This is a genomic window from Frateuria sp. (assembly GCF_035944355.1).
Taxonomy (GTDB): domain Bacteria; phylum Pseudomonadota; class Gammaproteobacteria; order Xanthomonadales; family Rhodanobacteraceae; genus Frateuria_A.
Genome location: NZ_DASZBH010000011.1, coordinates 1 through 57,439, shown reverse-complemented (window position 1 = coordinate 57,439; position 57,439 = coordinate 1). Strand labels below are relative to the sequence as shown.

General features: G+C 68.1%; 46 protein-coding genes, 1 tRNA gene and 1 pseudogene (1 of these 48 cut by a window edge). 19 read left to right on the top strand and 29 right to left on the bottom strand.

The features are described from left to right. On the bottom strand, positions 1-2,455 hold the 5' portion of the coding sequence (locus VGU03_RS08915) for a S8 family serine peptidase (protein ID WP_327480037.1). It extends 365 nt beyond the left edge of the window; 2,455 of the gene's 2,820 nt are visible here — the first part of the coding sequence; its start codon is at positions 2,453-2,455; the stop codon falls past the left edge of the window. 212 nt (positions 2,456-2,667) lie between these two features. Here VGU03_RS08915 and VGU03_RS08910 point away from each other — a divergent pair, with 212 nt between their 5' ends. The 3 genes from VGU03_RS08910 (at position 2,668) to VGU03_RS08900 (ending at position 6,225) form a co-directional block, all read left to right on the top strand. Further along, positions 2,668-3,843: an acetyl-CoA C-acyltransferase gene (locus VGU03_RS08910; protein WP_327480036.1), complete on the top strand. Its 1,176-nt coding sequence runs from the start codon at positions 2,668-2,670 to the stop codon at positions 3,841-3,843. A 158-nt stretch (positions 3,844-4,001) separates the two neighbouring features. Next, a complete protein-coding gene (locus VGU03_RS08905) occupies positions 4,002-4,421 on the top strand; it encodes a hypothetical protein (RefSeq protein ID WP_327480035.1) in 420 nt (139 codons plus the stop codon). A 196-nt stretch (positions 4,422-4,617) separates the two neighbouring features. Further along, positions 4,618-6,225 (top strand): carboxyl transferase domain-containing protein, encoded by a 1,608-nt coding sequence (locus tag VGU03_RS08900; RefSeq protein ID WP_327480034.1) that lies wholly within the window; start codon positions 4,618-4,620, stop codon positions 6,223-6,225. 276 nt (positions 6,226-6,501) lie between these two features. Here VGU03_RS08900 and VGU03_RS08895 read toward each other — a convergent pair whose 3' ends face one another. The 3 genes from VGU03_RS08895 to VGU03_RS08885 are packed head-to-tail and all read right to left on the bottom strand — an operon-like array spanning position 6,502 to position 8,881. Beyond that, positions 6,502-6,813: a DUF6587 family protein gene (locus tag VGU03_RS08895; protein ID WP_327480033.1), complete on the bottom strand. Its 312-nt coding sequence runs from the start codon at positions 6,811-6,813 to the stop codon at positions 6,502-6,504. Next, positions 6,810-8,642, bottom strand: coding sequence for a ferrous iron transporter B (gene feoB, locus VGU03_RS08890; protein WP_327480032.1), 1,833 nt, complete (start codon positions 8,640-8,642; stop codon positions 6,810-6,812). The genes VGU03_RS08895 and feoB overlap by 4 nt, the downstream gene beginning before the upstream one ends. Beyond that, the gene (locus tag VGU03_RS08885; protein ID WP_327480031.1) at positions 8,639-8,881 is read right to left on the bottom strand and encodes a FeoA family protein; all 243 of its coding nucleotides are present in this window, start codon (positions 8,879-8,881) and stop codon (positions 8,639-8,641) included. Before VGU03_RS08885 ends, feoB begins: the two co-directional genes overlap by 4 nt. A 135-nt stretch (positions 8,882-9,016) precedes the next feature. On the opposite strand from VGU03_RS08885, the gene VGU03_RS08880 reads away from it, so the two are divergent. After that, positions 9,017-9,802: an enoyl-CoA hydratase-related protein gene (locus tag VGU03_RS08880; RefSeq protein WP_327480030.1), complete on the top strand. Its 786-nt coding sequence runs from the start codon at positions 9,017-9,019 to the stop codon at positions 9,800-9,802. Between the two features lie 6 nt (positions 9,803-9,808). Here the strand turns inward: VGU03_RS08880 and VGU03_RS08875 are convergent, their stop codons facing one another. The 5 genes from VGU03_RS08875 to VGU03_RS08855 are packed head-to-tail and all read right to left on the bottom strand — an operon-like array spanning position 9,809 to position 14,514. Further along, positions 9,809-10,411, bottom strand: a complete 603-nt coding sequence (locus tag VGU03_RS08875) for a response regulator transcription factor (RefSeq protein WP_327475657.1) — start codon at positions 10,409-10,411, stop codon at positions 9,809-9,811. Continuing rightward, positions 10,408-11,571: a sensor histidine kinase gene (locus tag VGU03_RS08870; protein ID WP_327480029.1), complete on the bottom strand. Its 1,164-nt coding sequence runs from the start codon at positions 11,569-11,571 to the stop codon at positions 10,408-10,410. The genes VGU03_RS08875 and VGU03_RS08870 overlap by 4 nt, the downstream gene beginning before the upstream one ends. Continuing rightward, entirely contained in the window at positions 11,568-12,755 is a 1,188-nt protein-coding gene (locus tag VGU03_RS08865) for a sensor histidine kinase (protein WP_327480028.1), read from the bottom strand. Before VGU03_RS08865 ends, VGU03_RS08870 begins: the two co-directional genes overlap by 4 nt. 39 nt (positions 12,756-12,794) lie before the next feature. After that, on the bottom strand, positions 12,795-13,586 hold the full coding sequence (locus tag VGU03_RS08860; protein WP_327480027.1) for an ABC transporter permease: 792 nt from the start codon (positions 13,584-13,586) through the stop codon (positions 12,795-12,797). Between the two features lies 1 nt (position 13,587). Continuing rightward, positions 13,588-14,514 carry an ABC transporter ATP-binding protein gene (locus tag VGU03_RS08855; RefSeq protein ID WP_327480026.1) on the bottom strand — a complete coding sequence of 309 codons (927 nt, stop codon included), beginning with the start codon at positions 14,512-14,514 and terminating at the stop codon, positions 13,588-13,590. A gap of 267 nt (positions 14,515-14,781) precedes the next feature. Between VGU03_RS08855 and VGU03_RS08850 the strand changes: the two genes are divergently transcribed. From VGU03_RS08850 to upp, 3 genes are all read left to right on the top strand, one after another. Beyond that, on the top strand, positions 14,782-16,269 hold the full coding sequence (locus VGU03_RS08850; RefSeq protein ID WP_327480025.1) for an aminotransferase class III-fold pyridoxal phosphate-dependent enzyme: 1,488 nt from the start codon (positions 14,782-14,784) through the stop codon (positions 16,267-16,269). A 151-nt stretch (positions 16,270-16,420) separates the two neighbouring features. After that, positions 16,421-16,741: a PsiF family protein gene (locus VGU03_RS08845; RefSeq protein WP_327480024.1), complete on the top strand. Its 321-nt coding sequence runs from the start codon at positions 16,421-16,423 to the stop codon at positions 16,739-16,741. Positions 16,742-16,832: 91 nt separating this feature from the next. Further along, a complete protein-coding gene (gene upp / locus VGU03_RS08840) occupies positions 16,833-17,471 on the top strand; it encodes a uracil phosphoribosyltransferase (protein WP_327480023.1) in 639 nt (212 codons plus the stop codon). A 101-nt stretch (positions 17,472-17,572) separates the two neighbouring features. Here the strand turns inward: upp and pip are convergent, their stop codons facing one another. Together pip and VGU03_RS08830 are read right to left on the bottom strand one after the other, a co-directional pair. Further along, positions 17,573-18,526 carry a prolyl aminopeptidase gene (pip, locus tag VGU03_RS08835; protein ID WP_327480022.1) on the bottom strand — a complete coding sequence of 318 codons (954 nt, stop codon included), beginning with the start codon at positions 18,524-18,526 and terminating at the stop codon, positions 17,573-17,575. 67 nt (positions 18,527-18,593) lie between these two features. Further along, positions 18,594-19,979: an FAD-binding oxidoreductase gene (locus tag VGU03_RS08830; RefSeq protein WP_327480021.1), complete on the bottom strand. Its 1,386-nt coding sequence runs from the start codon at positions 19,977-19,979 to the stop codon at positions 18,594-18,596. Positions 19,980-20,101: 122 nt separating this feature from the next. On the opposite strand from VGU03_RS08830, the gene serA reads away from it, so the two are divergent. Then, on the top strand, positions 20,102-21,334 hold the full coding sequence (gene serA, locus VGU03_RS08825) for a phosphoglycerate dehydrogenase (RefSeq protein ID WP_327480020.1): 1,233 nt from the start codon (positions 20,102-20,104) through the stop codon (positions 21,332-21,334). Positions 21,335-21,402: 68 nt separating this feature from the next. Here serA and VGU03_RS08820 read toward each other — a convergent pair. The 7 genes from VGU03_RS08820 to rpmI form a co-directional block, all read right to left on the bottom strand. Further along, a tRNA-Pro gene (locus VGU03_RS08820) sits at positions 21,403-21,479 on the bottom strand. A 105-nt stretch (positions 21,480-21,584) separates the two neighbouring features. Then, complete coding sequence (locus VGU03_RS08815; protein ID WP_231349364.1) at positions 21,585-21,941, bottom strand: MerR family transcriptional regulator; 357 nt, start codon at positions 21,939-21,941, stop codon at positions 21,585-21,587. Further along, a complete protein-coding gene (gene ihfA / locus VGU03_RS08810; protein ID WP_091333672.1) occupies positions 21,922-22,221 on the bottom strand; it encodes an integration host factor subunit alpha in 300 nt (99 codons plus the stop codon). Before ihfA ends, VGU03_RS08815 begins: the two co-directional genes overlap by 20 nt. Before the next feature lies 1 nt (position 22,222). Next, positions 22,223-24,652 carry a phenylalanine--tRNA ligase subunit beta gene (pheT, locus tag VGU03_RS08805; RefSeq protein WP_327480019.1) on the bottom strand — a complete coding sequence of 810 codons (2,430 nt, stop codon included), beginning with the start codon at positions 24,650-24,652 and terminating at the stop codon, positions 22,223-22,225. Positions 24,653-24,673: 21 nt separating this feature from the next. Beyond that, positions 24,674-25,669 carry a phenylalanine--tRNA ligase subunit alpha gene (gene pheS / locus VGU03_RS08800; protein WP_327480018.1) on the bottom strand — a complete coding sequence of 332 codons (996 nt, stop codon included), beginning with the start codon at positions 25,667-25,669 and terminating at the stop codon, positions 24,674-24,676. A 295-nt stretch (positions 25,670-25,964) separates the two neighbouring features. Continuing rightward, positions 25,965-26,324: a 50S ribosomal protein L20 gene (gene rplT / locus VGU03_RS08795; RefSeq protein ID WP_091333679.1), complete on the bottom strand. Its 360-nt coding sequence runs from the start codon at positions 26,322-26,324 to the stop codon at positions 25,965-25,967. A 15-nt stretch (positions 26,325-26,339) separates the two neighbouring features. Then, positions 26,340-26,537, bottom strand: coding sequence for a 50S ribosomal protein L35 (gene rpmI / locus VGU03_RS08790; RefSeq protein ID WP_026635107.1), 198 nt, complete (start codon positions 26,535-26,537; stop codon positions 26,340-26,342). Between the two features lie 223 nt (positions 26,538-26,760). Between rpmI and VGU03_RS08785 the strand changes: the two genes are divergently transcribed. From VGU03_RS08785 to VGU03_RS08775, 3 genes are read left to right on the top strand one after another with little or no spacing between them, the layout of a single operon-like run. Then, complete coding sequence (locus tag VGU03_RS08785) at positions 26,761-27,663, top strand: hydroxymethylglutaryl-CoA lyase (protein WP_327480017.1); 903 nt, start codon at positions 26,761-26,763, stop codon at positions 27,661-27,663. A gap of 39 nt (positions 27,664-27,702) precedes the next feature. Beyond that, positions 27,703-28,191 (top strand): GNAT family N-acetyltransferase, encoded by a 489-nt coding sequence (locus tag VGU03_RS08780; RefSeq protein ID WP_327480016.1) that lies wholly within the window; start codon positions 27,703-27,705, stop codon positions 28,189-28,191. Between the two features lie 11 nt (positions 28,192-28,202). Then, positions 28,203-28,817, top strand: coding sequence for a GNAT family N-acetyltransferase (locus VGU03_RS08775; RefSeq protein WP_327480015.1), 615 nt, complete (start codon positions 28,203-28,205; stop codon positions 28,815-28,817). Here VGU03_RS08775 and VGU03_RS08770 read toward each other — a convergent pair. Then, positions 28,795-29,589, bottom strand: a complete 795-nt coding sequence (locus VGU03_RS08770; RefSeq protein WP_327480014.1) for a thymidylate synthase — start codon at positions 29,587-29,589, stop codon at positions 28,795-28,797. The two genes, VGU03_RS08775 and VGU03_RS08770, sit on opposite strands and share 23 nt — an antisense overlap. Positions 29,590-29,762: 173 nt before the next feature. Between VGU03_RS08770 and VGU03_RS08765 the strand changes: the two genes are divergently transcribed. Further along, positions 29,763-30,770 carry a TIGR00266 family protein gene (locus VGU03_RS08765; protein WP_327480013.1) on the top strand — a complete coding sequence of 336 codons (1,008 nt, stop codon included), beginning with the start codon at positions 29,763-29,765 and terminating at the stop codon, positions 30,768-30,770. 59 nt (positions 30,771-30,829) lie between these two features. Here the strand turns inward: VGU03_RS08765 and lgt are convergent, their stop codons facing one another. Continuing rightward, positions 30,830-31,708 carry a prolipoprotein diacylglyceryl transferase gene (lgt, locus tag VGU03_RS08760; protein WP_327480012.1) on the bottom strand — a complete coding sequence of 293 codons (879 nt, stop codon included), beginning with the start codon at positions 31,706-31,708 and terminating at the stop codon, positions 30,830-30,832. A 185-nt stretch (positions 31,709-31,893) separates the two neighbouring features. Between lgt and VGU03_RS08755 the strand changes: the two genes are divergently transcribed. Further along, positions 31,894-33,837, top strand: a complete 1,944-nt coding sequence (locus VGU03_RS08755) for an alpha/beta hydrolase family protein (protein ID WP_327480011.1) — start codon at positions 31,894-31,896, stop codon at positions 33,835-33,837. 50 nt (positions 33,838-33,887) lie between these two features. Here the strand turns inward: VGU03_RS08755 and VGU03_RS08750 are convergent, their stop codons facing one another. The 4 genes from VGU03_RS08750 to VGU03_RS08735 all read right to left on the bottom strand — a co-directional run bounded on the left by VGU03_RS08750 (position 33,888) and on the right by VGU03_RS08735 (position 36,355). Continuing rightward, a complete protein-coding gene (locus VGU03_RS08750) occupies positions 33,888-34,391 on the bottom strand; it encodes a TPM domain-containing protein (protein ID WP_327480010.1) in 504 nt (167 codons plus the stop codon). Beyond that, positions 34,391-35,278 (bottom strand): TPM domain-containing protein, encoded by an 888-nt coding sequence (locus VGU03_RS08745; RefSeq protein WP_327480009.1) that lies wholly within the window; start codon positions 35,276-35,278, stop codon positions 34,391-34,393. The genes VGU03_RS08750 and VGU03_RS08745 overlap by 1 nt, the downstream gene beginning before the upstream one ends. 1 nt (position 35,279) lies before the next feature. Next, positions 35,280-35,894 (bottom strand): LemA family protein, encoded by a 615-nt coding sequence (locus tag VGU03_RS08740; RefSeq protein WP_327480008.1) that lies wholly within the window; start codon positions 35,892-35,894, stop codon positions 35,280-35,282. Positions 35,895-35,968: 74 nt separating this feature from the next. Then, positions 35,969-36,355, bottom strand: coding sequence for a diacylglycerol kinase (locus VGU03_RS08735; RefSeq protein WP_327480007.1), 387 nt, complete (start codon positions 36,353-36,355; stop codon positions 35,969-35,971). 252 nt (positions 36,356-36,607) lie between these two features. Here VGU03_RS08735 and VGU03_RS08730 point away from each other — a divergent pair, with 252 nt between their 5' ends. The 6 genes from VGU03_RS08730 to VGU03_RS08705 all read left to right on the top strand — a co-directional run bounded on the left by VGU03_RS08730 (position 36,608) and on the right by VGU03_RS08705 (position 44,273). Then, positions 36,608-38,164, top strand: coding sequence for an oligopeptide:H+ symporter (locus VGU03_RS08730; protein WP_327480006.1), 1,557 nt, complete (start codon positions 36,608-36,610; stop codon positions 38,162-38,164). A 41-nt stretch (positions 38,165-38,205) separates the two neighbouring features. After that, positions 38,206-39,474 (top strand): ATP-binding protein, encoded by a 1,269-nt coding sequence (locus tag VGU03_RS08725; RefSeq protein ID WP_327480005.1) that lies wholly within the window; start codon positions 38,206-38,208, stop codon positions 39,472-39,474. A gap of 69 nt (positions 39,475-39,543) precedes the next feature. Next, the gene (locus VGU03_RS08720; RefSeq protein WP_327480004.1) at positions 39,544-40,122 is read left to right on the top strand and encodes a response regulator transcription factor; all 579 of its coding nucleotides are present in this window, start codon (positions 39,544-39,546) and stop codon (positions 40,120-40,122) included. 256 nt (positions 40,123-40,378) lie between these two features. Then, on the top strand, positions 40,379-42,637 hold the full coding sequence (locus VGU03_RS08715) for a TonB-dependent receptor (protein WP_327480003.1): 2,259 nt from the start codon (positions 40,379-40,381) through the stop codon (positions 42,635-42,637). Between the two features lie 11 nt (positions 42,638-42,648). Beyond that, the gene (locus VGU03_RS08710; protein WP_327480002.1) at positions 42,649-43,815 is read left to right on the top strand and encodes a sialidase family protein; all 1,167 of its coding nucleotides are present in this window, start codon (positions 42,649-42,651) and stop codon (positions 43,813-43,815) included. After that, the gene (locus VGU03_RS08705) at positions 43,812-44,273 is read left to right on the top strand and encodes a hypothetical protein (protein WP_327480001.1); all 462 of its coding nucleotides are present in this window, start codon (positions 43,812-43,814) and stop codon (positions 44,271-44,273) included. The genes VGU03_RS08710 and VGU03_RS08705 overlap by 4 nt, the downstream gene beginning before the upstream one ends. 499 nt (positions 44,274-44,772) lie before the next feature. Here the strand turns inward: VGU03_RS08705 and VGU03_RS08700 are convergent. From VGU03_RS08700 to VGU03_RS08680, 5 genes and pseudogenes are all read right to left on the bottom strand, one after another. Further along, positions 44,773-44,990: pseudogene (locus VGU03_RS08700) on the bottom strand (transposase); the annotation flags it as partial. A 205-nt stretch (positions 44,991-45,195) separates the two neighbouring features. Beyond that, entirely contained in the window at positions 45,196-45,657 is a 462-nt protein-coding gene (locus tag VGU03_RS08695) for a hypothetical protein (protein WP_327480000.1), read from the bottom strand. Continuing rightward, a complete protein-coding gene (locus VGU03_RS08690) occupies positions 45,647-55,186 on the bottom strand; it encodes a filamentous hemagglutinin N-terminal domain-containing protein (RefSeq protein WP_327479999.1) in 9,540 nt (3,179 codons plus the stop codon). The genes VGU03_RS08695 and VGU03_RS08690 overlap by 11 nt, the downstream gene beginning before the upstream one ends. Before the next feature lie 69 nt (positions 55,187-55,255). Next, positions 55,256-56,995 (bottom strand): ShlB/FhaC/HecB family hemolysin secretion/activation protein, encoded by a 1,740-nt coding sequence (locus VGU03_RS08685; protein WP_327479998.1) that lies wholly within the window; start codon positions 56,993-56,995, stop codon positions 55,256-55,258. A 333-nt stretch (positions 56,996-57,328) separates the two neighbouring features. After that, positions 57,329-57,439: IS3 family transposase (locus tag VGU03_RS08680; RefSeq protein WP_327477844.1), on the bottom strand; the 111-nt coding region annotated here is incomplete at its 5' end.

The following is a 57,439-nucleotide window of genomic DNA, read 5'->3' as shown; positions in this document are numbered from 1 at the left end:
GCTCGTTGAAACCGCTGCTGTCGATGCGTGCGTACTGCAGGCTGGCATAGGGCGTGACCGACAAGGCGCCCAGCGAGGTACGGTAGCCGCTCTCGCCGTAGGCGACGTCGTAACGGCCGTGGCTGTCGCTGGCCACGCCGGCGAAGGTCGGACCCAGTTCCAGGTTGCGGTGCATGGTCTGGCGGTAGTTGCCCACGCCGATACGGCCCATCAGGTAGGCGTTGCCGCGCACCATGCCGCCGTAGAGCATGCCCTCGAGCGCATGGCTGCGGCCCTGGTCGGCGCTCTCGGCGAGGCGGCCCAGGCCCTGCGCCTGGCTGAGCGCGAAACCGGCCACGCCGTCGCTGCCGATGCGCATGTCCTGCCCGGCCAGGGTGCCGGAGAGGTCCACGCCGACGTTGGCATACCCCGCGCGCTGCATGCCGCCGTGGTAGCCCAGGTCCTGCATCCAGCCGCCGGCCTGCCCATGGTCGAGCAGGCGGTCGAAGCGGTCCGACAGCGCGCGCGTGCCCGCGTCGATCGCCTCGAAGGTCATCGCCGCGCTGGCCGCGTGCAGCTGGCCGGAGAGGCTTTCCAGCGAGCGCTGCGCGCTGGAAAGCGTGGCCGCCTGCTGCAGGTCGGCCGCGCCGGCGACGAAGCCGCTGGCGGCCGACGCCGACGTGGCCCCTCGCGCCGAAAGCTGCTGGTCCAGCTGGTTGAACGCGCCCTCCACGCGCTGCGCCGCGCTGTAGGAAGACGCCGTGTAGCTCATGCCCTGGATCGCGGTCACGTCCGCGCGGGTGACGTCCAGCCAGGCGCTCGTGGCGTCGTAGCCGGGCGTGGCGGTGAGCATCACGTTGCTGGCCGCGCCGACCGCACTGAAGGTGCCGCTCAGCGATACGGCGCTATCGAGCACCAGCGTGTGCGCGCTGGCCACGTAGCTGGGCTGCTTGCCGATCACGTACAGGTCACCGGCGATCGTGGCCGGACCGGTGACGTGCAGCGCCGAACCCAGGGTCAGCGCCAGCCGGCCGGTGGAGGGCTGCGTGTAGCTGCCGCCCACGTTCACGCTGGTGTTGCCCACGGTCAGCACGCCGGCGTTGACTACGCTGCCCGCGATGGCGGTGGCCGAGCCGAGCACGGCGCCCGCGTCGATCTGTACCGACGAGGCCAGCGCCTTGGCGTTGAGCGTGCCGCCCGCGACGTGGGTGAGGCCGGTGTAGCTGGCGTCCTGGGTCAGGTTCAGCGCGCCGCTGCCCTGCTTGGTGAGCCCGCCCGCACCGGAGATCGGGTTGTTCCAGCTCGAACTGCCGGTGAAGTTGACGGTGACGTCGCCCCAGTCGAACCTGGCCGGGCCGTTCACCGCCTTGCCGACGTCCAGCATGCCGTAGCCGAACACCGGATCCGGGCCGGGCGCGCCCAGGTCGTCGGCGGTGCCCAGCAGGGTCTGGCGCACCAGGTCGTTGTTGAAATACGGGAAGGCCTGCCACACCAGCGCGGCGGCGCCCGATACCAGCGGCGCGGCGAAGGACGTGCCCTCGACGATCCAGTAATTCTTGGAAGGATCCGGATTGGGGTAGTCCTTGTCCGCGACGATCACGCTGCCCGGCGCGACCAGGCAGTAGCGCATCGCCGAGCCGCAGGCGTTGGAGTAGCTGGCCAGCTGGGTGGGATGGTTGCTGTCGACCGCCGCCGCGACCAGCCAGCCCTGCTCCAGCTCCGGCGCCAGGTTGGGCAGCGCGGCGATGGTGCTGGGGTTGGGCTTGCTGTCGTTGCCTGCGGCGAACACCACCAGGCCGTCATGGTTGAGCACGAAGTCGTCGTAGGCCTTGCCGAAAGCCTGGTTGACCGAGGCGTCGGTGGTGTCCCAGTAGATGCCGCCCCAGGAATTGTTCTGGATGCGAACGCCGTTGCTGATCAGGTCGGGATTGAGCGACTGGCCGAAGAACGTCGCATCGTTGGCGGTGACCTTGTTGCCGTTGCCCGAGCCGTCGTCGGTGGGCTCCTTGTCCGCGATGATGCGCGCCGACACCAGCGTGGCGCCGGTCGCGATGCCGCCCGCGAAATTGCCGACCGGCAGTCCGGCGGCGACTTCCGAAACCCAGGTGCCGTGGCCGAGCACGTCGTCGATGCTGGTGTTGTTGGCCTGCGGGTCGACATAGATCAGCTCCTTGACCACCCTTCCTGCCAGGCTCGGGTGGTTGCGCATCACGCCGCTGTCGACGATGCCGATGGTCACGCCCTGCCCGGTGTAACCGAGGTTGTGCGCCGCGTAGGTGTTGGTGAGCGAGAGCTGCGCATCGATCGGCGGCGGCGGCACCGAGGAGCTCGGCGGCGGCGCGGGCGGGGGCGCGGGGGGTTGCGTGACAGGCGTGGGCCGTACATTCCCTCCTCCTCCGCCGCCGCACGCGCTCAAGCCCAACGCGACGAGAACCCCGAGCGCCACGTCCCGATGGCGCATGCCCTGCCTGTTCATACCCTTTCTCTCCCCTCGATCCGGCGAGCGATGTCTGGCGAGCCGAGCCGTCCGCACGACCGTGGGAACCCTTGCCCGCAACTGTCGGCTAGTCTCCCACAAGCAAAGCCCTGCGCGCGTGACGCCATGGTTTGCCGCACTGCCGCATGGACTGCGATAATAGGCAATCGTCCACGGCGCGCCGGGCGCGCCCATCCTCGCGGAGTATCCCCATGTCCGACGTCGTCATTGCCGGCGCCAAGCGCACCGCCATCGGTTCCTTCCTGGGCCAGTTCACCGGCGTGCCCACGCCCACCCTCGGCGCAACGGCCATCCGCGCGGCGCTGGAGCAGTCCGGCGTGGCGCCGGCCGAGGTCAGCGAGGTGATCATGGGCTGCGTGCTGCCGGCCAACCTCGGCCAGGCGCCCGCACGCCAGGCTTCGCTCGGCGCCGGCCTGCCGGTGGCCACCGGCTGCACCACCATCAACAAGGTGTGCGGCTCGGGCATGAAGGCGATCATGCTGGGCCACGACCTGATCAAGGCCGGCTCGGCGGACGTGGTGGTCGCCGGCGGCATGGAGTCGATGACCAATGCCCCGCACATGGTCAACGCCCGCACCGGCATCCGCTATGGCGACGGCCAGCTGGTCGACCACATGGCCTACGACGGCCTGACCAATCCCTACGACGGCAAGGCCATGGGCGTGTTCGGCGAGCAGTGCGCCGACAAGTACCAGTTCAGCCGTGAGGAGCAGGACGCCTTCGCGATCGAGTCGGTCAAGCGCGCGCAGGCGGCGCAGGCCTCCGGCGCGTTCGCCGGCGAGATCGTCCCGGTCACCGTCAAGGGCCGCAAGGGCGACGTGGTGGTGGACACCGACGAGCAGCCCGGCCGCTCGGACGTCAACAAGGTGCCGACCCTGAAGCCGGCCTTCCGCAAGGACGGCACCATCACCGCCGCCAGTTCCTCGAGCATTTCCGACGGCGCCGCCGCCGTGGTGCTGCTCTCGGCCGACGACGCCAAGGCGCGCGGGATCACTCCGCTGGCACGCATCGTGGCCCACGCCACCCACTCGCAGGAACCGGAATGGTTCACCACCGCCCCGGTGGCCGCGATCCAGAAGGTGCTGGACAAGGCCGGCTGGACGGTGGCCGACGTCGACCTGTTCGAGGTCAACGAAGCGTTCGCCGTGGTGGCCATGGCGCCGATGCGCGAGCTGGGCGTGCCGCACGAGAAGCTCAACGTCAACGGCGGCGCCTGCGCGCTCGGCCACCCGATCGGCGCCAGCGGCGCGCGCCTGGTGGTCACCCTGCTCAACGCCCTGAAGACCCGCGGCAGCAAGCGCGGCGTGGCGGCGCTGTGCATCGGTGGCGGCGAAGCGACCGCGATCGCGGTGGAACGGCTGGATTAAGGGTCGCCGTCACCTGCCGTCGACGCAACGAATGAAAGCCGGTTAACCGGGTTTTTAATACGTACTGAAGGCCCGCCCTATAAACATATGGCGCGTCTACGGCGAAAGCGCTATTAATACGCGGCCAAAACGGCATTCCACGGCAAAGGAGATCCACCATGAAGTTGACGCGTACCCTACTCGCCTCCGCGCTCGTCGCGCTGCTGGCGGCTTGCAGCAACGGCGCGCAGGATTCCGCGCAAGACGCCCAGAAGTCCGCCGACCAGGCCCAGCAGTCCGCTGACCAGGCCCAGCAGGCTGCGGCGCAGACCCAGAGCCCGGCTGCTAACCAGGCTGCCCAGCAGGCCACCACCCAGGCCAACGCTGCCGGCCAGGCTGCCAATCAGGCGCAGCAGGCTGCCACCGCTGCCTCGGCTGCTGCTCCGGCTGGCAGCTCGTCGGCCAACAAGGACGCCATGTCGATGGCCAAGGACGCCGCTTCCAACGCTGCTGACCAGGCCAACAAGGCTGCCAGCGCCGCGAAGGACGCCGCCGGCAATGCCAAGGATGCTGCCAAGGACGCGAACAAGGGCCATTGATCCCTTCGTTTGCTCCACAAAAAAAACCGGCCGCTCGCGGCCGGTTTTTTTTATGTCCGCGTGCTTTACGGCCGCGATCGGTCCGCGGGCGTTATCATCCGGTGTTTGGTTGGCGCGATGGCTCTGCCTGCAGGGCACGGCGCCCCGGATGTCTGCCGCCGCGCGCGGCCCCGAACGAGACCACGAGTCCAGCCCGATGAGCACCCTCGCCTCGCAGATCGATCCCCGTTCGCCCGACTTCCAGGCTTCCAGCAGCGCCCTGCGCGGGCTGGTCGATGACCTGCACCGGCAACTGGCGCGCAACGCCGAAGGCGGCGGCGCCAAGGCGCGCGAGAAGCACACCGCGCGCGGCAAGCTGCTGCCGCGCGAGCGCATTCGCGCCCTGCTCGACCCCGGTTCGCCGTTCCTGGAGCTCTCGCCGCTGGCGGCGCACGGCATGTACGACGACGCCGCGCCGGCCGCCGGCATCATCACCGGCATCGGCCGCGTCAACGGCATCGAAGTGGTGGTGGTCGCCAACGACGCCACGGTCAAGGGCGGCACCTATTTCCCGATGACGGTGAAGAAGCACCTGCGCGCGCAGGAAGTGGCGCTGGAAAACCGCCTGCCCTGCATCTACCTGGTCGACTCCGGCGGCGCCTTCCTGCCGCTGCAGGACGAGGTGTTCCCGGACAAGGAGCATTTCGGCCGCATCTTCTACAACCAGGCGCGCATGAGCGCGCTCAACATCCCGCAGATCGCGGTGGTGATGGGCAGCTGCACCGCCGGCGGCGCCTATGTGCCGGCGATGAGCGACGAGACCATCATCGTGCGCGAGCAGGGCACCATCTTCCTGGGCGGGCCGCCGCTGGTGAAGGCAGCCACCGGCGAGGTGGTGGACGCCGAGACGCTGGGCGGCGCGGACGTCCATACGTCCGTCTCGGGCGTGGCCGACCATTTCGCGGAGAACGACGCGCACGCGCTGGCGATCGCCCGCGACGTGGTGGCCAGCCTCAACCGCAGGAAGACGATGCCGCTGGCGCTCAGGCCGCCGGTCGAGCCGAAATACGCGGCCGATGAGCTCTATGGCGTGATCCCGCAGGACACCCGCCGGCCGTTCGACATCCGCGAAGTGATCGCGCGCATCGTCGACGGCTCGGAGTTCCACGAGTTCAAGGCGCGCTACGGCAAGACGCTGGTCACCGGCTTCGCGCACATCCACGGCTATCCGGTGGGCATCGTCGCCAACAACGGCATCCTGTTCGCCGAGAGCGCGCTCAAGGGCGCGCACTTCATCGAGCTGTGCAACCAGCGCAACGTACCGCTGGTGTTCCTGCAGAATATCACCGGCTTCATGGTCGGCAAGAAATACGAACAGGCCGGCATCGCCAAGGACGGCGCCAAGATGGTCACCGCCGTGGCCTGCTCGCACGTACCCAAGTTCACCGTGGTGATCGGCGGCAGCTTCGGCGCCGGCAACTACGCCATGTGCGGCCGCGCCTACGGCGCGCGCTTCCTATGGATGTGGCCCAACGCGCGCATCAGCGTGATGGGCGGCGAGCAGGCCGCCAGCGTGCTGGCCACCGTGAAGCGCGATGGCCTGGAGGCGGCCGGCAAGAGCTGGAGCGCCGAGGAGGAGGATGCCTTCAAGGCGCCGATCCGCGAGCAGTACGAGCGCCAGGGCCATCCCTACTACGCCAGCGCGCGGCTGTGGGATGACGGCATCATCGATCCGGCCGACACCCGCCGCGTGCTGGGCCTGGCCATCTCGGCCTCGATGAACGCGCCGATCGAACCGCAACGCTACGGCGTGTTCCGCATGTGATGCTGGTGCCTTCCCGCGTGCAGGAGCCGCTGTGCCAGGGCACCATCAAGGGGCGTTCCGCCGGCCGAACGTACGGCGGCCCTGGCTTCTGACGCGTCGACCGAAGACACGAAGGTGGAGAGCGAAGCAGGTTCTATCCCGGCACTCTGTGTCCGCGCTGGTGAGAGGAACGCTTCGACTCTCCGACCCCTCGGCCCCACGTATCGCCGCCTGCGTGCGACGCAGACGGAGCATCGGTGGGTCCAGTGCCTCTTGCGGCCCCCGGCCGCACCCGCTTCAGCCTCCGCGCGGGCGGAACTTGAGCGGCACCGCTTCGACCTGCCCCGGCTTCGCGCCGGCGGGTTTCTTCGGACCGCAGGCACCGCAGGTGCTGCAGCCGTCGGCGCAGTTGCCGGTGGCCTGCCTGGGCTGCAGGCGGCGGGCGAGCGCATGCGCCAGGCGCGAGCGGCCCGGCCGGGCCAGGCGGATCGAGGCGGCGGCGAACCAGCGGTTGGTCAGCTGCGGCGCCAGCTTGCACAACGCCAGCAGCGCGCTGGCCAGCACGATCAGGCCCACCACCACGTACTGCGCGAGCAGCCCGCCGCTCACGCCAGCGCGCTCGCGATGCGGTAGACCAGGAACGAGGCCGCGTAGGCCATCACGAACATGTAGCCGAACGAGATCGCCACGTTGCGCCAGGAATCGGTCTCGCGCTTGATCACCGCCAGCGTCGACATGCACTGCGGCGCATAGGCGAACCACACCAGCAGCGACAGCGCGCTGGCCAGCGGGACGTGCGAGGACAGCGCCGGACCCAGCGCGGCGTCGCCGCCCACCGCATAGACCGTGGCCAGCGCGGCCACCGCGGTCTCGCGCGCGGCGAAGGCGGGGATCAGCGCCAGGCTCATCTGCCAGTTGAAGCCGATCGGCGCGAACAGATGGGCGAGGACGTGGCCGAGATGGCCGGCGATGCTGTAGTCGATCGCCGGATCGGTGGCGCCCGCCGGCGGCGCGGGGAAGCTGGACAGCGCCCACATCAGCACGGTGAGCGCGAGAATCACGCCGGTCAGGCGCTTGAGAAAGATCATGCCGCGCTCGTACAGGCCGATCGCCACGTCGCGCGCCTTGGGCAGGCGGTAGGAGGGCAGCTCCATCAGCAGCGCGTGCTCGCTGCGATCGCGGCGAACCCGCTTGATCACCCAGCCGACCAGCATGGCGCCGGCGATGCCCGCCGCGTACAGCGCGAACAGCACCAGGCCCTGCAGGTTGAACACGCCCAGCACGCGGCGCGCGGGAATGAACGCGCCGATCAGCAGCGCGTACACCGGCAGCCGCGCCGAGCAGGTCATCAGGGGCGCGACCAGGATGGTGGCCAGGCGGTCGCGCGGATCGGTGATCGAGCGCGTGCCCATGATGCCGGGGATGGCGCAGGCGAAGCTGGACAACAGCGGGATGAACGAGCGCCCGGTCAGGCCCACCGAGACCATCAGGCGGTCGAGCAGGAAGGCCGCGCGCGGCAGGTAGCCCGACTCCTCCAGCGTGAGGATGAAGAAGAACAGCACCAGGATCTCGGGCAGGAAGCCCAGCACCGTGCCCAGGCCGCCGCACAGGCCATCGGTGACCAGGCCCTGCAGCGGGCCGGCCGGAAGCCACACGGCCAGGTGCCCGCCGAGCCAGCCGAAGCCGTCGCCGATCGCGTCCGTCATCGGCTTGCCCACCGAGTACACCGCCTGGAACACCAGGAACATCACCGCGGCGAGGATCGCCAGGCCGAACACCGGGTGCAGCGCCCAGCGGTCCAGCGCGTCGTCCAGCCGGTCGGTGGCGCGCGGCATCACCACGGTGGCGGCGAGCAGCTCGCGCACCTGCGCGTGCAGGTCGGCGCGGCTGGCAGGGTCATCGGCCTGCACGGGCGATGCGGCCGGCACCTCGCCGTCCACCCGCTCGACCAGCGCCTTCGCGCCGCCGCGCCTGACCGCGACGGTTTCCACCACCGGCAGGCCCAGCCGGCGCGACAGCTCAGGCACGTCGATCGCGATGCCGCGGCGGCGCGCGGCGTCCATCATGTTGAGCGCCAGCACCACCGGCCGGCCCAGCCGCTTCACTTCCAGCACGAAGCGCAGGTGCAGGCGCAGGTTGGTGGCGTCGGCCACGCAGACGATCAGGTCAGGCGGCGCCTCGCCCGGGTGGTTGCCTTCCAGCACGTCGCGGGTGATCCGCTCGTCGGGGCTCACGGCGTCGAAGCTGTAGGCGCCGGGCAGGTCCAGGATCTGCAGCATGCGGCCGGACGGCGCGGTAAAGCGCCCTTCCTTGCGCTCGACGGTGACGCCCGCGTAGTTGGCCACCTTCTGCCGACCGCCGGTGAGCTGGTTGAACAGCGCCGTCTTGCCGCAGTTGGGGTTGCCGACCAGGGCGATGCGCAGGCTGTCCGCGCTCATGCGGCCTGCGCCTTCACCACCACCCGCGCCGCTTCGCTGCGGCGCAGGGCGAAGCGGGTCGAGCCGATCTGGATCAGCAAGGGATCGGCGCCCAGCGGCCCCCGGGCGACCACCCGCACCGGCTCGCCATCGACGAAGCCCAGGTCGCGCAGGCGCTGCGCGATGGAATCGTCGGCGTGCGCGTCGTCCACGCGATCGACCACGGCGGGCGAACCTTTGGGCAAATCGGAGAGGCGCACGATGGAAGGCAAGAAATAAGAATGGTTCGCATTATACGGCAAAGGTGAGTAGCGCACAGGGCAGGTTTGTCGCAGGGGCGACCTGCCCTCACGCCCCACCCCGCTAAACTTCCCGTTTTCCGCAAGGAGCCCGGCATGCCCGCCATTCTCGTCACCGACCGCGACGGCGTCCGCCGGATCGCACTCGACCGCCCGGACGTGCACAACGCCTTCGACGACGCGCTGATCGCCGAACTGACCGCCGCCCTGGTCGACGCCGGCCAGGACAGCGCCGTGCGCGCGCTGGTGCTTACCGGCACCGGCGCCAGCTTCTCCGCCGGCGCCGATCTGAACTGGATGCGCGGCATGGCGGCCGCCAGCGAGCAGGAGAATCGCGAAGACTCGCTGCGCCTGGCCGCGCTGGTGCGAACGCTGCAGTTCGTCCCGAAACCGACCATCGCCCGCGTCAACGGAGCCGCCTATGGCGGCGGCGTGGGCCTGGTCGCCGCCTGCGACATCGCCATCGGCGCCGAGCACGCCAGGTTCGGCCTGACCGAGGTGAAGCTCGGCCTGGTGCCAGCGGTGATCTCGCCCTACGTGGTGGCGGCCATCGGCGTGCGCCAGGCACGGCGGCTGTTCCTCACCGGCGAGACTTTCGATGCCGCCGAGGCCGGCCGCATCGGCCTGCTGCACCGCGTGGTGCCTGCCGAGGCGCTGGACGAAGCGGTCGACTTCACCCTCGCGCTGCTGGCCAAGGCCGGCCCGCAGGCGCAGCGCGAAGCCAAGCGGCTGGCGCTGCGCATGGCCGGCATCGACGAGGAGCGGGCCGGCCGGCTCGACGCCGAGAACGCCGAGCTGATCGCGCGGCTGCGCGTTTCGGACGAAGGCCAGGAAGGGCTGGGCGCGTTCCTGGACAAGCGCGCGCCTGGCTGGGCCGCGTAGGCCGCGCTACAGCCAACCCTTCTGCCGCGCCAGGCGGAACGCCTCGATGCGGTTGCCCGCGCCGAGCTTGCCGATGGCCTCGGACAGGTAGTTGCGCACGGTGCCGTGCGAGAGGTTCAGGCGCGTGGCGATGTCGCTGGCCGGGAGGCCCTCGCCGGCCAGCCGCAGTACCTGGCGTTCGCGGTCGTTGAGCGGGTCGGCCTCGGTCCAGGCCTCGAGCGCGAGCTGCGGGTCGATCGCCCGTCCGCCGCGGTGCACCGTACGCAGCGCCTCGGCCAGGTTCTCCGCCGGCGCGTCCTTGAGCAGGTAGCCGGAGACGCCCGCGTCCAGCGCGCGGCGCAAAAAGCCGGGACGGGCGAAGGTGGTCACGATGATCACCTTCATCGGCAGCTCGTGGCGCTGGATGCGCTGGGCCAGCTCCAGCCCGGTCAGCCCGGGCATCTCGATGTCGGTGACCAGCACGTCGGGCTTGAACTTCTGCAGGTCGCGCCAGGCCGCCTCGCCGTCGGCGGCCGAACCGAGCACCTCGATGTCGCTTTCCAGGTTGAGCAGCGCCGAGAGTGCGCCGCGCACCATCGCCTGGTCTTCGGCCAGCAGCACGCGGATCATGCGGCGCTCCCGGCAACGGGCAGGCCGGAGACGGCCGCGGATACCGGCGCACGCGGCAGCGGCACGTGCAGGGAAAGCACGGTGCCGCGCCGCAGCGGCGAATCGATCGACAGCGTGCCGCCCAGGGCGCGCACGCGCTCGCGCATGCCGCTCACGCCGTTGCCATGGGCGGCCAGCCCGCCGCGTCCGTTGTCGCCGATCTGCATGTCGATCCCGTGGTCCCCGATGGCGATGGCCACGCGGGCGCGGCTGGCGCGCGCGTGGCGGTGGATGTTGGTGACGGCTTCGCGCAGCACCAGCGCGAGCGGAGCCTCGATGTGCTCGGGCAGATCCGTGCGTGCCGGAAGCTCTCCCTCCAGCGCGACGCCACTGGCTTCCAGCATCAGCCGCGCCGAAACCAGTTCGGCCGCCAGGTCGCTGCGGCGCATGCCGGTCACCGCGGCGCGCACCTCGGTCAGCGCATGGCGCGCGACGCGCTCGACTTCCTCCATCTCGCGCTGCGCGCGCGCAGGCTCGGCCAGCGCCAGGCGCCTGGCCAGCTCGGACTTCAGCGCCACCAGCGACAGCGTATGCCCCAGCAGGTCGTGCAGGTCGCGGCCGATGCGCTCGCGCTCGGCCAGCGTGGCCAGCCGCCGCACGTCGGCCTGCGAGAGACGCAGCTCGGCGTCCTTGCGCACGCTATACATGTAGGCCACGTTGCTGAAGCCGCCGAACAGCCCCGCCATCACCACCCACAGGGCGGTGCTCAGCGTATCGCCGTACAGCCAGGCCTTGCCCAGCGCGAGCATGCCCATCACCGCCACGCCCGCCAGCCAGCGCCGCCAGGACGGCGAGAAGGCGAGCACCACGGCGCTCAGCAACAGCAGTACGAAACCGAACGGGTTGGCCAGCCACAGCGCCAGGCCGGTCCCCGCCATGCCGGCCACGTACCCTTCCAGGCGCCGCAGCGGCCCGAGGTAGACGCGCAAGTAGAAATAGACGAACAGCGGTACCGCGAGCAGCGTGGGCAGCACCCACCCGGTGGCGTGCGGCAGGGTCAGCGGCCCCTGGAACACCGCCACCAACGCGAACAACGACAGGCCCGCCTGCCAGCGCATGTACAGCGGCGAGCGCAGCTGGCCGAGCAGCGAATCGGCGCGCGGCGCGAACAACCGCATCATGGCTGCGCCTGTGCGGTCCAGGGGGCCGCCTGCACGAGCGCAGCCGGCGCGGGGACCGGCGCCGGAGCAGGCAGCGGCACCACCACGCGCAGGCGCGTGCCGTGCCCACGCCTGGAGTGGATCTGCAGGTGGCCCTCCAGCGCACGCGCCCGCTCGCGCATGCCGGTCAGGCCGTTGCCCTCTTCCTCCACGCCGCCGCAGCCATTGTCGGCGATGGTCAGGCACAGGCCGCCGTCGATGACCTCGAAGGACACCTGGGCCTGCGTGGCCGCGGCGTGTCGCGCGATGTTGGTGGCCGCCTCGCGCAGCACCAACGCCAGGGCGCGCTCGATTTCCACCGGCATGCACGGCGGCTGCCCGTAGTCCAGGTGCACGGCGGAGGACTCCAGCAGCAATCGCGCCGAGGCGAGCTCCGCCGCCAGGTCGGTGGCACGGATGCCGGTGACCGCACAGCGCACTTCGGCCAGCGCGTGGCGGGCCACTTTCTCGGCCTCGGCCACTTCGCGCCGGGCCGCCTCGGTGTCGCGGTCGAACAGCTTGCGCGAAAGTTCCAGCTTCAGGGTGATCAGCGACAGCGTGTGGCCGAGCAGGTCGTGCAGGTCGCGGCCGATACGCTCGCGCTCGGCGGTGGCGGCGAGCCGGCGCACCTCGTCGTGCGACAGCTTCAGGGCGGCGTCCTTCTCGTGCGCGATCCGCTCCACGTGCGTGACCAGGCCGATCGTCACCGTCATGAACGGGAACGCCACCAGCGCCTGCCACGGGTATCCGGCCTGCCAGGCGATCAGCACGAACAGCGCGTTCAGGCACAGCAGGCGCAGCAGGAACGGCGCAAGGCGGCGGCTGCTCAGGCTGCAGGACACGCAGCCATAGATGAAGTAGCTCACGCTGCCCGAGTAGAAGGGCGTCAGCGCGATGCCGAACATCGCCAGGCCCATGCCGTAGCGCGGCGAGGCGCTGCGCGAGACCAGCATGGACTTGGCGAACAGCAGCACGAACACCGGATAGGTCAGCAGCGTCAGCAGCGCCCAGTGCCAGCTGTAGCCGTGGTCGAACAAGGGCGTGATGAACACCCAGGCCGACCACAGCAGGTGCACGGACTCGGCCCAGGGCGACTTGCCCTGCTGCTGTATCTCGCTGACGCGCGATCCGGGCTGCGGCGAAAGCCAGGCAATGAAGCGGTTCATCGGACCTGAGTCCATGTTGCGGATCGCGACCATGCTACTTCAACCGAAGCGGCGCAACCGGCGTGCCGCAAGCAGCAGGAAGGCAACGGTGAAGCCCAGCAGCACCAGCACGTGCGGCAGCAGCGCATCCTGGCGCATGCCGACCGCCGCCAGCGCGAGGCGATCGAGATGGAAGCTCGGCCACATCGGCGCGGCCTGCTGCAGCGCCCTGGGCAGCATCGGCAGCGGGAACCACAGGCCGGAGAGGAAGGACATCGGCAGATAGATGAGGTTGAGCAGGCCCGGCGCGCCCTGCCCCTTGATCAGCGTGCCGACGAACATGCCCAGCGCGCAGAACGGCAGCACGCCGAGCACGCCGGTGGCCAGCAACGCGGCCGCCTGGCCCGGCGAAAGCGCCACGTGGGCCAGTCGCGAGAGCGCCAGCAGCAACAGCACGACGAATCCCGCCGCGGCCATCGCCATCAGCATCTTGCCCAGCAGGTAGGCACCCGGCGGCATCGGCAGCGCCCGCTTGAGCGTGAGCAGGCCGCCATCGCGTTCCATCGCCAGCGACACGCCGAAGCCGAACAGGCCCGGGCTCATCACCCCGAAGCTGGCGTAGCTGGCCAGCAGGTAGCGCGGGGCGTCGGCGCCGCCGCTCCTGGCCATCAGCACGCCGAAGACCAGGTAGAACATGCCGGGGAACAGGGTGATCGGCAGCATGAAGCCCGGCGCGCGCAGGTAGCGCAGGCATTCGCTGCGCGCCTCGGCGAGGTAGGCGCCCAGCACGCGGCCGGGCGACATCGTGCCGTTGTCGGCAGCGGCTTCCGGGGAAAGCAGGGTGATGTCCATGTCAGGCGGCCTCGCGCTGGTGGTCCGATGCCTCGGCGGCATCGCGGGTGAGTTCGGTGAACGCTTCGGCCAGCCCGGCGCGCTGCACTTCCAGCTCGCGCAGGTAGGCATCGTTCTGCAGCAGGCGCAGCACCACGACCTCGGCCGCGGCGGTGGTCACGTGCAGGCGGCCGTGCTCGCTGCGGACCTCGGCCACCTCCGGCCAGCCGCCCACGACCTGCGGATCGAGCGTGCTGATGCAGCGGACGCGGCGCATCGCCACGCGTGCGCGCAGCTCGTCCACCGTGCCTTCGTTGATCGCGCGTCCGTGCGCCATCACGCAGACGCGGGTGGCCAGCGCCTCGGCTTCCTCCAGGTAATGCGTGGTCAGCAGCACCGAACAGCCTTCGCCCACCAGCCGCCGGATCGCCGCCCACAATGCCTGGCGCGCTTGGATGTCCATGCCCACGGTCGGCTCGTCCAGGAACAGCAGTTGCGGCCGCCCGCACAGCGCGAGCGCGAACTGCACGCGCCGCTGCTGGCCGCCGGAAAGCTTGCCGTAGGGACGCTCGAGCAGATCGCCGATGCCCGCCAGCTCGGCGCTTTCCTGCAGCACGCGCGGGTTCGGGTAATAGCTGGCGGTCAGCCGCAGCAGTTCGCGCACGCGCAGGGTGAGCGGCAGCAACGCGTTCTGCAGCATCACGCCGATGTGGCGGCGGGCGGCGAGCTCCTGCGGATCGCGGCCGAACAGTTCGACCTGCCCCGCGTCCGCGCGATGCAGGCCCAGCAGCAGGCCGATGGCCGTGGTCTTGCCGGCGCCGTTGGGCCCGAGCAGCGCGAGCAGTTCGCCGCGGTGCAGCGAAAGATCCAGCCCGTCCAGCGCGGTCAGCGTCCCGTAGCGTTTCGCCGCGCCCCGCAGCCGCGCGACCGGTGTAGCAGACATGTCCATGCGAGCCTCCCTTGTGTGTCGCAAACGGTAGGCCCGGCGGGCGCCAACGCCCATTGGGCGGCGTCAGCCGGCGCAAGTGACAGCCGTCATGCGGGGTTACGGGCGGCGGGGCGGCACGCTATCCTTGGGCCTATCGTCCCGCCCGCAAAGCGCTTTTCAGCAAGCCATGACGGGCACCGCAGAACCGCACGGGCCGCCCCCGGCACGTGCCCGATTCACATGTCGGCCACGCCACCTGGGCGCCGGCCGGATTCGAGGAGGACCGCCATGGGTGTGATCGATCAGCTGCGCGAACTGCGCGAATTCGGCGGCAAGCCGCGTACCGTCGGGCTGGATGACGCCCACATCGAGCGCATGGCCGCCAGCTCGCCCGAGCTGGTGCAGGCGATCGGCGAGGCGCTGGCGCGCCATCGCGAGCTGCGCGCGGATCTGGGCGACTTCCTGAAGCTGGACGAATCCGAGCAACTGGCCAAGGCGCAGGCCGGCTACGTCAACTTCTACCCGGACGACGCGATCAACCCGTACCTGCCGGCTGCGGCCCGTGGCCCGTGGATCGTCACGCTCAAGGGCGCGGTGCTGCACGACAACGGCGGCTACGGCATGCTCGGCTTCGGCCACAACCACCCGGCGATCCTCGAGGCGCTCGCCACGCCGCAGGTGATGGCCAACGTGATGTCGCCCAGCGTCTCGCAGCTGCGCTTCACCCAGGCGATGGAAAAGGAACTGGGCCGCAGCCGCGGCGGCAACCCCTACCACCACTACCTGTGCCTCAATTCCGGTTCCGAAGCGGTGGGCCTGGCCTGCCGCATCGCGGACGTCAACGCCAAGCTGATGACCGACGCGGGCGGGCGCCATGCCAACCGCACGATCAAGCGCCTGTCGGTGCGCGGCGCCTTCCACGGCCGCACCGACAAGCCGGCGCTGTATTCGGACTCCAGCCGCAAGACCTACCTGCAGCACCTGGCCAGCTACCGTCACGAGGACACGCTGATCACCGTGGCGCCCTACGACGTGGCGCAGCTGCAAGCCGCCTTCGCCGAAGCCGACCGGCACGGCTGGTTCATCGAGGCGATGTTCCTGGAGCCGGTGATGGGCGAAGGCGATCCGGGCCGCGCGGTGACGCCGGAGTTCTACAAGGCCGCGCGCGAGCTGACCGCGGCGCACGGCACCCTGCTGCTGGTCGATTCGATCCAGGCCGGCCTGCGCGCGCACGGCGTGCTCTCGATCATCGACTACCCGGGCTTCGAGAACCTGCCGCCGCCGGACATGGAGACCTTCTCCAAGGCGCTCAACGCCGGCCAGTACCCGCTGTCGGTGCTGGCGGTGGGCGACCGCGCCGCCGGCCTGTACCGCAAGGGCATCTACGGCAACACCATGACCACCAACCCGCGCGCGCTGGACGTGGCGCTGGCCACGCTGGAGCTGCTTACCGACGAGGTGCGCGCCAACATCCGCGCCCGCGGCGAGGAGTTCGTGGCCAAGCTCAACAAGCTCAAGGACGAACTGGGCGGGCTGATCACCAAGGTGCAGGGCACCGGCCTGCTGTTCTCCTGCGAACTGGCGCCGCAGTTCAAGTGCTACGGCTCCGGTTCGACCGAGGAATACATGCGCGAGCACGGCGTGGGGGTGATCCACGGCGGCGTCAATTCGCTGCGCTTCACCCCGCACTTCGAAGTGACCAGCGCCGAGATCGACCTGGTGGTCGACCACGTGCGCCAGGCGCTGCTGAAGGGACCGCGCAAGCAGACCGCCTAAGCGGCCTGAACCGGCTTCGTGGGAAACCGAAGGCGCGCCGGCAACGGCGCGCCTTTTTGTCGTGGCTCGCGGGCCCGCTGCTACCGCCTTGACGCACCCGGGCATAGACTCGCGCGGCCGGCAACCGCCGGCCCTTCCGTGAGGTGCCGCCATGTCCAACCGTCCGAGCCTCGCCATCGCTGCCGCCATTCTGTTCGCCCTCGCCCCGGCGTTCGCCGCCACGCCGACCACCAAGCCGCTCACCCCGCAGCAACAGCGCATGTCCGCTTGCAGCAAGCAGACTGCCGGCAAGAAGGGAGACGAGCGCAAGGCCGCGATGAGCGCCTGCCTCAAGGGAACGCCCGCGCCTGCCGCAGCCGCCACCCCGCAGGAGCGCATGAAGAGTTGCAACGCCGACGCGAAGGCCAAGGCGCTTTCCGGCGACGCCCGCAAGGCCTTCATGAGCACCTGCCTGAAGAAGACTGCCGGCTGACCCGCCGCCGCGGGGTGCCATTCGATCGGGCACTCCGCTCGCGCGTAGGGCCTGCGCTAAGCTTGCCGGCCTCCAGCATGACGGCCGCGCCATGAAGATCGTCGAAGTCCGCCATCCGCTGATCCGCCACAAGCTCGGCCTGATGCGCCGCGCCGGCATCAGCACCAAGGAATTCCGCGAACTGGCCTCCGAAGTGGCCGCCCTGCTCACCTACGAGGCGACCAAGGATCTGGAGATCCTGGAGGACAGCATCGAGGGCTGGGCCGGCCCGGTGAAGGTGGAGCGCATCAAGGGCAAGAAGATCACCATCGTGCCGATCCTGCGTGCGGGCCTGGGGATGCTGCCGGGCGTGCTCGACCTGATTCCCTCGGCCAAGGTCAGCGTGGTCGGCGTGCAGCGCGACGAGGCCACGCTGGCGCCGGTGGCCTACTACGAAAAGCTCAGCGGCAGCATGCACGAGCGCACCGCGCTGATCGTCGACCCGATGCTCGCCACCGCCGGCACGCTGGTGGCCACGGTGGACATGCTCAAGGCCGCCGGATGCCGGCGCATCAAGGGGCTGTTCCTGGTCGCGGCTCCCGAGGGGCTGGCGCGGATCGAGGCTGCGCATCCGGACGTTGAGATCTACACCGCCTCGATCGACGAGCGGCTCAACGACAAGGGCTACATCCTGCCGGGGCTGGGTGACGCGGGCGACAAGATCTTCGGGACCAAGCAGTTGCCAGGCTGAGCCGGCCCCGCGTGCTGCGCAAGCTTCGTTCGAGTTAGAGGCGAGCCCCGGCCCCTCACCCTGCCCTCTCACCGAGAGGGAGCAGGGCGCGCCTGCGGCGGTCATCTAAAGCGGTCGGTCGCCTCGACGAGCTCGTGCGTGATGCCCGGCTCGAAGGCCGAGTGGCCGGCGTCCTGCACGATGCGCAGGTCCGCCTCGGGCCAGGCGCGATGCAGGTCCCAGGCGCTGCGGATCGGGCACACCACGTCGTAGCGCCCCTGCACGATCACCGTGGGGATGCGCCGGATGCGCCCGACGTTGCGCAGCAGCTGGTCGTCGTGCTCGAAGAAGCCGCCGTGCACGAAGTAGTGGCATTCGATCCGCGCGAAGGCCAGCGCGAACTCGTCCTCGCCGCTGCTGGCGATGTAGTCGGGATCCTGGTGGAGGAAGCTGGTGCCGGCCTCCCAGGTCGACCAGGCGCGCGCCGCGTCCAGCCGCGTCTTGGCATCGGCGCTGGTGAGGCGGCGGTGGTAGGCGCTCATCAGGTCGCCGCGCTCGGCTTCGGGAATGGCCGCCAGATAGGGCTCCCAGGCATCCGGATAGAGCGCGTCGCAGCCCTTCTGGTAGAACCACTCCAGCTCCCAGCGGCGCAGCATGAAGATGCCGCGCAGCACCAGCTCGGTCACCTTGTCCGGGTGCGTCTGCGCGTAGGCCAGCGCCAGGGTGGAGCCCCAGGAGCCGCCGAACACCTGCCAGCGCGCGATGCCCAGGTGCCCGCGCAGCCGCTCGATGTCGGCGACCAGGTCCCAGGTGGTGTTGTCGGTGAGTTCGGCGTGCGGCGTCGAGCGGCCGCACCCGCGCTGGTCGAACAGCACGATGCGATAGACGGCCGGGTCGAAGAAACGCCGGCAACGCGGGCTCGCGCCCGCGCCCGGTCCGCCGTGCAGGAACACCACCGGCTTGCCGTCGGGATTGCCGCTCTGCTCGTAGTAGATCGTGTGCAGGCCAGATACCGGCAGCATGCCGCTGTCGTAGGGCTCGATCTCCGGATAAAGCGTGCGGCGTTCCTGCGTCATGCCTGGGGTCTCCGTGGGGACGGTGAGCCGCCAAGGCTAGCACGCGTTTCCCGGCGCGCCGCGTGCCCTAATCGAACAGCTTGCCGGGATTGAGGATGCCGTTCGGATCGAAGGCGCCGCGCACGCCGCGCATGAGCGCGATCTCCGCGACGCTGCGGGTGCTGCCGAGGTAGGCACGCTTGACCAGGCCGATGCCGTGCTCGGCGGAAATGCTGCCGCCGTGCCGCTGCAATGCGTCGGCCAGCAACTGCGTCACCCGTTCGCAGCGGGCGAGGAACTCGGCCTGCGCCATGTCCTGCGGCGGCAGCACGTTGATGTGCAGGTTGCCGTCGCCGATGTGGCCGAACCAGACCACTTCCATCTGTGGATACTCGCGCGCGAGCAGCGCCTGCATCTCGTGCAGGAACGCCGGCATGGCGCCGATGCGCAGCGCGATGTCGTTCTTGTACGGCTTGCTTGGCGCCAGGCTCTCGGTGATGCCCTCGCGCAGGCGCCAGAGCATTGCCGCTTGCGCCTCGTTCTGCGCGATCACGCCGTCGCTGATCCAGCCCTCGCGCACGCCGCTCTCGAACGCCTGCAGTGCGGCGTGCTCGTCTCGCTCGTCCACCGCGTCGTACTCGGTGACCACGTAGTAGGGCTGGTCGCTGTCGATCGCGCGCTGCGCGCCGTGCGCCAGCACGTGGCGCAGCGCCACGTCGGTGAAGAACTCGAACGCCTGCAGCTTCAGCTGCGAGCGGAACAGCGCGAACACCCGCATCAGCGCATCCATGTGCGGCAAGGCCAGCAGCATGGTCTGCGCCGGCGGCGGCGGCTCGGTGAGCTTCAGCTGCGCGCCGACCACCACCCCCAGCGTGCCTTCCGAGCCGATCATCAGCTGGCGCAGGTCGTAGCCGCTGGAGTTCTTGACCAGGCCGCGGTTGAGTTCCAGCAGCTCGCCGTTGCCGGCCACCACCGTCAACCCGCCGATCCACTCGCGGGTGGTGCCGTAGCGGACCACCCGGATGCCGCCGGCGTTGGTGGCCACGTTGCCGCCGATGGTGCAGGAGCCGCGCGCGGCGAAATCGACCGGATAGAGCAGGCCGTGCGCGCGCGCCGCCTCGTGCACCGCGTGCAGCGTGATGCCGGCCTCGACCTCGAGCAGCCGGTCGGTGGCATCAAAGCCGAGCACGCGGTTCATCCGCTCCAGGCTCAGCACCAGCTCGCCGCGCGCCGCCACGGCGCCGCCGGACAGTCCGGTGCGCCCGCCGGAAGGGACCAGCGCGATCTGCCGGTCGTTCGCCCAGCGGACGATCGCCCGCACCTGATCCACCGAGACCGGCAACGCCACCGCCAGCGGCGCGGGGCCCCAGCGGCGGGTCCAGTCGCGCCCGTAGTGGATGAGGTCGGCCAGATCGGTGAGCAGGCGCAATCCCGGCGCGCGATCGGCCAGGTCGGTGAGGCGGGGGTCGGTCATGATGGCTCCGTGAGGAGTAAGCAGCCTGCCAGAGGGCCTGGACACGGTCCAGTGTTGCAGCGCCGCAAAACCGGAAAGCTCTGGCATAGTTACGCCTTCGCCCCGGCATGGACTTGGCTTACATGAAGACTTCCTTCCCCCGGCAGGACATCCGCGTGCTGCTGCTCGAAGGCGTCAGCCGCAGCGCCGAGGAAACCTTCCGCCAGGCTGGGTACACCCAGATCGAAACGCATCCGAAGGCGCTTCCCGAGGCCGAGCTGAAGGCGCGCCTGGCCGAGGCGCACATCGTCGGCATCCGCTCGCGCACCCAGCTCACGCCGGAGCTGCTGGAGCACGCACGGCGCCTGATCGCGGTGGGCTGCTTCTGCATCGGCACCAACCAGGTGGACCTGGGCGCCGCGCGGCGGCTGGGCCTGCCGGTGTTCAACGCGCCCTATTCCAACACGCGCAGCGTGGCCGAGCTGGTGGTGGCCGAGGCGGTCATGCTGCTGCGCGGCATCCCGCAGAAGAACATGCAGTGCCATCGCGGCGGCTGGTCAAAATCCGCCGCGGGCAGCTACGAGGCGCGGGGCAAGGTGCTGGGCATCGTCGGCTACGGCCACATCGGCACCCAGGTCGGCGTACTGGCCGAGAGCCTGGGCATGCGCGTGATCTTCCACGACATCGAAGCGAAGCTCGCGCTGGGCAACGCACACGCCGCGGCGAGCCTGGACGACCTGCTGCAACGCGCCGACGTGGTCACGCTGCACGTGCCCGATACCCCGGCCACGCGCATGATGATCGGCGCCGCGCAGCTTGCCCGCATGCGCGAAGGCTCGCTGCTCATCAACGCCTCGCGCGGCAGCGTCGTCGACATCGATGCGCTGGCGGCCGCCTTGTTCAAGGGCCAGCTGGGCGGCGCCGCCGTGGACGTCTTCCCGTCCGAGCCCAAGGGCAACGACGACGCGTTCGTCTCGCCGCTGGTCGGCATGGACAACGTGATCCTCACCCCGCACATCGGCGGGAGCACGCTGGAAGCGCAGGACAACATCGGCATCGAGGTCGCCAGCAAACTGGTGCGCTACAGCGACAACGGCTCGACCTTGTCGGCGGTGAACTTCCCCGAGGTGTCGCTGCCCGAGCATCCGCGCAGCCGCCGCCTGCTGCACATCCACCGCAACGTGCCGGGCATGCTCTCGCGCATCAACGAGCTGTTCTCTGCGGGCAACATCAACATCGATGCGCAGTTCCTGCAGACCGATGCGGAGGTGGGCTACGTGGTGATCGACGTGGCCGCCGACGAAGCCCAGGCATTGGAGCTGAAGGAGCGCATGTCGGCGATTCCGGGCACCCTGCGCAGCCGCGTGCTGTATTGAAGCGCCGTAACCCCCTCTCTCCCGAAACGAAAACGGCGCCAAAGGCGCCGTTTCTGTTTCTTCCGGATTGGTCGGGGCGGCCGGATTCGAACCGACGACCCTCTGCCCCCCAGGCAGATGCGCTACCAGGCTGCGCTACGCCCCGACGTGACGGTTGCTTTGCGATCGTCCCGATCGCGAAGATCAAAAGGCGCCCATCCACGGGCCGCACTTTCGACAGAAAGCGAATGATAGCAGACGCGCGGCGGTTTCAGCGACGCAGCAGGGTCAGGATTTCTTCCAGTTCCATGCGCACCTGGCGCACGATCTGATGGGAAATGCTCGATTCCATGCGCGCCTGCGGGCCTTCCAGCCGCGCGCGGGCACCGGTGATGGTGAAGCCCTCGTCGTACAGCAGGCCGCGGATCTGGCGGATCATCAGCACGTCGTGGCGCTGGTAGTAGCGCCGGTTGCCGCGGCGCTTGACCGGATTGAGCGCGGGGAATTCCTGCTCCCAATAGCGCAGCACGTGCGGCTTGACGCCACACAGCTCGCTCACCTCACCGATGGTGAAGTAGCGCTTCGCCGGGATGGCGGGCAGTTCGGTGTTATTCCCTTGGTCCAGCATAGCTCTCGACTCGCACCTTGAGTTTCTGCCCGGGACGGAACGTCACCACGCGACGGGCGGAAATCGGAATCTCCTCGCCCGTCTTGGGGTTGCGACCCGGTCGCTGGTTCTTCTGACGCAGGTCGAAGTTGCCGAAACCCGACAGCTTCACCTGCTCGCCCCTTTCCAACGCTTCGCGGACGACCTCGAAATAGGCATCCACGAATTCCTTCGCCTCACGCTTGTTGAGGCCCACCTCGAGGAAAAGGCGCTCGGCCATCTCCGCCTTGGTCAGCGCCATCTCAACCTCGCAACTTTGCCTTGCATGTGGCCTCCAACGCGGCTACCGCATCGCGTACGCAGCGGTCCGCGTCGTCGTCGGTAAGCGTGCGTGAAGCGTCCTGCAAAATCAAGCCCATAGCGAGACTTTTTCGGCCTGCATCGACACCCTTGCCGCTGTAGCGGTCGAACAGCCGCAGCTCCTTGAGCACGCTGCCGAGGGTGCCGCGGACGGTCTGCTCGATCTGTGACCAACGCACCTCTTCAGGCAGATCGACGGCAATGTCGCGGCGCACCGAGGGGAAGCGCGGCACCGGCCGTGCCCTGGGCAGGCGGCGATCCAGCAGCGGCGCCAGCGCCACTTCCAGGACGTGAACGTCCGGCCCCAGATCCAGCGCCCTGGCCAGTTGCGGGTGCAACGCACCGAGGTGGCCCACCGTCTCACCATCGCGCGCGACGCGGGCGCCGCGGCCCGGATGCAGCCAGACCGGCAGGCCGTCGGCGTGCAGCGACCAGCGTTCGGGCTCGCCGCCCCAGGCCAGCAGCGCATCCAGTTCGCCCTTGAGGTCGAAGAAGTCGAGCGGACGGCTCGGCTCGGCCCACTGCTCGGCATGCGCATTGCCGCAGGCGACGATCGCCAGGCTCGGGGTTTCCACGGGCGGATCGCCGGCTTGCCTGGCGGCCCTGCCCTGCATGGCCAGTGCTTCGCTGGCGGACCCGCTTTCGAAGACCCGGGCGACCTCGAACAACCGCACGCGCTCCTGCTGGCGCGCACGGTTGTGGCGCAGCGCCTCGACGAGGCCCGGCAGCAGCGAGGGGCGCATCACGGCCAGATCGGCCGACAGCGGGTTGGCCAGCGGTACCAGCCTGTCGGTCCAGCCCCAGCGCGCGAGCAATTCGGCACTGACGAAGGACAGGTTCACCGCCTCGTAGTAGTCGCGCGCGGCGAGCTGCTCGCGCAGCGCCAGTTCGCCGGTGCGCGCCTCGGGCTCGGGCGCGAGCGACAGCGCGCCGGCGGGCGTATGGGTGGGGATACGGTCGTAGCCGTACACGCGGGCGACCTCCTCGATCAGGTCCTCCTCGCGCTCGATGTCGAAGCGGCTGGTCGGCGCGGTGACCTGCCAGCCCTCGGCGCTGTGCTGCACGGCCATGCCCAGGGCGGTGAAGATGCGCGTGACTTCCTCGTCCGGCACGCCCAGCCCCAGCACGCGGGCCAGGCGTGCGCGGCGCAGGGCGACCGTGGCCGGCTTGGGCAGGTCGGCCGGATGCTCGGCGACCAGCACGGGGCCGGCCTTGCCGCCGGCGATCGAGAGCAGCAGTTCGGTGGCTCGCTCCAGCGCGCGGCGCGGCAGCTCCGGGTCGACGCCGCGCTCGAAGCGGTGCGAGGCGTCGGTGTGCAGGCCGAGCTTGCGCGCGCGCCCCATGATCGCGGCCGGCGCGAAGTGCGCGGATTCGAGAAAAATGTTGTGGGTGGACTCGGTCACGCGCGAATCGAAGCCGCCCATCACGCCGGCCACGGCCAGGGCCTTGCGCTGGTCGGCGATCAGCAGGAAGGCGGCATCGAGCCTGGCTTCGCTGCCGTCGAGCAGCTTCAGCGCCTCGCCCTCGCGCGCATGGCGCACCACGATGTCGCCTTCGAGCTTGTCGTTGTCGAATGCGTGCAGCGGTTGGCCCAGCTCCAGCATCACGTAGTTGGTCACGTCGACCACCGCGCTGATCGGACGCAGGCCGGCACGCCGCAGGCGTTCGGCCAGCCACAGCGGCGAACGGGCGGACGCATCGATGCCTTCGATCACGCGGCCGAGGTAGCGCGGAGCATCCTTGCCGGCTTCCAGGCGGATGCCGCGGCGCGCATCGGAGGTCACCGGCGCGGGCTCCTGTGCCGGCACCAGCACGCGGCTGCCGAACAGCGCGGCCACGTCGTGCGCCAGGCCGATCAGCCCCAGGCAATCGGGGCGGTTCGGCGTGAGCTTGAGCTCGATGCTGGCATCGGGCAGGCCCAGAAACTGGGCCAGCGGCTGGCCGGCGGGCGCATCGGCCGGGAGCTCCATCAAGCCGGAAGCATCCGCGTCGATGCCCAGCTCCTTGGCCGAGCACAGCATGCCGGCCGACTCCACACCGCGCAGCTTGGCGGCCTTGATCTGCACATCGCCCGGCAGCACCGCGCCGACCATCGCCAGCGGCGCCTTCAGGCCGACGCGCGCGTTGGGTGCGCCGCACACGATCTGCAGCGGCTCGCCCCGCCCGATCGCGACCTTGCAGACCTTCAGGCGATCGGCTTCCGGGTGCTTCTCGGCAGCCACGATCTCGCCCACCACCACGCCGGCCAGGCCCTCGCCCAGCACCGTCAGTTCTTCCACTTCCAGCCCGGCCATGGTCAGCGCATGGGCCAGCTGGGCGCGGTCGGCCTGGATCTCGACCAGCTCGCGCAGCCAGTTTTCGGAGAATTTCATGGGTATCGATTCCTTGCCGGCTTACGCGAACTGCTTGAGGAAGCGCAGATCGTTCTCGAAGAACGCGCGCAGGTCCGAGACGCCGTAGCGCAGCATGGCGAAGCGCTCCACGCCCAGGCCGAAGGCGAAGCCGGTGTAGCGCTCGGGATCGATGCCGCAGTTGGCCAGCACGTTCGGGTGGACCATGCCGCAGCCGAGCACCTCCAGCCAGCGGCTCTGGCCATCGTCCGTCTCCCAGCGGATGTCCACCTCCGCCGAGGGCTCGGTGAAGGGGAAATAGCTGGGGCGGAAGCGCATCTCGAAGTCGCGCTCGAAGAACGCGCGCACGAACTCGGCCAGCGTGCCCTTCAGGTCGGCGAAGCTGGAGGTCTCGTCGACCAGCAGGCCCTCGATCTGGTGGAACATCGGCGAGTGGGTCTGGTCCGAGTCGCTGCGGTAGACCTTGCCGGGCGCAATGATGCGGATCGGCGGCTGGCGGCCCTGCATCGAGCGGATCTGCACCGGCGAGGTATGCGTGCGCAACAGGCGCCCGTCGCCGAAGTAGAAGGTGTCGTGCATGGCGCGCGCCGGGTGGTGCGGCGGGAAGTTCAGCGCCTCGAAGTTATGCCAGTCGTCCTCGATCTCAGGCCCCTCGGCGCGCTGGTAACCCAGCCGGGCGAAGATCGCCGCAATGCGCTCGAGCGCGCGGGTGATCGGATGGATGCCGCCGCGCTGGCCGTCGCGGCCCGGCAGGGTGATGTCGAGCTTTTCGGAGGCCAGGCGGCGGTCGAGCTCGGCCTGCTCCAGCGTCTGCTTGCGGGCGGCGAGCGCGTCGGCCAGGCGGTCCTTGACGCGGTTGACCTCGGCGCCGCGGGCCTTGCGCTCGTCCGGGGCGAGCGCGCCCAGCGACTTCAGCGCGGCGGTGACGATGCCGCTCTTGCCGAGCAGGCCCACGCGCAGGGTTTCGAGCGCGTCCAGCGAGGCGGCGTTTTCGATGTCGGCCAAGGCCTGGCTTGCGCGACTATCCAGATCGTCCATCGGTGCGAGTTCCGCTTTGGTTTTGCCTCTAGCTCCCTCTCCCCTCCGGGGAGAGGGTTGGGGTGAGGGGCGGCTCTAGCGTTGCTGCCGCATCGAAGCGGCTTTGGTGACGTCCAAGGCAAGCCTTGGCCCCTCACCTCAATCCTCTCCCCCGTTACTTATCGAAGATGGGGGAGAGGAGGCAAACGCGAAAGAGCACGTTATTAGATAGAAACGGCACGTCATTAAATAAAAACGGGGAGAAGGCGTTGGCCTTCTCCCCGCTTGATTCACAGCATACCGTCGGTGACGACGATCAAGCGGCCAGGCTGGCCTTCGCTTTTTCCGCGATGGCGCCAAACGCCTTGATGTCGTGCACGGCGATGTCCGCCAGCACCTTGCGGTCGATCGTGATGCCGGCCTTGGACAGGCCGTTGATCAGGCGGCTGTAGGACAGGCCGAACTGGCGGGCGGCGGCGTTGATGCGCACGATCCACAGCGCACGGAACTGGCGCTTGCGCTGCTTGCGGCCGATATAGGCGTACTGGCCGGCCTTGATGACGGCCTGGTTCGCTACGCGGAAGACCTTGCGGCGGGCGTTGTAGTAGCCCTTCGCGCGGCCGATGATCTTCTTGTGACGACGACGGGCGGTGACGCCACGCTTTACACGAGCCATGGTGTTCTCCTCCCCTTAGACGTACGGCAACATGCGAGCCACACCCTTGGTGTCGCACGCCTTGACGTGGTTGGTGGCGCGCAGGTTGCGCTTACGCTTGGTCGACTTCTTGGTCAGGATGTGCGACTTGAAGGCGTGACCGGCCTTGAACTTGCCCGACGCGGTCTTGCGAAAACGCTTCGCAGCCGCCCGGTTGGTCTTGATCTTGGGCATGGGAATGCTCCTGAGTGGGCTTTGAGTGCCCGGTTTCTGACTGATTCGGCGGTGGTCCCGAAGGCCACGCTTTCCGTCCTGCCGACATCGGTTCACGACCCGTCCGTATGGGTCGAACCGGCGATTATACGGAGGAGCCCTGGCCAAAGCCAGCCTGCCGCCTGCCGGTCCTGCCGCGGCGGCCGACCGGCTAAAGTTGGGCTTTCCCGCACCCGGAGCCGCCATGACCTCCCCAGGCGATACCGTCCGCATCGTCGAAGTCGGCGCCCGCGACGGCCTGCAGAACGAGAAGACGCTGCTGCCGGCGGAGGTGAAGATCGCGCTGATCGACCGGCTTTCCTCCACCGGCCTGACCACCATCGAGGCGACCAGCTTCGTCAGCCCCAAGTGGGTGCCGCAGCTGGCCGACGCGGCCGAGGTGTTCGCCGGCATCCGCAAGGTGCCCGGCGTGCGCTATCCGGTGCTGGTGCCCAACCTGCAGGGCTACGAACGCGCGCGGGCGGTGGGTGCGCGCGAAATCGCCGTATTCACGGCCGCGAGCGAGGCCTTCAACCGCAAGAACGTCAACGCCTCCATCGACGAGTCGATCGAGCGTTTCGCGCCGGTGATCGAGCATGCCCGGGCCGACGGCGTGGCGGTGCGCGGCTATGTCTCCACCGTGCTCGGCTGCCCCTACCAGGGCGAGGTGCCGGTCGCCGACGTGGTGCGCGTGGCGCAGCGGCTGCATGCGCTGGGCTGCTACGAGATCTCGCTGGGCGACACCATCGGCGTCGGCACGCCGGCCAGGGCGCGCGCGATGCTGCGGGCGGTGGCGCAGGCGGTACCCATGAACGCGCTGGCGGTGCACTTCCACGACACCTACGGCCAGGCCCTGGCGAACATCCTGGCCTGCCTGGAGGAAGGCGTGCGCGTGGTCGACAGCGCCGTCTCCGGCACGGGCGGCTGCCCCTATGCCAAGGGCGCCACCGGCAACGTGGCCAGCGAGGACGTGGTCTACATGCTGCACGGCATGGGCCTGCGCACCGGCGTCGATCTGGACCTGCTGGTCGCCACCGGCGCCTGGCTCGCCGCGCAACTGCACAAGGACACCGCCAGCCGCGTCACGCGCGCACGCACGGCCGCCTGATACCGAAGTCCGGATTCCCTACACCCACTTCTACGCCCCATGACCGCAAACTTCCTGATCCGCCCGATCGAACCTGCCGACGATGCCGCGGTGGCGTCGATCATCCGCACCGTGATGCCCGAGTTCGGCGCCGACGGCCCGGGCTTCGCCATCCACGACACGGAAGTCGATCACATGGCCGAGGCCTACGCGCGGCCCGGCTGCGCCTACTTCGTGGTCGAGCGCGACGGCGCGGTCATCGGCGGCGCCGGCGTGGCGCCGCTGGAGGGCGGCGAGCCGGACGTGTGCGAGCTGCGCAAGATGTACTTCCTGCCGCAGGCGCGCGGCATCGGCGCGGGCACCGCGATGATGCAGCGCTGCCTGGACGCGGCGCGCACCATGGGATACCGGCGCTGCTACCTGGAAACCCTCACCGGCATGGACGCGGCGCAGGCGCTGTACCGGCGCAGCGGCTTCACGCCGATCTGCGCGGCGATGGGCGGCACCGGCCACCACGGCTGCGACCGCTATTACCTGCGTCAGCTCTGACGATGGACGGCATGATCCGCATCGCCCGCCCCGACGACGCCGCCGCGGTGCATGCGATCTACGCCCCGTCGGTCACCCATGGCGTGGCCACCTTCGAGACCGCCCTGCCCGGCGTGACCGCGATGCGCGAGCGCATCGTCGCGCGCCTGGCGCAGTATCCCTGGCTGGTGTGGGAAAGCGACGGCGAGGTGCTCGCCTACGCGTACGCCAGCCGCTTCCGCGAACGCGCCGCCTACGACTGGATCGCCGAAACCTCGATCTACGTGCGCGAGGATGCCGGCCGCAGAGGCATCGCCCGGCGCCTGTACGGCGTGCTGCTGGAAGCGATGCGCCTGCAGGGCATCAACCAGGCGGTCGGCGTGATCACCTTGCCCGGCGAAGCCAGCGTGCGGTTGCACGAGACGATGGGCTTTGCGCCCGCCGGCGTGTGGCGGCAGAGCGGCTACAAGCTCGGCCGCTGGTGGGACGTGGGGGTGTGGCAGAAGACCTTGCAGACGCCACCGGAACATCCGGCCCCGGTGACGCCGTTCGAGCTGCTTCGCGACGCCGCGGAATTGAAGCGGCTGCTCGCCGGCGAGGCAGGGCCGGGCGGCCTCGACCGCCCTACACAGCAACGGGCGCCTTGATCGCCGGATGCGGGTCGTAGCCCTCCAGGGCGACGTCTTCGAAGCGGAAGTCCTCCAACGCCCGCACTTGCGGGTTGAGCGCCACGCGCGGCAACGGCCGCGGCTCGCGGGACAGTTGCAGGCGCGCCTGCTCGACATGGTTGCCGTACAGGTGCGCGTCGCCCAGCGTGTGCACGAAGTCGCCCACGCCCAGCCCGCACACCTGCGCCACCATGTGGGTGAGCAGCGCGTAGCTGGCGATGTTGAACGGCACGCCCAGGAAGATGTCGCCCGAGCGCTGGTAGAGCTGGCAGGAGAGCCTGCCGTCGGCCACGTAGAACTGGAACAGCGTGTGGCAGGGCATCAGCGCCATCTTCGGCAGTTCGCCGACATTCCAGGCGCTGACGATCAACCGGCGCGAATCGGGATTGCGGCGGATTTCGTCCACCACCCAGCGGATCTGGTCGACGGTGCCGCCGTCGGCGGTCGGCCAGGCGCGCCACTGCCTGCCGTAGACCGGCCCCAGGTTGCCCTCGGCGTCGGCCCACTCGTCCCAGATGCTGACGCCGTGTTCCTTGAGGTAGGCGACGTTGGTGTCGCCGCGCAGGAACCAGATCAGCTCGTGCACCACCGACTTCCAGTGCACCTTCTTGGTGGTGACCAGCGGAAAACCCTGGCCGAGGTCGAAGCGCATCTGCCAGCCGAACACGCTCCTGGTGCCGGTGCCGGTGCGGTCGGTCTTTTCCGTGCCGTGGTGGAGCACGTGGTCGAGCAGGTCGAGGTAGGCGCGCATGGAATGGATTCTAGCGGCAGGGGCGGCGCTTGCCCCAACCGGCTCCCTGGAACTCCGCACAAGCGCGGAATTCGGATCCGGGCCGATGCCCTGGCGTCCAATGACATCCGTCACTCGCCCGGGCTGCGGCGCGGACCTAGACTCCGAAGCCCATCTCCCAGCGGGCGGCGCACATGACCCAGTGGTACTTCAGCTACGGCAACAACGAACGCATCGGCCCGCTGGACGACGAGGCCGCGCGCGCCCAGGCGCACAGCCGCCCGGACGGCTACTGCTGGAAGGAAGGCTTCGGCGAATGGCGGCCGATCCACAGCGTATTCCTGGCCTCCACCGCCGTGGCCGTGGCGCCTCCGCCCGCACCGGCCGGGCGCCACGGGGCGTCGGACGAGATCGACTACCGCATCGTCGGCAACGACATGCAATTCGTCGAAGTGGAGCTGGACCCGGGCGAGAGCGCCATCGCCGAGGCGGGCGCCCTGATGTACAAGGAAGCGGCCGTGCAGATGGACACCATCTTCGGCGACGGCTCGACCGCCTCGCAAGGCGGCGGCCTCATGGACAAGCTGATTTCCGCCGGCAAGCGCGTGGTCACGGGCGATACCCTGTTCACCACCGTGTTCACGCACACCGGCAGCGGCAAGGCCAAGGTCGCCTTCGCCGCGCCCTATCCGGGCACGGTGATGGCGATGAAGCTCTCCGATCACGGCGGGCGGCTGATCTGCCAGAAGGATTCCTTCCTGGCCGGCGCGCGCGGCGTGTCGCTGGGCATCTTCTTCCAGCGCAAGATCCTCACCGGCCTGTTCGGCGGCGAGGGCTTCATCATGCAAAAGCTCGAGGGCGACGGCTGGGTGTTCGTGCACGCCGGCGGCACCGTGGTCGAGCGCGAGCTCAAGCCCGGCGAGCGGCTGGACGTGGATACCGGCTGCGTGGTGGCCTTCCACGACACGGTCAGCATGGACGTGCGGCCCGTCGGCGGCATCAAGAGCATGCTGTTCGGCGGCGAAGGGGTGTTCCTGGCCACGCTGACCGGCCCGGGCAAGGTCTGGCTGCAATCGCTGCCGTTCTCGCGCCTGGCCGGCCGCATGCTGGCGGCCGCGCCGCAGGGCGGCGGGCAGCGCCGCGGCGAAGGTTCGATCCTCGGCGGCCTGGGTGACCTGATCGGCGGTGACCGCAACTTCTAGCCGTGCGCCGATCGACAGGGCGGGACACAAGCCCGCCCTGCCGATTCAACCTGCCCGATTCAACGCGCCGCCAGCGCCAGCGTCGGCGCCCGGCGCGAAAGCGCCACCAGCACCAGCCCGACCACGACCAGCGGCAGCGACTGCACCTGCCCCATGGTCAGCCAGCCCCAGGCCAGGTAGCCGAGCTGGGGGTCGGGCACGCGCACGAATTCGACGGCGAAGCGGAAGCAGCCGTAGAGCAGCGCGAACAGGCCCGAAACCAGGTAGCGCGGCCGGGGCTTCATCGATACCAGCCACAGCACCGCGAACATCACTGCGCCCTCCAGCGCCATCTCGTAGAGCTCCGAGGGGTGCCGCGGCAGGCCGCCGAAGCGCGCCAGCTGTTGCGCCAGCGCCGGCTGGCCGGCCGCCAACTGCAGGTCCTCGGCATGCGCGTTGGGAAAGATCATCGCCCAGGGCACGCTGCCTGGCTTGCCCCACAGCTCGCCGTTGATGAAGTTGCCCAGCCGGCCGAGTCCGAGTCCCAGCGGAACCAGCGGCGCCACGAAGTCCATGGTGTCGAAGAAATGCAGCCGATGGCGCCGCGACCACCACCAGGCGGCCGCGAGCACGCCGAGCAAGCCGCCATGGAAGCTCATGCCGCCGTCCCACACCTTGAACAGCGCCAACGGGTCGGTCCAGATCCAATGCGGGCCGCCGGCGTAGTAGAACAGCATGTACCACACGCGTCCGCCCACGATGATGCCCAGCATGGCGTAAAAAGCCAGGTCGCTCAGCGCGTCGCGGCTGACCGGCAGGCGCCCCTCGCGCCGGCGCCGCTCGCCCAGCAGGCCGGCGCCCAGGAAGCCCAGCAGGTACATCAGCCCATACCAGTGCACCTGCACGGGCCCGACGTGGAAGGCGACCGGATCGAAGTGGACGGTGAAGGGCTGGGTCATGGCTGGGCGCGGCCGGGCAAAGTCCCAAGTGTAGCCGGGCCGGTCCGCGCGGCGCAGGCCCTTTCGGCGCCCGACCGGCCGTGACTAGAATCGTGGGCATCGGGGCGGCATGGGGATGCCCCCCTGGCCGGACGTCGTACTCCCGGCGTCCGCGCCTGCCACCAGGAGCCCAGGGGGAAGGGACGATGAACCGATTCACACGGACCGTGCTTTGCGCGGCCATGCTTTTGGCGCCCGCGATCGCCGCGTCGGCCGACCTGCTGCCGGTGGAGGATTTCGCGCGCCACCCGCAACTGTCGATGCCCCGGCTCTCGCCCGACGGCAAGTACCTGGCGGTGCGTTGGGACGAGGGCAGCCAGCACGCCCTGGTGGTCTACCGCGTGGAGGACATGTCCAAGCCTGCGAGCATGCTGCGCATGCCCAAATACGAACTGCCGCTGGACATCCATTGGGTCGGCCCGACGCGGCTGGTGGTGGCCAAAGGCAAGGAGTTCGGATCGATCGACCGGCCGGCCTACACCGGCGAAATCCTCGCCAGCGATATCGACGGCAAGAACCAGGATTACCTGTACGGCTACGACTCCATGTACGGCACGCGCGCGCAGACCCGCGGCCGGGACCGGGGATGGGGTTTCATCGACGGACTGCCGGACAGGGCCAACGGCCATTTCTACATGGCCGTCACCAGTTGGTCCTCCGAGAGCAGCAGTTCGCTGTACGACGTCGACGCCACTGCCAATACGCGCCATCTGCTGGCCGACATCGGGGTCGGCAACATGAGCTTCCTGGTCGGTGACGACGGACGGCCTCGCTATGCCTACGGCCGCAACGAGAATTTCGATTACGTGGTCTACCACCGGGACAACGACCATTGGCGGCAACTGCCGGCCGCGCAGGTCGGCAGCTTCTCGCCCGTCGAGGTCGCCCCGGACCAGCAGCACATCTACGCCCTATACGACCCCGCCGGCGGGCCGGCCTCGCTGGTGCTGCAGGACGAGTCCGGCACCAACCGCCAGGTGCTTGACGCCGCCGGCTTCGGCAGCGTCGGCACGATCGAATGGACGCCGCTGCCGCGCCAGCCCTTTGCCGCCGTTTCCGAAACCGGGGTGCCGCAGGCAAGCTACATCGACCCGAACCTGCCAGCGGCCAAGCTGCATCGCGCGCTCAGCCTGAAGTTTCCCGGCCAGTACCTGCACTTCATCAACTACAGCGAGGACGGCGGGCAACTGCTGTTCAGCGTGACAAGCGACCGCAACCCGGGCACCTACCTGCTGATCGACACACACACCTACAAGGTGCGCAAGCTGTTCGACGCAGCGCCCTGGATCGACCCGGCAAAAATGGCGGAGCGCCGCCCCATGCGCTTCAAGGCCAGCGACGGCACCGAACTGGAGGCCATCCTGACCTTGCCGCCCGGCCGCGGCGAAACCGGCCTGCCGATGGTGCTGCTGCCCCACGGCGGGCCCATCGGCGTCAGCGATGACTGGTCGTACGACGACGACGCCCAGTTCCTCGCCAACCGCGGCTACCTGGTGCTGCAGGTCAACTACCGCGGCTCGGGCGGCCGTGGCGAAGACTTCCAGGAAGCGGGCTATCTCAAGTGGGGCACGCGCATCCAGCAGGACCTGACCGACGGAGTCCGCTGGGCCGTGGCGCAGCACTATGCCGATCCGGCACGGATCTGCGTCTACGGCGGCAGCTTCGGCGGCTACTCGGCGATGATGACGACTATCCGCGCGCCGGGCCTGTTCAAGTGCGCGGTCGGCTACGCCGGCGTCTACGACCTCAAGATGATGTACGCCAAGGGCGACGTGCGCGAAAGCAAGACCGGCCGCAGCTATCTGACGATGGTCATCGGCAAGGACGACGCCGACCTGGACGCCAACTCGCCCGACAAGCTCGCCGACAAGATCGACGTGCCGGTGCTGCTGATCCACGGCGAGGACGACCAACGCGCGCCCTTCGCCCAGGCCAAGGCCATGCGCGCCGCGCTCGACGCCGCACACAAACCGTACGAGTGGATGAGCAAGCCGGGCGAGGGCCACGGCTTCTACGACGAGAAGAACCGCGTGGATTTCTACAACGCGCTGCAGGCGTTCCTGGAGAAGCACATCGGCAAGGGCGCCTGATACCGAGACCGCTCAAGCCACACGGCCGCCGCAGGGCGGCCGTTTTTTTTTCAAAGCAGTACGGGGCGGTCCGGAAGCTCGTCCGGATTGGGCCGGTCGTCCGCCGGGAAATGCTCGCGCAGCAGTGCATGCACGGCCTCGATGCCCGCCAGGCTGCCTTCGCGCCACCGTGCCCGTGCGAAGGCGTCGCGCATGCGCAGGCAGATCGCATCCCACTGCGACTGCGCGACGCGGTGGGCGATACCGCGGTCGGCGACGATCTCGATCCGCTGCTCCGAAAGCAGCAGGTAGATCAGCACGCCGGTGTTCTCCTCGGTATCCCAGACGCGCAACTGGGCGAACACCGCCTGCGCGCGCAGCCGCGCGTCCAGACCGGCGAGCGCCGCGCTCAAGGGCAAGCGCGACTCGAGCGCGAAGCGGATCTCGCCCAGATGGCTGCGTTCGCCCGCGCTCACGGCATCGGCCAGCTCATCCAGCAATGCCGACGGGAAGCGCCGGCGCAACTGGAACCAGCCGCCGAACAGGTTCGCGAGCATTCGCTGCAGGCGCGTCATCACCAGCTCCCCGAGGAACCGCCGCCGCCGAAGCTTCCGCCGCCGCCGCTGAAGCCGCCGCCCCCGCCGCCGCCGAAACCACCTCCTCCGAAGCCGCCGCCGCCGAAGCCACCCCAGCCGCCCCAGCCACCGCCGCCGATCGATCGGCCGCCGCCACCGGGCAGCAGCATCAGCACCCCGCCGATCACCGCCCCCAGCATGGCCGCACCCAGGCTCGCGGCGAGCAGCCACAGTACGAAACCGGTGATGCCCGCACCCAGCGGCGTGCGCACGAACAGATGGGCACGGCCGAACAGATTGCGCAGGAAGAACGCGATGAAGACGCCGATGAACAACGCGTGCTGCAACCCCAGCCCGCGATGCCCGGTCGGCGCTCCCTGCACCGGCGGCGGCAGCGGTTCACCGTCGATCAACTGCGTCAGCGCGCCGACCGCATCGCGGATGCCACCGTAGTAGTCGTTCACGCGGAACTTCGGCGCCATGTACTCGCGGATGATGCGCGCGGTGGCCGCGTCCGGTATCGCGCCCTCCAGCCCGTAGCCGACCTCGATGCGCACGCGCCGGTCGTTCTTGGCGACCAGCAGCAGCACGCCGTCATCGGTGCCCTTGCGCCCGACCTTGTTCTGCTCGGCGACGGCCAGCGAATAGCTTTCGATGTCCTGCTCACCCGTGCTGCCGATCACCAGTACGACCAGCTGGGCGCCCTTGCGCTTCTCCAGGTCGACCAGCTGCGCGTCGAGCTGATCGACCTGCTGCGCGTCGAGCGTGCCGGTCAGGTCGGTGACGTGGCGGCTGAGCGTGGGTACTTCCGCGGCTCGCAGGCGGGGCGCCGCGGCGAGCAGCAGGGCGAGCAGCAGCCACGCCAGCCGTGGCAGGCGAGCGGCCATCTCAGTGCGTCGAGGCGGCGTGCGCCGGGCTGCCGAAGTCCACCGTCGGCGCGGTGGAAATGGCCTTCTCGTTCTCCACGCCGAAGTTCGGCTTCACCTGGTAGCCGAACATCTTCGCGGTGAGGTTGTTGGGGAAGGTGCGGATCATGCCGTTGTACTGCTGCACTGCCTGCACGTAGCGGTTGCGCGCCACGGTGATGCGGTTCTCGGTGCCTTCCAGCTGCGCCTGCAGGTTCTGGAACAGGCCGTCGGCCTTGAGGTTCGGGTAGTTCTCGCTGACCACCATCAGGCGCGAGAGCGCGCTGGAGAGCTCGCCCTGCGCCTGCTGGAACTGCTTGAGCTTGGCCGCGTCGTCGATCATGTCCGGCGTCACCTGCACGCTGCCGACACGGGCGCGGGCGTTGGTGACCTCGGTGAGCACGCGCTCTTCGTGTTGCGCGTAGCCCTTGACGGTATTGACCAGGTTCGGCACCAGGTCGGCGCGGCGCTGATACTGGTTGAGCACCTCCGACCAGGAGGCTTTCACCGCCTCGTCCTGGCGCTGGATGGCGTTGTAGCCGCAGCCGCTCAGGAACACGGCAAGCAGCGACAGCGCGAATACGCGAAGAGTCTTCATGACGGCGCTCCGATCTGTGAGAAGGCCAGCGTAGGGGCAGCCTCCGGCCAGCGTCAACGGCGTGGCCGTGCGGCTCAGCCCTGCAACAAGGCCGGCAGCCGCGGCCCAACGATCAACGCCCAGCTCAGCCCCATGAACACCAGCAGCACGAACACCGCGGCCGAGCCCATGTCCTTGGCGCGCCCCGCCAGTTCATGAAAATCCGGACTGACCTTGTCGACCACCGCCTCGATCGCCGAGTTCAGCAACTCCACCGAGAGCACCAGGAACATCGGCAACACCAGCGCCAGTTTCTCCAACGCCCCGTGGCCGAGGTACAGGCCCAGCGGAAAGACCACGACCGCCAGGCATACCTCGAAGCGGAACGAGGCTTCGTGGCGCCAGCCGGCGCGCAGCCCCTTCATCGACCAGCGCAACGCGTTCCACAGTTGCCGCGGCCCGCGGAAACCTTCGGCGGCCATGCGCGATCAGGCTCCGCAATGCCGGACGACGGCCGCAAACGGCGGAAGCGGATCAGTCGGCATGGTGTCGGTACTCGTCTTTGCGTCGGCGACAGGCGCGCGATGATGCCACAGCGACGGCCGGCGCACGGCTTGTCGCAGTGCAGCGTTACCGCTGCGGCGGATGGGTTAACCTCGAATGGTTGTAGCCCGGTTCAGGGTTGCAGAGCAGGCCGCGCAGCGGCAGTCAGTATCCATCCGCTCGGAATTCCCATGGCAGTCCAGAATCCTCCCGTGTCCCAGACACGATCCTTCAGCACCGTCTTCCTGATCGAAATGTGGGAGCGCTTCGGCTTCTACGGCATGCAGGTGCTGATGGTCACCTACATGATGAAGAAGCTCGGTTTCGTCGATACCCACGCCAACCTGGTGTGGGGCGCGGCCGCGGCGCTGATCTACGCCACGCCCGCCATCGGCGGCTGGGTCGGCGACAAGCTGATCGGCACCCGCCGCACGATGCTCACCGGCGCGGTGGTGCTGATGCTGGGCTACGCGCTGCTGTGGATCCCCTCCAACGACCCTTACCTGACCTACTTCGCGCTGGGCGTGATCATCGTCGGCAACGGCTTCTTCAAGCCGAACGCCGGCAACCTCGTGCGCAAGATCTACGAGGGCGACGACACCCGCATCGATAGCGCGTTCACCATCTACTACATGGCGGTGAACGTCGGCTCGATGATCTCCATGACGCTGACGCCATGGATCCGTGACGTCGTCGGCGCGGCCTACGGTGACGCGATGGGCTGGCACACCGCCTTCGGCGCCTGCGCGGTCGGCCTGTTGCTGGGCCTGGGCAACTACCTGCTGATGTACCGCACGCTGGCGCACATCGGTTCGCCAGCGGACGAGCGCCCGCTCAGCATGCCGCGCGTCGCCGGCGTGGCGGCTGCCGCGGTGGCGCTGGTGTTCGTCGCCGCCTTCATCCTGCAGAGCCTGCTCGTGGCGAAGATCTGCGTGTACGCCGCCGGCCTGGTGATCCTCGGCATTTTCCTGCACCTGATCCGCAGCAGCGAACGGACCGAGCGCGCCGGCCTGATCGCCGCCCTCGTGCTCACCGTGCAGACGATCTTCTTCTTCATCTTCTATGCGCAGATGGCGACCTCGCTGAACCTGTTCGCGCAGCACAACGTCGATCTGTCGATGAACGTGTTCGGGCTGCACCTGTTCAACTGGATCCCCGAGCAGTACCAGAACTTGAACGCGATCTGGATCGTGGTGCTGAGCCCCGTGCTGGTGCTGATCTACAACGGGCTCGGCAGGGTCGGCAAGGACCCCTCCGTCGCCGCCAAGTTCGCGCTGGGTTTCGCCGCGGTGGCCCTGGGCTTTTTCATGTACGGCTTCGGCGCGCTGGGCGCGGTCGGCGGGCAGGTTTCCTCCTGGACGATGATCTGGGGCTATGGGCTGTATTCGCTGGGCGAGCTGCTGGTCAGCGGCCTGGGGCTGGCGATGATCGCCCGCTACGTGCCGGCCCGCATGGGCGGCTTCATGATGGGCGCCTACTACGTTGCCGTGGGTATCTCGCAATACCTGGGCAGCGTGGTGGCCAACTATGCGCACATCCCCGAAGGCCTCGCCGACCCGGTGCAGTCGCTGGCGATCTACACCAGCCTGTTCAACAAGCTCGGCTTCGTGGGCCTGGGCTGCACGGCGATCGCCGTGGCGGTGCTGCCGCTGATGAAGAAGCTCTCCAACAGCCACGCCGAGCATGCCGCCGCGGCCGACCCGCTGCCGCCGGTGCGCAGCGAGGAAGGCTGGGAACTCCCGGGCTGATCCGGCCAGGCGCCGCGCGGATCGCGGCGCCTCCCAGCACCATGCCACACGGGCAAGCCAGCCGACGCATCGGTCCCTTCGCGCTGACACGCACGCTGGCCTGGCTGCGCCTGTGCGCCATCGCCGGGCAGAGCGTGGCGGTGCTGGTGTGCGCGCTGTGGATGCAGCTGTCGATTCCGGTGCTGCCGCTGCTGACCGGCATCGCGGCGCTGGCCGTGTTCGCCGTGTTCGCCGCCTGGCGGCTCGGCCAGCCCTGGCCGGTGCGCGAATGGGAGACCATCGGCCACGTCGCGGTCGATACGCTGGTACTGGGCTACCTGCTCTATTTCACCGGCGGCGCCAGCAACCCCTTCGTGACCCTGTTGCTGGTGCCGATCGCACTGGCGGCGGCGGCCTTGTCGCTGCCGGCGGTGCTCGCCGTGGCGGTGCTCACCGGCATCGCCTACCTGACGCTGATCCACAGTTACCTGCCGCTGCCGATGCCCATGCACGGCAGCGGCTTCCCGCTGCACGTCCTGGGCATGGGCGTGAACTTCGTGATCATGGCGCTGTTGCTGGGCTTCTTCATCAACCGGCTGGCGCGGGCGCTGCGGATGCAGCAACTGGAAGTGCAGCGGGTGCGCGAGCGCGCCCTGCGCGACGAGGGCATTCTCGCCATCGCCACCCAGGCCGCCGGCGCCGCGCACGAGCTCAATACGCCGCTGGCGACCATGCGCATGCTGCTGCCCGAGCTTCGCCGCGAGCATGCCTCCGACCCGGGCCTGGCCGACGACCTGGTCCTGCTCGAGGAGCAGGTCGAGCGCTGCCGCGGAATCCTGCGCGAGATGGTCGCCTTCGGCCAGACCCAGCTCTCGCAGGAAGCCGAGCAGATGCCGCTGCAGGCCTTCGTGCAGGGCTGCCTGGAGCGCTTCCAGTTGCTGCGCCCGGAGGCCGATCTGACGCTCGAGCTCTCCGAGTCCACCGCGCGCCTGGTGCTGCGCGTGCCGCCCGGATTGCGCCACGCACTGATCAACCTGCTCAACAACGCTGCCGATGCCTCCGCTTCGTGCGGTTCGGCCGAGGTCGAACTGAAGATCCACAGCGACGCGGGCTGGCTCGAACTGGCCATCTGCGACCACGGCCCCGGCTTCGGCGCCGGCGGCGAACCGGTCGCGCTCGGCCGCAGCGGCAAGCAGGGCGGCCTGGGCCTGGGCCTGGCACTGGCCGAAGCCACCGCCGAACGCCTGAATGGCCAGCTGACGTCCGGCAATACCGCGCACGGTGCCCAGGTGCGCCTGCGCCTGCCGCTGGCCGTGATCGGCGCCGGCTGACCCGATCGCGTGCGTGCATGGCGAACTCGGGCAAGAATGTCCGTCCTCCCTTCGTCCCCCGCGGTCCTCATGAACGACGCCAACGCCTCCCGCCAACTGCTGATCGTCGATGACGACGCCACCTTCGTGCGCGTGCTCTCGCGGGCGCTCGCCTCGCGCGGTTTCGAGGCGATCGGCGCCACCCGCGCCGACGAGGCCCGCGTGCTGGCCCGCCGCCACCAGCCGCGCTATTGCGTGCTCGACCTCAAGCTGGGCGAGGAGAACGGCCTCAAGCTGATCTCCGAACTGCACGCGCTGGTGCCGCAGATGCGCATCCTGCTGCTCACCGGCTATGCCTCGATCGCCACGGCCGTGGAGGCGATCAAGCGCGGCGCGCACGATTACCTGGCCAAGCCGGTCGACGCCGACGCGGTGGTGCGCGCGCTGCTCGAAGGCGAAGGCGCCGCAGGGATCGACGACGAACCGCCGGAGGCGCCCGAGGCGCCGCTCGCCCTGCGCCGCCTGGAGTGGGAGCACATCCAGCGCGTGCTGACCGAATGCGACGGCAACATTTCCGAAACCGCGCGGCGGCTGGGAATGCATCGGCGCACCCTGCAGCGCAAGTTGAGCAAGCATCCGGTGCGCGAGCGGCCCGAGCCGGGGGAATAGCCGTCCGTGGCAACCGCGTGCGTGGAATGCGTCCGGGGTTGCGCAGCAAAGCGGGTTGGCTCTCCAGCACGCCGCTGGCCGAGCGGTCCGCCGGGTCCAGACCCGCAGGCTCCCGCATGGCCCGCCCTCGCAGGCGCATCTGCGGCATAAGCGCGCAGCGGCGCGCTTGACACATTCCGCTGCGACAACGAGTCATCTGGTCGTACACAGTGGCGACGCTATGCTGCCGAGCCTAGACCCACCTCCAGAGTCGCCCATGCCTCCCCGATCCCCCGGTCTGTGCGCGCTCGCCCTGCTGGCGCTGCCTGGCTTCCTGCCTGCCGCCGATGCCCCGCCGCAGGCGACCACGCTCTCGCCGGTGATGGTCCATGCGAGCGACAGCCAGGTCACCGAAACGCCCGCGGTCGCCGTGCACGTCACCCGCGAGCGGCTGCAGCAGCAGAACGTGACCAGCACCGCCGATGCGCTGCGCTTCGCGCCGAACGTGCAGGTGCGCGAGCGCTACATCGGCGATCCCAATGCGGTCATCAGCGGGCGCAACGCAGGCACCTTGCAGAGCGCGCGCAGCCTGGTCTATTCCGACGGCCTGCTGCTTTCCAACCTGATGACCAACGGCTACGACGGCGCACCGCGCTGGGGCATGGTCACGCCCGGGGAAATCGGCGCGGTGGACGTGCTCTACGGCCCCTACTCCGCGCTCTATCCGGGCAATTCGCTGGGCACCACGGTGCTGATCCACACCCGCCTGCCCGGGCGGCTCACCGCCAGCGCCAGCGCCCAGTATTTCAGCCAGGATTTCCACGACGCCTACGGAGCCGGCGGCCATTACGACGGTCGCCACCTCGCCGCCTCGCTCGGCGACAGGCAGGGTCGCTGGAGCTGGCTGCTCAGCGTCGACCGGCTCGACAACCAGGGCCAGCCGATGCAGTACGCCACGGCCAAGGCAGGCGGCAATGCCGCCGCAGCGGTGCCGGTCAGCGGAGCCACCGCCGACCGCAACCCGAACGGCAGCCCTCGCCTGGTCTACGGCGCCAACAGCATCGAGCACACGGTGCAGACGCAGGCCAAGCTCAAGCTGGGCGTCGACATCACCGACCAGGTCGCGGCCCTGTTCACGCTCGGCTGGTGGCACAACCATGCCGAAGACCACACGCGCAGCTTCCTGCGCGACGCCGCCGGCCAGCCGGTCACCGCAGGCACGGTCAGCGCCTACGGCAGTACCTGGACGCTGCCGCCGAGCGGCTTGGCGCCTACCGCCAACCAGGACACGCACCTGCTCTACGGCGCCGAGCTCAACGGCCGCCTGGACAGCGGCTGGCGCTGGACCGCCGTCGCCAGCCACTACGACTTCGCCCGCGCACAGGCGCGCACCGCGTCCCTGCCGCCGCCGGTGGGTCCGATCGGCGGCCCCGGCAGCATCGCCGACAATGCCGGCTCCGGCTGGGACACGCTGGACCTGCGCAGTTCCGGCCCGCTGGGCGAGACCCACATGCTCTACGCCGGCGTGCACGGCGACCGCTATGTGCTCGACTCGCGCGTGCATACCGCCAGCGATTGGCGCGGCGCTGCCGACGGTCTGCTCGGCAGCGCCTTCGCCGGCCGCACGCAGACCCGTGCCGCCTACCTGCAGGACGTGTGGAGCTTCCGGCCCGATTGGGCGCTGACCCTCGGCGCGCGCTGGGAGCAATGGCGCGCCTACGCGGGCAGCCGCGCCGATGCCGGCGGCACACTGCTGCGTTACGGCGACCGCCGGCGCAGCGATCTCTCGCCCAAGGCCGCGCTCGAGTGGGATTTCGTCCCGGGCTGGCAACTTCGCCTGGCCTACGGCAAGGCGGTGCGCTACCCCACGGTCGCCGAGCTGTTCCAGGGTTCGATCTCCGCCAACGCGATCGTCGGCAACGACCCCAACCTCAAGCCCGAGCGCGACGATTCGTTCGACCTGACCCTCAGGCAGCAGTTCGAGGGCGGCCACTGGCGCGTGTCGCTGTTCCAGGACCGCATCGCCGATGCGCTCTACACGCAGACCGACGTCACCGTCACACCAACGGTCACCAGCGTGCAGAACATCGACCTCACGCGGCTGCGCGGCATCGAGGGCGAGGTCAGCGTGACGGACGTCTGGACGCCCGGACTGGACCTGACCGCCAGCGTCGCCATCAACGACGCCAAGACCCTCCACGACCGCCGCTACCCGCTGGCCGACGGCAAGTGGTTCCCACGCATCCCGCGCCTGCGCGCCAGCCTGCTGGCCGATTACCGCTTCGCCGGGGATTGGGACGCCTCGCTGGGCATCCGCCGCTCGGGCCGCCAGTACGGCGCGCTGGACAACAGCGACTTCGTCGATACCTACGGCGCCGTCAGTTCCTTCACCGTCGCCGATGCCAAATTGCGCTGGCGTTTCGCGCCGCGATGGACCGCGTCGCTGGGCGTGGACAACCTCACCAACGCACGCTACTGGGTCTATCACCCCTACGCCGGCCGTACCTGGGTCGGCGAAGTACGGTGGGAACTCTGAGGAAGCCGCCGATGCGTCGATTGCTGCCGATCCTGCTCCTCCTCGCCGCGCCGATGGCGCTTGCCCACGAAGGCATGGCGATGCCCAAGGAGCCGCCGCTGGGCGCCACCGCCGCGTTCGACGCCCATGGCCGGCTGTGGGTGGTGGACGCTATGGACGGCCACGTGAGGCTGCGCCACTCGGACGACCTGGGCAGGACGTTGAGCCCGCCGCAACCGGTCAACGCCACGCCCGAACCGATCTACGCCGAGGGCGAGAACCGGCCCAAGCTTGCCATCGGACCGCACGGCGAGCTCTACGTGAGCTGGTCGCAGCCGCGGGCGAAGCCGTGGACCGGCTATGTGCGGTTCGCCCGTTCGCTCGACGGCGGCGCGCATTTCTCCTCGCCGGTCACCGTGCATCGCGACCGCGCCGAGATCACCCACCGGTTCGATGCATTGGCCGTCGACGCTCGCGGCAAGGTGGTGCTGGCCTGGATCGACAAGCGCGACCAGGCCGCTGCCGAAGCGGCCGGCAGGCCGTACCTGGGAGCAGGCATCTACTACGCATGGTCGGATGACGGCGGCCAGCATTTCCAGCCCGAGCGCAAGCTGATCGACCACAGCTGCGAGTGCTGCCGCATCGCACTGGCGCGCACGCCGCAGGGCGACATCGCCGCCTTCTTCCGCGCCGTCTACGGCGACAACATCCGCGACCACGCCTATGCGGTGCTGCGCACGGACGGCAGCGAGCCCCATGCCGAGCGCGCCACGTTCGACGGCTGGCACATTGCCGGTTGCCCGCACCATGGCCCGGGCCTGGCGGTCGCCGCGGACGGCACGGCCCACGCCGTCTGGTACGAGGCCAGCGGCAAGCCGACGATCTGGTACGGCCAGCTCGTCCCCGGCCATCGTCCCGAACATGCCCAGGCCATCGCCGGTGCAGGCGCCAGCCACGCCGACATCGCCGCGCGCGGAACCACGGTGTGGGTCGCCTGGAACCAGGTCGACGCCACGGGCGAGGCCTTGATGCTGCGCCGCTCGGATGACGGCGGGCTCCATTTCGACGCGGCCCGCGCCCTGGCGACCTCCACCGGCGCGGTGGGCTCGCCGCAGCTGCTGCTGCGCGGCGAACAAGCCTACGTCGCCTGGAATACCGCGGCCGGCTTCCGGCTGGTGCCCGTGCAGGCCACGCGATGAAGTACTGGTTCGCCGCCCTGCTGCTGTCGGTTTGCGCCATCGCCCAGGCGGGCACGCTGCAACCGCTCCATGCCGCCGACATCCCCGCGCTGCTCGCGCCACCCGCGCGCGGCGAACGGCTGATTGCGCTCTGGGCACTGGACTGCGCCTATTGCGAGCCCAACCTGAAGGCGCTGGCGCAACTGCAGCGCTCGCACCCCGGGACGATCCAGTTGGTTACGGTGGCCACGGACGACATCGACCTGCGCCAGGCCATCGCAGAGCGCCTGCACGCCGCCGGCATGGATGCGTGGCCGGCCTATGCCTACGCCGATGCGATGCCCGAGCGCACCAACTACCTGCTCGACGCCGGATGGGGCGGTGAAACGCCCCGCGTACTCGTGATCCGCGCCGACGGCTCGCGAGAGGGCTACAGCGGCGAGCTAACGCAGAAGCAGCTGCAGGCGATCGCGCCCTGAGGCGCCGCGTCGTCGCGGCAGCAAAACGAAAACGAAGAACGTCTCGAACGAACCCGGTTGGCACCTGGTGACCGTCCAACGTCTTTGACTAGCCGACGCCCCCGCTTCAGAGACATTGTAACCAATTTATGTGCAGGGCTGGAGTATTGGGTTGACAAAGTCACCCAGAATCTCTTTTCTCAATGCACTGTGTTCAAGGAAAAAAAGTGATTTACGCCATTTATCGGCGAGCGTAGATACAATCGCATGCGATAACCATTTTCTAAATCCCATGATGACTCAACCTTATCTATCGTCACCCGCGTACCTCGCGTGACAAGTGCGTCACCCGCGACATAACGCGCATTTTTTTGCGTAACAACCCAAAAGCGATAGCCTGAGAAGGCGCTATCATTACGAAGCACGGCGCAGCCAGATGAAGTGAAACCCAATCCTTCAAGCGCACTAGGCTTATAGGACGTAGTGGCACAAGCCGTGAGTAGGCAAGAAATTGTCAAAATAGCTGCGAGCCCAGTTGCTCGAGCTTGCGGTTTTCCCCTCCAACAGCTGCAGACGCTTGAGCTCGGAAGGCCCCGGTCCGCCGTACTTTTTGCGCCAGACGTGAAACGTCGCCTCCGCCACGCCCATCTTTCGGCATATCTCGCCCATGGTCGTGCCGAGCTCGGCTTGCTTGAGCGCGTATGCGATCTGCTCTCCGGTGAAACGGGACTTCTTCATCGCCTGGCTCCTCGTGTGATACGGGGCCCATGCGGCACGAAGTCTGTATTTTAGATTGGCCCGGTTTTCCGGGGGTGGGTCAATCGTCGTGCCGGTCTGGCTGAGCCCATCCGAACCGGTGATGTGCACGGTGTTGCCAGCGCTCAGGGTGACACTGCCGTCGGTGCCGCCGACCTGCCCCGCTTCAGAAACATCGCAATCTACTTTATCTGCAGGGCTGGAGCTTTGAGTTGACAAAGTCATCAAGATTCTCTTTGCTCACTGCACTTCTGCCCGTTTCTTCAAGGTAAAAAGTCGGAATTTTTTCTTTTATTGGTACACGTAAGTACAGCCGCATACGATAACCGTTTTCAAAATCCCAAGATGACTCAACTTTTTCTAACGCGACCCGCGTCCCTCGCACGACAAATGCGCCGCGTGCATTTTGCGGTGTTATTCCGCCACCAATTTGACCAAGATAGCTAATTTCAGAAAATGAACCATTATAACGAAGGATGGCGCAGCCAGATGCAGAAAAACCCAATCCTTCAAGCGCATCTGGCTTATAAGACGTAGTTGTGCATGCCGCAAACAGGCAAGAAATTATCAAAATTACTACATATCGACCCCAGGATGGTCCGGCCGCACGAGAAAAAACCGAGCCTCTCCAAACATCATTATTTTCCACTGTTAGCTCCTTTATCCACATATATCTTATAGTTCTCGAACGGATGACCAACTATAAACGGAATGGTTACAACCGTGGCGTTCCAGTTAAATAGTTGTCCGCCATAGAATCCATTGACAGCGTCCCCATTGCCAATAAATACGCTTGCGTCTGGCGGTGCCACCACCCCGAAGGGTATCGACGCCAACGTAGTGTTTTGCGTACCATTCCAGCCAAGATAGGAGCACGTAATGGTTCCCAAGCTGTGACATGTCAGCTTTGGCGCAGGAGACTGATTAACCCCGTTCGAATTCACGTTATAGAGTGCATCTGCCCCTGACGCATCCGGCAGGCCTTGGTATCCCAGCAGAATATCTATCGCATCGAATGGCAAGCCAAGCAGCGCATTTTTTCGATTCAGTATCCCCACCACCCCCGTGTTGTTCGTTGTATCGAAGCTTGGTTCGCCATCAGGCTTTTGTGCTGTCGGTGTTGGTGTTCTATACCTTGATCCGACATCTCCCAGCTGGTTTCCAATTATCGATCCCGCCATCAGCAACCAGTTGAGCTGGGCGCCATTGAGGCCAAGATCACTAGCCAGCCTTGTTTCCACACGCCCCGCCGCGTCAGCCGCCGCATACTTCAAGGCAAATTCACCGAGAGCATCGGTATTGCCGCTGGCAATATAGCTGCCCAGCTGCTTAGCGCCGTTGATCGGGTTGTTGTAGTACGTACCCGCGGACAGATAGCCGGTAAAGCCACCGGTGATGCCACCGTACAGTGCTGGTGTGCGCCAGTCGTTGCCTTGCGCCGCGGCGCCCACCCCACCGCTCGCTGAGCCGGCCGCGGCACCAGCTAACGTCGCATTGGCCCAGCCAGCGGATACGGCCGCCCCGGTGGCGCCAGTTCCGGCAGCGGCAAACGCCGTGCCCGAACCGGCCGTTGCGCCCGCCGCATCGCCAATCCACGCGCTGGCTGCCCCTGCCGTGAAATAGGCCGCCACAATCGTCACGACAGCCCCTGCGGCAGGCGTGAGTCCTTCGTGGTGCTGATGCCAGCTTTGATCCTGCTCGGTAATACCTTGCCATGTGGTCTTTGGATTATTCTGCAGCACATTCATCCAGTCCGTGCCGGGGGCGTTGTGCGTGATACGCGTGATCGCCTGCGCCTGCGTTTCGCCTGCGTGCTGGCCGTATTGCACAACAACACCATTGCTTGCGGCGACATTCAGGCTACCGCCACCCGTAAAGGTACTTTGCTGCTCGGTCGTCGTGATCTGCCCTCGATTATCCTGGGCTTGGTAGGCGACATTGTGCTTGCTGGAGGTGCGGCTGTAGCTGTTGCTATTCGTCGCCGTCGCGAGGGTGATTTGGCCGCCGCTCACCAGGCTCGTGTTGGCGCCGCTGTGCACGTTGGCGGCCTGGTACGTCTGGTCGCCGCCATTGACCACCGCGATCGAGCCGGCGGCATCAAGGGTGCTGCCGTTCGCCGTGACCTGCTGGGTCTGTGTATCGTTCTTGCGCGTGCCCTGATGCGGGTTGGGAATGAACTCGAAACCAGATTCGCGGGTTTGTTGGGAGTGTTCGGTGGTATGCGTGTCGCTACTTGCGAGCAGCGCCACTTGACCGCCGGCACTCAACCCAATGTTGCCGGCACCGCTTCGCAACGTGGTACCGACTCCGAGCAGATTGTGGCCAGCATCCACCTCGATACCTGCCTGACCGCTGATCGTGGTGCCCTTGGCGAAGCTATCGCTAGTGGCATCGTGGGTGATTACGGTTTTGGTGCCATAGGTATGACCGCTGCTGGTGGCACTGGTGTCGTGGCTGGTGCTGTGATCCTCCTCCCCGGCCAACAGGTTAACGTCACGCCCTGCATTGATAAGCACCGCGCCATGGGCGCTGCTGATCGTGGCCGCCGTGGTCGTGATATCGCGGCCCGCCACCACGCTGACGCCGTTCGCACCGCTGAGCGTGGTGCCACGCAAGGTGTCGTCGCTCTGCGTCTGCGTGGCGAAGTGCCTGCCGCTCTCCTGCCCACTACCGGTGAACTGGTTGTCGTTGACGGCGTTGAGGGTGACATCGCGGCCCGCGCTCACGCCCAGCTGGTTGCCGGCGTTGAACTGCGCGCCCTGGCTGGCGAGGTCGCGACCGGCCGCTACCACCAGGGTGCCGCCAGCGCCGACCGTGCTCACGGTGTGGGTGGCATCCACGGTGGCGTGCGCGGCATCGCTGATGCCACCGGTATGGCTCGTAGCGTTCAAGGTGAGGTCGCGACCGGCCAGCAGCCGGGCGTCACCGCCGGCGCGAATTGCCGTGGCGGTGGCGATGAGATCACGGCCGGCGGCCAGGCTGAGGTTGCTGCCAGCCGCCACCGGTGCAGTGTCCAGGCTGATGTCGCGCCCGGCGCTGATCGCCAGATTGCCGCCGGCGGTAATGCTGCCCGGTCCGATCGTGGTCAGTGCGACCGCGCTCACTGGCGCATTCAAACCGGTCATATTTACCGTGCCCAGGCTTTGCGACACATTGACGCCGCTAAGCACATCGTTGCCAGCCACCAGCGAGACATTGCCGCCGGCGCTGATCGTGCCGCCATTGAGGATGTTTTGCGCGGCGTTGATGCTCAGGTCGTTGCCGGCGCTGATCGTGCCGCTGTTGAGCAGGTTGCTGGCGGTGAGCTGAGCGTTCTGGCTGGCGGCGATGGTGCCGTTGTTGGTGACGTCGCCACTGGCCGTGAGGATCACGTTCTTGCCGGCAATCGTGGCACCGCTCGCCGCGAGGTTCTTCGCATCGGCCGCGCTCAGGTACACCACCGGCTCCAGCACCTGGTGGCCGTCCACCGTCACGTTGACCAGCCACACGATGTCCTGGGTGAGGCTGGCCATCTGCGCCGGCGTCAGCGCCACCCCCACTGACAGGTCGAACTGCTTGGCCACCTGCGTGGCGTTGTTCATCAGGTCGCGGTACTGGTCCAGCGCGTCGGTGTTGTCGGCCAGGTAGCGCCGGCCGGTCAGCGAGGTGATCTGGTCCAGCACCTGCTGCTGTTCGTAGAAGCCGTCGCCCAGGCGCTGCTGGGTTTGCGCCGGGTTCAAGCCCAACTGCTGCAGCAGGTAGTTGCTGCTGATGAAGTTGTTGTACTGGGTAAACTGCGGGTTGGTCTCGACCAGGAACTGACTGCCGGGCTGCACGTTGATGGTGTACAGGCCGGTCTGCGGCAGGCGCACGTTGGCGTTGGGACCGATCAGTGTGGCGACCACCTGCGGTGCGGCGAGCGATGACGGACTCGCGCTGGCGCTGCTCACCGGTGTGCTGGTGACAGCGTGTGCCGTGGCGAGGGCGAGGGAACCGCCACTGGCCTGGCCGGGCGCAGTACCCACAGCCACGCCGCCCACACTGCCGCCCGTACCGCTGGCGCTGCCCACCACCTCTGCGCCGCTGCCGGCCACGAACTGGCCCGCACTGTTGCCGCCCAAGCCGATCGCGCCTTGCACCGGCTGGCCGTTGGCGCCAACGGTGGCGTTATTGATCGTATGCGCGATGATCGAAACGGTGTTCCCAGCGCTCATGGTGGCGCTCAGGCCCGCGCCTGGCGCAACGGTGATCCAGCCATTGTTGCCGAAAGGGTCGAGCGCAATGATGCTGGTTGAGGTGCCGGTCCAATAGACCATAGGCGGCTGATTGCTTTCGCGATTGGAGTACCAGCGCGAGCCTTGGTAATCCCCATCGACCGCACGCACGTCGTTACTCTGCACCAACGCCGTCGGCGCCCAGGCAATGTTCTGCACGGTGGCATGGGCCGTGCTGCCCCCACCGTTGCTGCCGTTCTGACCATTGACGACCAGGTTGTTGCCAGCGGCAACTACGGAGGCGTTATTCATCACCGAACCGTTGAGGGTGATGTCGCCCCCGCTCACGAGCTTGCTCTGCGCGCTCGCGCTCAACAGCCGATTGACCGACTGGACTTGCTCGGTAAGCGTTTCGTGGCCCGAGTCACCGTAGTAGCCCATGGGTCCACAGCGGACGGCGTGGCCATTCGCTCCGGTCGTCGTGGCGTAGTTGGCGCACCACGCCACCGCATTGGGGTCTGTCGTCCAATCAAACGTGCTTGTCGTCGTCGAGGTGTTGTTTGCCTGCTCGGCGGGAGTCAAGGTGTACGTGGAGGTATTGACCGTGCGTCGCTCGTTGGTGAACTGGTTCGCATTGATCGTGATGCCGCCGTCGGCCTCGATGTCGCCGGAGCGGTTGGTCACTGCCTGGCTGGCGCCGCCGCTGGCGTTGGCGCCGATGGCGAGGTTGCCGAGGGTGAAGATCGTGGCGTCGCGATTGAGCAGCGTGCCGCTGACGTACAGGTTCATGCCATTCGCGGCCGCGATCAGCGCACTTTGATACGGATTGTTGCCGGTAGTCGTGCCGAGATCGGCGCCGTTGGTGAGCGAGCCGGCCGTAGCCGTAATACTGCCGCCGATGATGTTGGCGGTATTGGTCAGCGATCCCGCATTGAGGGTGATGGTGTTGCCTTCGATGCTGCCTTCGTTGGTGAGCGCGCCACCCGTGGCCAGCACGGTTGACGCACCGTTGAGCGTGGCGCCCACGGCATTGTCGATATTGGCCGCGTTGACGGCGAGCTGGTTCACCGCCTGCAAGGTGGCTCCGGCGGCATTGCTGAAGTTGCCGCTCACGTTGAGCGTGAGATTGCGGTTGGCGCTGAGCTGGCTGCCGGTGACGTTGGTGTAACTACCCTCCAGGGTCAGCGACAGGTCCTGCCCGGCGGCGACCTTGCCAAGGCCGGTGAAGCTGCCCAGGCTGAGGGTGCCGCTCTGGTTGGTGGCGACCGTGCCACCGGCGTTGTCGAGCGAGGCCAGATCCAGAGCCAAATTGCCACCCGCCTGCAGCGAACCCTGGGCATTCAGGAAACTGGCACCGCCATTGGCCCAACCGAGGTCGCTGGCGGCGTACACGCTGCCGAATGTGTTGTTCAAGCTGCCGAGAGCGAGCGTGAGTGCCTGTCCGGCGACCAGCTTGCCGGCCTGGCTGTTGTCCAGGCTCCCGGCGGACAGTGTGACCGCGCCTTGGCCACCCAAGGTGCCCCCTCGGTTGGTTGCGCTCTGCTCCATGGCGAACGTGCTGGCACCTTGTCCTGCATTGGCGATGCGGCCGGCGGTGTTGTCCAGGCTCGCCGCACGCACGCTCAAGCCGGCGGCGCTGTTGCCGCTACCGGCTTCAATGCGACCACCGCGGTTACTCAGCCCACCGCCGCTGACGATGGAAGCCGTGCCCTGTGCCTGCAGCGCACCGCCATCGTTGGTGAGCTGGCCCTGCGTGGTGACACCCAGCGTGCCGCCGGCATAGATCTGGCCTGCGTTGACGAGGCTGCCGGCATTTACCGTGGCGGCGCCGTTGCCGCCGATGAAACCGCCGGCGCCATTGGTCAGGGCGCCCGTGGTCGTGAGGGTCAACGGCTGCGCATCGGTGACCTTGATATAGCTGGCGGTATTGTCGACCGAGCCGGCATCGAGCTGCAGCGCGCCACCGGCCTGGATCGTGCCGCCACCGGTATTGGTCAATGCCTGCGCGATGATGAGGTCGAGGTTCTGGCCGATCAGCGTGCCGTGCACGTTGTCGAAGCTGCCGGCGTTGGCCGAGACATTCCCCGCGACGCTTAGCAGGCCGCCGTCGTTGCCCAGCACGCCGTTCGCCTGCAGCGTGAGTGCACCGTTGCCCGCGATCTTGCCGCCGGTGTTGGTCAGGTTGTCCGTCGTCGCGAGGTCCAGCGTGCCGTTGCCGGCGTCCTGGATCGTGCCGGCGCTGTTGTCGATCGCGGCCGCACGAAGACTGAGATTGTGTGCGTTCGTCGCCAGCGTGCCGTTCGCATTGGCGAAGGCACCGGCCAACGAAAGAGCCAGATCGCTGGCGCCAGTCTGGGTCAGCGAGCCGTAACGGTTGTCCAGCGCCGCTGCTTGCAGCACGAGGGTGCCTGCGCTGATCTTGCCGCCCTGCGCGGCTGCCGTTCCGCCATTGACGAGGCTGGCCTGTGTCGCGATCGCCACGGTGCCGTTGGCGGCCAAATCGCCGCCGGCATTTGTCACGTTGCCTTGGCTCGCGGTGAGCGTGATGTTGCTGGCGCGCGTCTGGCTGCCGGAAAGATCCACCGTGCTGCCGGCGAACACGAGGTTGCCGGCGGCCAGCGAGCGACCGCCTGCGGCCAGCTTGCCAGTGGTGGTCACGCTGAGATCGCCGGTTGCGCCGAGCGAACCATCGCCCTGCAAACCGGCCGCCACAGTGCCGTTGCCGCTCACGCTGGCCGCTTGCACCGTGACATTGCCGTCGGCGGCGAGCACACCGGCGTTGGCCAAGGCGCCACCGACGTTCCAGGTGGCAAGACCGAGCGCGTACGTCGCGCCACTATTGGTAGCACCGTTCTGTGTGGTGACACCGAGCGCAGCGCCGCTGCGCAGGCTGCCGCTGTTGTCCAGGCTGGCCGCAGTGAGATTGACGCCCTGCGCACCGTATACGGTGCCGGCGTTGCTCAGGCCACCGCCAAGCTGCAGGTTGACGAGCTGCGTGCCATAAAGCGTCGCACCCGCGGCATTGCTGATGGCACCGCTGCCGTCGATCGCCAGACTGCCGCCTGCCTGGATCACGCCACCATTGGTGAGCAGCGAGGAGGTGTCCGCGTCGACATCCCCCGCGGCCAACAGGGAGCCGCCCGACTGGTTCGCCAAGGTGGCATTGTGACTGATGGCGAGATTACTGCCGGCCTGCAGCAAGCCGCTGTTGACGATGCCGGCCGATTGCAGCGTGGCAGCGCCGCCACTCTGGATCTGGCCGCTATTGGTGAAGCTGCCCGCCGTGATCGCCAGCGTTTGGCCGGTCACCAGCTTGCCGCTGTTGCCCAAGCTACCGGCACTGGTCAATTGCGTGGCGTTGGCGGCACTCAAAGTGCCGTGGTTGGACAGTGCGCCGCCTGCGATGACGAGGTTGCCGTGGTCGGCCTGTAGATCGCCGCTGTTGCTGGCGCTGCCCTGGGCGAGCAGGTTCACGCTCTGCGTGGCTTCCAGTCGGCCCGCATTGGCAAAGCTGCCCACTTGGAAGCCGATGTCCTGGCCGCCGTAGATGTCGCCGGCGGACGCCGAGCTGAAAGCACCCGTGGCCTGTACCGTCAATCCACCATCGATGGCGTAAAGCTTGCCGCTGGTGGTGACGTCCGCACCACCCAGCAGGCTCACGCTTTGCTGCGCCTGGATGGCGCCGCTGCTGACAACGTCGCCCGCACTGGTCAGCGACAAGGTGCCGCCGCTGCGCAACGTACCGGTGTTGCCCACGCTGCCCACCGACAGCGTGCTGGTACGCGCGGCATAGAGCATGCCGGCGTTGGTCAGCGCCTGACCCAGCGCGAGGTTGAAGTCCTGTCCGGCGTACAGCGTGGCGTTGGCGGCGTTGGTGAGCGAGGCGGCTTGGGTCAAGGTGAAGTCGCTGCCCGCCTGCAACACGCCGGCGTTGCCGACGCTGCCGGTTTCGCCCACGGTGAGCGTACCGGTCGCAAGGACTTGTCCGGTGGCGGCGTTGTTCAGCGTGACACCGCTGAGCGCGGCGTTGCCCTTGGCATTGATCGTGCCCTCGTTGGCCAGCGTGGTCGCGGACAAGGCGAGGTCGGTGCCGCTCTGGATCTGTGCGCCCGCCTGGTTGTCGAAACTGCCCGACGACACGTTCATCGCCTGACCGCTGACCAGTACGCCGCTGTTCTGCGCGGCGGCTCTGACCTGCCACTGCAGATGGCCGAAAGCACTTGCCGTACCGGCGTTGCTAAGCGACGCGGCACTCAGGACGAGGTCGGCCTGGTCGGATTGCAGCTTGCCACTATTGCCGAGGGCACCGATCAACGTGAGGGTGCCCACCTGCTGCGCTTCGAGGCTGCCGGCATTGGCCAGGGAAGCCGCCTGCACGGCCAAGCCCTGGCCGGCGTACACGTCGCCGCTCGTCTGGTTGACGAATGCGCCGCCCAGCGTCGCCGTCCATGCGCCGCCCAGTGCATACAGCTTGCCGCTGTTGGTAAGCGTGTCGCCACTCAAGGTCAACGCACCACCCGCCTGCACGGTGCCGGCGGTCACGAGCTGCGGCGCCGTCAAGGTCAGTTGGCCACCGGCAAGCAAGGTGGTGGTGCTGCTCAGGCTGGTCGTGGCATCGAGCGTGGCGTTGCCGCCCACGCTCAGCGTGCCGGCATTGCCGATTGTGGCGGCGTGCACGACCAAGTCGCCAGCATCGAGCTGCAGCGTGCCGCTGTTGTTCGCGGCGCCCCCCAGTTGCAGCAAGGCACCGTGTGCACTCTCCAGGATGCCGGCATTGGTCAGCGATGTGGCGGTCAAGCCCAGCGTACCGCCTGCATACAAGCTGCCCGATGCCGCATTGTCGAAAGCACCGGTGGAAGCCAGCGTCACGGTACCGTTTTGTGCTTCGATCTGGCCGCTGTTGCTCAAGGCGCCGTTGGCGGACAACGTGATCGCGTTGTTACCGTAGAGCACGCCCTGGTTCGTGAAATCGCCGCTCCCAAGCGTGACGCTCCCGCCGGCAGCGAGCGAGCCCTGGTTGGTCAGCGATTGCGCGGCCGCAACGGTGGCATCGCCGGTGGCGGTCGTCTTGCCCGCCAGCACGACTTGGCCGGCGCTGGTGAGCGTGAGGTTGCCGTTCTGGGCGATGATCTCGCCCTGGCTGTTGATTCCCAGGCCCGCCTCGGTGCCAACCAGGCGGATCGCATTGGCGTACATGCCACCCAGCGCGGAGACGTCCAGCGCCGCGCTCGGTGTCGCCCCGGTCGCGCTCAGCGGCTGGGTGGCCAGTGTCGTGAAGTCGACCCGGTTGGGGCCGGTGACGACGTTGAGCTGGCGCGCCCACACGCCGGCATTGATCGCCACGACGCGCGCGAGCAAGTCCACCCGATCGGTCGAGCCACTGGGCAACCCCTGCCCTTCGACGGTGATCGTGCCGCCGCTGACGGCAAACCCGCCGAGCGAGCCGTCGCCAGCGAACAACGGCTTGCCAGTGGTCAGCGTGCCGCGCGGTGCATTGATGAAGCCGCAGCCGCTGCAGCTGATGCCGTTGGGATTGGCCACCACCACCTGGGCGGCCCGCCCCGCCACTTCCATCGCACCGTTCAATTGGCTGGGTGCGGTGGAGATGACTTCGTTGATGATCAGCGAGGCGGCCTGGTTGGCACCGAGGTTGGGATTGCCGCCGATGTAACCGGCCAGTTGCGTGTTGCTGACCGAGCCGCTGTTGTTGAGGATCAGGCCGTTGCTACCAACGTTGAACTGCTGGTAGGTGTTGTGCGACACGCCTGCGCCGTTGGGTGCGGCGATGTTGACGACCGGCACGCCATTGGGCGCGGCGATCACGCTGGTATGCGTCCCGCCTTCGGCGACGGTTTGCGCCTGGACAGTCGGCACACCCAACGCCAAGGTCAGCGCAGCCCATAAGGCATGCCGACGCAGGGAACGCTGCCACGACACGGTGGCAGCCGGTACGCCCTTGGCCTTGCGCACAGTTCCGTTGTTCATCGCATCGCTCCTTGATCAGATCCGGCCCGTCGACGCTTCGTCGCGCCGACCATGCCGTCGTTCCATGTCTCAGTAGGTATAGATCCACTGCATGCCCGCAGTGGGACGACGCACCGGGAAGCCACGCGGCGCCTGCAACGGCCAGCCAGCGAACACGTCCCAGTTCAGGCCCCAGCGCGAACCGCGCACGCCCAGCACCGCGCCGCTCAGGCGTTGGCTGGCATAACCACTGATGGCATCGCCCCCGGCGTGCCCCACATCCATGCCGCCATACACCAGGACACCCGTACCGCCGAACGGCAAGTTGAGCGTGTTGCGCCAGTAGTAACCATGGCGACCGGCGAGCACCGTGTTGCCGTCATAGCCGCGCACCGTGTAGCGGCCACCGAGGGTGAGGTCGTCCTCGGCATACAGGTGATCGCCGGTGGCTTGTGCGTGCAGTTCGGACAACCACACCCAAGGTGCGGAGAAGGTCAGGAACGGCGTGCTCAGGCTGGCGTCGAGCGTCGCGAAGCTGTAACGATTGGTGGGGCCGTTCGCGACGCTGGGACGCCACGCGCCCCCTAGCCACGGCACGCCCCAGCGATAGGCCAGGCGCACGTCGAGTTGCGAGCGACCGAGGTAGCGGCGCTGGATCAGCGCCAGTTCCGCCGAGGTCACCTGCCTATGCTGGGTCTGGATCTGCACGCCATCGATGTAGCTGCGCTCGTTGCGCGTGGCGACAGCCATCTCCAGCGAGGTACGACTGTGCGCATCGCGATGCAGCAAGCGCGTGGCACTGGCTGCTGTCGTGCTCGATGTACCCGTATAGGCAAAGGTCTGAAGCGAGCCAAACACCGACTGGCGGTAGGCGTAGTGCGACGAGGACAAATTGAACGTCCAGTTGCCCCACGGCACGCTGTAGTTGAAGTTGCCGCCGTATGTGCCCTTAGCAGGGTCGAAATGGCCCAGGCTGTGGTTATAGCCGATGCTCAGCAGATCGTTGGTGCCCAACGGCTGGTCGACAGCCAGGGTGAGGCCGCCCTGCTCCTTACCGGTGCTGTGCGCGCCACTGTCGTCGAGGTTGGCGACGATCCGCCAAGGCTTGCCGCGTGCAATGGCGAGTACCAGATCGGAGGTGCCGGGACGCGCGCCAGGGGCGATATCGATCTTCGCGTCCTGCGAGGGCACGCGCTTGAGTTGCTCAAGGCCTTGCTCGATCGCACGCAGGTTCAGCACATCGCCGGGGCGGATCGGCAAGGCGCTGCGCCAGTCCACCTTGACGGAACCTGGTGCGAAACGCACGGCACCCACCGTGCCCGCCAGCAGCACCACGCGCAAATGACCACCGGCGAGGTTCTGCTCCGGAACCACCAGTCGGCTGGTGACATAGCCGCGTGCCAGCAGCAAATCCGACGCACGGTGCGCCAACAGGCGTAATCCCTGCTGTCCCAGGCAGCGGCCTCGGTAAGCGTCGAGGTACTTCTGCAGGAAGCCGAAGTCCTTGCGGTGCGCGCCGTCCAACTGCACGGTATCGAGGCGAAAACACGGCGTTTCCGCGGGAATCGTTGTCAGGTGGTAGTCGAAAGCCTGCCCCGCAGGCAGCCGCACGTCTGGTGCCGAACGCAACGCTTCGCGTTGCTGTGCCTGGCGCTGCGCACGCTCGCGCTGTTCCTGCTGGGCGGTTGTCGTCTGGGCGTACAGTGCGCAGGAGATCGTACTGGTCGCAAGCGCCAATGCCCACGCGCCCGCCGCAGGCCTTCGTCGCGACGCACCTACCCACCGCCGCAGTGAAGCTGCCGCAACCCGCTTTCCATCGGTGTCTTGCATGCGCCTGTAATCCTTTGCGATCCCTGGCAACCGCTGTATCCACACCACAGTCCGTGTGTCACATCGCCCTCGCGCATTTTAAAAGTGCTTGCCGATGTTCTTCAGTAGGGCTTGGCCTACGCGCGACCGAAAATTCTTGCAAGATTGCGTCAGCGCAAGACGCCGCTCGATGGAACAGATTCCCGCGTTGAACGATGGCCACGACCCCAGGGCGTTTCGTGCGAACGCGTGCCCGCTCAGCGGCCCACCTTTTTGCCTATGCGTCTCGCCCGCAACCTGTCCGCTAAGCCGGTGGCATAGCCCATGGTGAATCGCCCAGGGTTCCGTAGACACTCAGGACCCTCGTTGCGCGTAGCGCCGTTCGAACTCTACAGGCGACAGGTCGCCGTTTGAACCGTGGCGGCGTTTGGGGTTGTAGAACATCTCGATGTAGTCGAACACGTC

Coding starts and splice junctions, on each gene's coding strand:
- VGU03_RS08910 (WP_327480036.1), top strand. CDS start 2,668: ATGTCCGACGTCGTCATTGCCGGCGCCAAGCGCACCGCCATCGGTTCC.
- VGU03_RS08905 (WP_327480035.1), top strand. CDS start 4,002: ATGAAGTTGACGCGTACCCTACTCGCCTCCGCGCTCGTCGCGCTGCTG.
- VGU03_RS08900 (WP_327480034.1), top strand. CDS start 4,618: ATGAGCACCCTCGCCTCGCAGATCGATCCCCGTTCGCCCGACTTCCAG.
- feoB (WP_327480032.1), bottom strand. CDS start 8,642: ATGAGCGCGGACAGCCTGCGCATCGCCCTGGTCGGCAACCCCAACTGC.
- VGU03_RS08880 (WP_327480030.1), top strand. CDS start 9,017: ATGCCCGCCATTCTCGTCACCGACCGCGACGGCGTCCGCCGGATCGCA.
- VGU03_RS08875 (WP_327475657.1), bottom strand. CDS start 10,411: ATGATCCGCGTGCTGCTGGCCGAAGACCAGGCGATGGTGCGCGGCGCA.
- VGU03_RS08870 (WP_327480029.1), bottom strand. CDS start 11,571: ATGATGCGGTTGTTCGCGCCGCGCGCCGATTCGCTGCTCGGCCAGCTG.
- VGU03_RS08865 (WP_327480028.1), bottom strand. CDS start 12,755: ATGAACCGCTTCATTGCCTGGCTTTCGCCGCAGCCCGGATCGCGCGTC.
- VGU03_RS08860 (WP_327480027.1), bottom strand. CDS start 13,586: ATGGACATCACCCTGCTTTCCCCGGAAGCCGCTGCCGACAACGGCACG.
- VGU03_RS08855 (WP_327480026.1), bottom strand. CDS start 14,514: ATGGACATGTCTGCTACACCGGTCGCGCGGCTGCGGGGCGCGGCGAAA.
- VGU03_RS08850 (WP_327480025.1), top strand. CDS start 14,782: ATGGGTGTGATCGATCAGCTGCGCGAACTGCGCGAATTCGGCGGCAAG.
- VGU03_RS08845 (WP_327480024.1), top strand. CDS start 16,421: ATGTCCAACCGTCCGAGCCTCGCCATCGCTGCCGCCATTCTGTTCGCC.
- upp (WP_327480023.1), top strand. CDS start 16,833: ATGAAGATCGTCGAAGTCCGCCATCCGCTGATCCGCCACAAGCTCGGC.
- pip (WP_327480022.1), bottom strand. CDS start 18,526: ATGACGCAGGAACGCCGCACGCTTTATCCGGAGATCGAGCCCTACGAC.
- VGU03_RS08830 (WP_327480021.1), bottom strand. CDS start 19,979: ATGACCGACCCCCGCCTCACCGACCTGGCCGATCGCGCGCCGGGATTG.
- serA (WP_327480020.1), top strand. CDS start 20,102: ATGAAGACTTCCTTCCCCCGGCAGGACATCCGCGTGCTGCTGCTCGAA.
- VGU03_RS08815 (WP_231349364.1), bottom strand. CDS start 21,941: ATGCTGGACCAAGGGAATAACACCGAACTGCCCGCCATCCCGGCGAAG.
- ihfA (WP_091333672.1), bottom strand. CDS start 22,221: ATGGCGCTGACCAAGGCGGAGATGGCCGAGCGCCTTTTCCTCGAGGTG.
- pheT (WP_327480019.1), bottom strand. CDS start 24,652: ATGAAATTCTCCGAAAACTGGCTGCGCGAGCTGGTCGAGATCCAGGCC.
- pheS (WP_327480018.1), bottom strand. CDS start 25,669: ATGGACGATCTGGATAGTCGCGCAAGCCAGGCCTTGGCCGACATCGAA.
- rplT (WP_091333679.1), bottom strand. CDS start 26,324: ATGGCTCGTGTAAAGCGTGGCGTCACCGCCCGTCGTCGTCACAAGAAG.
- rpmI (WP_026635107.1), bottom strand. CDS start 26,537: ATGCCCAAGATCAAGACCAACCGGGCGGCTGCGAAGCGTTTTCGCAAG.
- VGU03_RS08785 (WP_327480017.1), top strand. CDS start 26,761: ATGACCTCCCCAGGCGATACCGTCCGCATCGTCGAAGTCGGCGCCCGC.
- VGU03_RS08780 (WP_327480016.1), top strand. CDS start 27,703: ATGACCGCAAACTTCCTGATCCGCCCGATCGAACCTGCCGACGATGCC.
- VGU03_RS08775 (WP_327480015.1), top strand. CDS start 28,203: ATGATCCGCATCGCCCGCCCCGACGACGCCGCCGCGGTGCATGCGATC.
- VGU03_RS08770 (WP_327480014.1), bottom strand. CDS start 29,589: ATGCGCGCCTACCTCGACCTGCTCGACCACGTGCTCCACCACGGCACG.
- VGU03_RS08765 (WP_327480013.1), top strand. CDS start 29,763: ATGACCCAGTGGTACTTCAGCTACGGCAACAACGAACGCATCGGCCCG.
- lgt (WP_327480012.1), bottom strand. CDS start 31,708: ATGACCCAGCCCTTCACCGTCCACTTCGATCCGGTCGCCTTCCACGTC.
- VGU03_RS08755 (WP_327480011.1), top strand. CDS start 31,894: ATGAACCGATTCACACGGACCGTGCTTTGCGCGGCCATGCTTTTGGCG.
- VGU03_RS08750 (WP_327480010.1), bottom strand. CDS start 34,391: ATGACGCGCCTGCAGCGAATGCTCGCGAACCTGTTCGGCGGCTGGTTC.
- VGU03_RS08745 (WP_327480009.1), bottom strand. CDS start 35,278: ATGGCCGCTCGCCTGCCACGGCTGGCGTGGCTGCTGCTCGCCCTGCTG.
- VGU03_RS08740 (WP_327480008.1), bottom strand. CDS start 35,894: ATGAAGACTCTTCGCGTATTCGCGCTGTCGCTGCTTGCCGTGTTCCTG.
- VGU03_RS08735 (WP_327480007.1), bottom strand. CDS start 36,355: ATGGCCGCCGAAGGTTTCCGCGGGCCGCGGCAACTGTGGAACGCGTTG.
- VGU03_RS08730 (WP_327480006.1), top strand. CDS start 36,608: ATGGCAGTCCAGAATCCTCCCGTGTCCCAGACACGATCCTTCAGCACC.
- VGU03_RS08725 (WP_327480005.1), top strand. CDS start 38,206: ATGCCACACGGGCAAGCCAGCCGACGCATCGGTCCCTTCGCGCTGACA.
- VGU03_RS08720 (WP_327480004.1), top strand. CDS start 39,544: ATGAACGACGCCAACGCCTCCCGCCAACTGCTGATCGTCGATGACGAC.
- VGU03_RS08715 (WP_327480003.1), top strand. CDS start 40,379: ATGCCTCCCCGATCCCCCGGTCTGTGCGCGCTCGCCCTGCTGGCGCTG.
- VGU03_RS08710 (WP_327480002.1), top strand. CDS start 42,649: ATGCGTCGATTGCTGCCGATCCTGCTCCTCCTCGCCGCGCCGATGGCG.
- VGU03_RS08705 (WP_327480001.1), top strand. CDS start 43,812: ATGAAGTACTGGTTCGCCGCCCTGCTGCTGTCGGTTTGCGCCATCGCC.
- VGU03_RS08690 (WP_327479999.1), bottom strand. CDS start 55,186: ATGAACAACGGAACTGTGCGCAAGGCCAAGGGCGTACCGGCTGCCACC.
- VGU03_RS08685 (WP_327479998.1), bottom strand. CDS start 56,995: ATGCAAGACACCGATGGAAAGCGGGTTGCGGCAGCTTCACTGCGGCGG.